General features: G+C 71.8%; 45 protein-coding genes, 2 pseudogenes and 2 riboswitches (2 of these 49 running past the window's edge). Of the genes and pseudogenes, 16 read left to right on the plus strand and 31 right to left on the minus strand.

The window, feature by feature from the left end:
- On the minus strand, positions 1-507 hold the 5' end (the start) of the coding sequence (locus tag ACH4S9_RS28560) for an MFS transporter (RefSeq protein WP_311723310.1). Its footprint begins 1008 nt before the window's first position; 507 of the gene's 1515 nt are visible here — the first part of the coding sequence; it begins with the start codon at positions 505-507; its stop codon lies beyond the left edge, outside the window.
- Between the two features lie 200 nt (positions 508-707).
- On the opposite strand from ACH4S9_RS28560, the gene ACH4S9_RS28565 reads away from it, so the two are divergent.
- Positions 708-1385, plus strand: a complete 678-nt coding sequence (locus ACH4S9_RS28565) for a TetR/AcrR family transcriptional regulator (RefSeq protein ID WP_385337440.1) — start codon at positions 708-710, stop codon at positions 1383-1385.
- Between the two features lie 28 nt (positions 1386-1413).
- On the opposite strand, the gene ACH4S9_RS28570 is transcribed toward ACH4S9_RS28565, so the two are convergent.
- The 3 genes from ACH4S9_RS28570 to ACH4S9_RS28580 all read right to left on the minus strand — a co-directional run bounded on the left by ACH4S9_RS28570 (position 1414) and on the right by ACH4S9_RS28580 (position 4584).
- Positions 1414-2097 (minus strand): DUF899 family protein, encoded by a 684-nt coding sequence (locus ACH4S9_RS28570; RefSeq protein ID WP_361186361.1) that lies wholly within the window; start codon positions 2095-2097, stop codon positions 1414-1416.
- A gap of 151 nt (positions 2098-2248) precedes the next feature.
- Positions 2249-2872: a hypothetical protein gene (locus ACH4S9_RS28575; protein ID WP_311723307.1), complete on the minus strand. Its 624-nt coding sequence runs from the start codon at positions 2870-2872 to the stop codon at positions 2249-2251.
- On the minus strand, positions 2869-4584 hold the full coding sequence (locus tag ACH4S9_RS28580) for a PHP domain-containing protein (RefSeq protein ID WP_398374399.1): 1716 nt from the start codon (positions 4582-4584) through the stop codon (positions 2869-2871). The genes ACH4S9_RS28575 and ACH4S9_RS28580 overlap by 4 nt, the downstream gene beginning before the upstream one ends.
- 249 nt (positions 4585-4833) lie before the next feature.
- Here ACH4S9_RS28580 and ACH4S9_RS28585 point away from each other — a divergent pair, with 249 nt between their 5' ends.
- Entirely contained in the window at positions 4834-7623 is a 2790-nt protein-coding gene (locus ACH4S9_RS28585; RefSeq protein WP_311723305.1) for a SpoIIE family protein phosphatase, read from the plus strand.
- A gap of 15 nt (positions 7624-7638) precedes the next feature.
- Here the strand turns inward: ACH4S9_RS28585 and ACH4S9_RS28590 are convergent, their stop codons facing one another.
- The 6 genes and pseudogenes from ACH4S9_RS28590 to ACH4S9_RS28615 form a co-directional block, all read right to left on the minus strand.
- Positions 7639-8748, minus strand: coding sequence for a hypothetical protein (locus ACH4S9_RS28590; RefSeq protein ID WP_398374401.1), 1110 nt, complete (start codon positions 8746-8748; stop codon positions 7639-7641).
- A gap of 15 nt (positions 8749-8763) precedes the next feature.
- Entirely contained in the window at positions 8764-11355 is a 2592-nt protein-coding gene (locus tag ACH4S9_RS28595; protein WP_398374402.1) for a hypothetical protein, read from the minus strand.
- A gap of 239 nt (positions 11356-11594) precedes the next feature.
- Positions 11595-12026, minus strand: a complete 432-nt coding sequence (locus ACH4S9_RS28600) for an IclR family transcriptional regulator C-terminal domain-containing protein (protein ID WP_398374447.1) — start codon at positions 12024-12026, stop codon at positions 11595-11597.
- 114 nt (positions 12027-12140) lie between these two features.
- A pseudogene (locus ACH4S9_RS28605) lies at positions 12141-12335 on the minus strand (helix-turn-helix domain-containing protein); the annotation flags it as partial.
- 153 nt (positions 12336-12488) lie between these two features.
- The gene (locus ACH4S9_RS28610) at positions 12489-13097 is read right to left on the minus strand and encodes a hypothetical protein (protein WP_358844828.1); all 609 of its coding nucleotides are present in this window, start codon (positions 13095-13097) and stop codon (positions 12489-12491) included.
- Between the two features lie 99 nt (positions 13098-13196).
- Positions 13197-14387: an alginate lyase family protein gene (locus ACH4S9_RS28615; RefSeq protein ID WP_385337423.1), complete on the minus strand. Its 1191-nt coding sequence runs from the start codon at positions 14385-14387 to the stop codon at positions 13197-13199.
- A 210-nt stretch (positions 14388-14597) separates the two neighbouring features.
- Here ACH4S9_RS28615 and ACH4S9_RS28620 point away from each other — a divergent pair, with 210 nt between their 5' ends.
- A complete protein-coding gene (locus tag ACH4S9_RS28620) occupies positions 14598-16052 on the plus strand; it encodes a glyceraldehyde-3-phosphate dehydrogenase (RefSeq protein WP_398374403.1) in 1455 nt (484 codons plus the stop codon).
- 129 nt (positions 16053-16181) lie between these two features.
- Positions 16182-17516, plus strand: a complete 1335-nt coding sequence (locus ACH4S9_RS28625; RefSeq protein WP_398374404.1) for a CAP domain-containing protein — start codon at positions 16182-16184, stop codon at positions 17514-17516.
- Between the two features lie 30 nt (positions 17517-17546).
- Here the strand turns inward: ACH4S9_RS28625 and ACH4S9_RS28630 are convergent, their stop codons facing one another.
- Positions 17547-18221, minus strand: a complete 675-nt coding sequence (locus ACH4S9_RS28630; RefSeq protein WP_398374405.1) for a GntR family transcriptional regulator — start codon at positions 18219-18221, stop codon at positions 17547-17549.
- 597 nt (positions 18222-18818) lie between these two features.
- On the opposite strand from ACH4S9_RS28630, the gene ACH4S9_RS28635 reads away from it, so the two are divergent.
- On the plus strand, positions 18819-19889 hold the full coding sequence (locus ACH4S9_RS28635; protein ID WP_385337891.1) for a cation diffusion facilitator family transporter: 1071 nt from the start codon (positions 18819-18821) through the stop codon (positions 19887-19889).
- Between the two features lie 106 nt (positions 19890-19995).
- Positions 19996-21543, plus strand: coding sequence for an FAD-dependent oxidoreductase (locus tag ACH4S9_RS28640; RefSeq protein ID WP_311723295.1), 1548 nt, complete (start codon positions 19996-19998; stop codon positions 21541-21543).
- Positions 21544-21600: 57 nt separating this feature from the next.
- On the opposite strand, the gene ACH4S9_RS28645 is transcribed toward ACH4S9_RS28640, so the two are convergent.
- From ACH4S9_RS28645 to ACH4S9_RS28675, 7 genes are all read right to left on the minus strand, one after another.
- On the minus strand, positions 21601-22344 hold the full coding sequence (locus ACH4S9_RS28645; protein WP_398374406.1) for a DUF1775 domain-containing protein: 744 nt from the start codon (positions 22342-22344) through the stop codon (positions 21601-21603).
- 59 nt (positions 22345-22403) lie between these two features.
- Positions 22404-23054, minus strand: coding sequence for a hypothetical protein (locus tag ACH4S9_RS28650; RefSeq protein ID WP_398374407.1), 651 nt, complete (start codon positions 23052-23054; stop codon positions 22404-22406).
- A 39-nt stretch (positions 23055-23093) separates the two neighbouring features.
- On the minus strand, positions 23094-24701 hold the full coding sequence (gene lnt / locus ACH4S9_RS28655) for an apolipoprotein N-acyltransferase (RefSeq protein WP_398374408.1): 1608 nt from the start codon (positions 24699-24701) through the stop codon (positions 23094-23096).
- Positions 24698-26815 (minus strand): cytochrome c oxidase assembly protein, encoded by a 2118-nt coding sequence (locus ACH4S9_RS28660; protein ID WP_398374409.1) that lies wholly within the window; start codon positions 26813-26815, stop codon positions 24698-24700. Before ACH4S9_RS28660 ends, lnt begins: the two co-directional genes overlap by 4 nt.
- Positions 26805-27410, minus strand: a complete 606-nt coding sequence (locus ACH4S9_RS28665) for a copper resistance protein CopC (protein WP_398374410.1) — start codon at positions 27408-27410, stop codon at positions 26805-26807. The genes ACH4S9_RS28660 and ACH4S9_RS28665 overlap by 11 nt, the downstream gene beginning before the upstream one ends.
- Positions 27411-27482: 72 nt before the next feature.
- On the minus strand, positions 27483-28091 hold the full coding sequence (locus ACH4S9_RS28670; protein ID WP_385337403.1) for a hypothetical protein: 609 nt from the start codon (positions 28089-28091) through the stop codon (positions 27483-27485).
- Positions 28092-28219: 128 nt separating this feature from the next.
- Positions 28220-29092 carry a helix-turn-helix domain-containing protein gene (locus ACH4S9_RS28675; RefSeq protein WP_398374411.1) on the minus strand — a complete coding sequence of 291 codons (873 nt, stop codon included), beginning with the start codon at positions 29090-29092 and terminating at the stop codon, positions 28220-28222.
- A 172-nt stretch (positions 29093-29264) separates the two neighbouring features.
- On the opposite strand from ACH4S9_RS28675, the gene ACH4S9_RS28680 reads away from it, so the two are divergent.
- Both ACH4S9_RS28680 and ACH4S9_RS28685 read left to right on the plus strand, forming a co-directional pair.
- Positions 29265-30020: an SDR family oxidoreductase gene (locus ACH4S9_RS28680; protein WP_398374413.1), complete on the plus strand. Its 756-nt coding sequence runs from the start codon at positions 29265-29267 to the stop codon at positions 30018-30020.
- Positions 30021-30086: 66 nt separating this feature from the next.
- Positions 30087-30302, plus strand: a complete 216-nt coding sequence (locus tag ACH4S9_RS28685) for a tautomerase family protein (RefSeq protein WP_385337397.1) — start codon at positions 30087-30089, stop codon at positions 30300-30302.
- 111 nt (positions 30303-30413) lie between these two features.
- Here the strand turns inward: ACH4S9_RS28685 and ACH4S9_RS28690 are convergent, their stop codons facing one another.
- The 4 genes from ACH4S9_RS28690 to ACH4S9_RS28705 all read right to left on the minus strand — a co-directional run bounded on the left by ACH4S9_RS28690 (position 30414) and on the right by ACH4S9_RS28705 (position 38186).
- The gene (locus ACH4S9_RS28690; RefSeq protein ID WP_398374448.1) at positions 30414-31379 is read right to left on the minus strand and encodes a non-reducing end alpha-L-arabinofuranosidase family hydrolase; all 966 of its coding nucleotides are present in this window, start codon (positions 31377-31379) and stop codon (positions 30414-30416) included.
- Between the two features lie 162 nt (positions 31380-31541).
- Positions 31542-34715 carry an amidohydrolase family protein gene (locus ACH4S9_RS28695; protein WP_398374414.1) on the minus strand — a complete coding sequence of 1058 codons (3174 nt, stop codon included), beginning with the start codon at positions 34713-34715 and terminating at the stop codon, positions 31542-31544.
- A gap of 232 nt (positions 34716-34947) precedes the next feature.
- A complete protein-coding gene (locus ACH4S9_RS28700) occupies positions 34948-35262 on the minus strand; it encodes an SMR family transporter (protein WP_311723283.1) in 315 nt (104 codons plus the stop codon).
- Between the two features lie 12 nt (positions 35263-35274).
- Positions 35275-35336: riboswitch (guanidine-III (ykkC-III) riboswitch) on the minus strand.
- Positions 35337-35357: 21 nt separating this feature from the next.
- On the minus strand, positions 35358-38186 hold the full coding sequence (locus ACH4S9_RS28705; RefSeq protein WP_398374415.1) for a tetratricopeptide repeat protein: 2829 nt from the start codon (positions 38184-38186) through the stop codon (positions 35358-35360).
- Positions 38187-38524: 338 nt separating this feature from the next.
- Between ACH4S9_RS28705 and ACH4S9_RS28710 the strand changes: the two genes are divergently transcribed.
- Positions 38525-40162: a cellulase family glycosylhydrolase gene (locus tag ACH4S9_RS28710; RefSeq protein WP_398374416.1), complete on the plus strand. Its 1638-nt coding sequence runs from the start codon at positions 38525-38527 to the stop codon at positions 40160-40162.
- A gap of 75 nt (positions 40163-40237) precedes the next feature.
- Here ACH4S9_RS28710 and ACH4S9_RS28715 read toward each other — a convergent pair whose 3' ends face one another.
- The 5 genes from ACH4S9_RS28715 to ACH4S9_RS28735 are packed head-to-tail and all read right to left on the minus strand — an operon-like array spanning position 40238 to position 46795.
- On the minus strand, positions 40238-42232 hold the full coding sequence (locus tag ACH4S9_RS28715; RefSeq protein ID WP_398374417.1) for a DUF2264 domain-containing protein: 1995 nt from the start codon (positions 42230-42232) through the stop codon (positions 40238-40240).
- Between the two features lie 22 nt (positions 42233-42254).
- Positions 42255-43310 (minus strand): LacI family DNA-binding transcriptional regulator, encoded by a 1056-nt coding sequence (locus tag ACH4S9_RS28720; protein WP_311723278.1) that lies wholly within the window; start codon positions 43308-43310, stop codon positions 42255-42257.
- Positions 43311-43354: 44 nt separating this feature from the next.
- Positions 43355-45004 (minus strand): sugar ABC transporter substrate-binding protein, encoded by a 1650-nt coding sequence (locus ACH4S9_RS28725; protein WP_398374419.1) that lies wholly within the window; start codon positions 45002-45004, stop codon positions 43355-43357.
- Between the two features lie 52 nt (positions 45005-45056).
- On the minus strand, positions 45057-45944 hold the full coding sequence (locus ACH4S9_RS28730; RefSeq protein ID WP_398374420.1) for a carbohydrate ABC transporter permease: 888 nt from the start codon (positions 45942-45944) through the stop codon (positions 45057-45059).
- Positions 45941-46795 (minus strand): ABC transporter permease subunit, encoded by an 855-nt coding sequence (locus ACH4S9_RS28735; protein ID WP_358844806.1) that lies wholly within the window; start codon positions 46793-46795, stop codon positions 45941-45943. Before ACH4S9_RS28735 ends, ACH4S9_RS28730 begins: the two co-directional genes overlap by 4 nt.
- Positions 46796-47206: 411 nt before the next feature.
- On the opposite strand from ACH4S9_RS28735, the pseudogene ACH4S9_RS28740 reads away from it, so the two are divergent.
- Positions 47207-48423: pseudogene (locus ACH4S9_RS28740) on the plus strand (hypothetical protein).
- A gap of 3 nt (positions 48424-48426) precedes the next feature.
- On the opposite strand, the gene ACH4S9_RS28745 reads toward ACH4S9_RS28740, so the two are convergent.
- The gene (locus tag ACH4S9_RS28745; RefSeq protein WP_311723274.1) at positions 48427-49170 is read right to left on the minus strand and encodes a VC0807 family protein; all 744 of its coding nucleotides are present in this window, start codon (positions 49168-49170) and stop codon (positions 48427-48429) included.
- 123 nt (positions 49171-49293) lie between these two features.
- Positions 49294-49632, minus strand: coding sequence for a GNAT family N-acetyltransferase (locus ACH4S9_RS28750; RefSeq protein WP_311723273.1), 339 nt, complete (start codon positions 49630-49632; stop codon positions 49294-49296).
- A gap of 127 nt (positions 49633-49759) precedes the next feature.
- On the opposite strand from ACH4S9_RS28750, the gene ACH4S9_RS28755 reads away from it, so the two are divergent.
- Positions 49760-50620, plus strand: coding sequence for a LysR family transcriptional regulator (locus ACH4S9_RS28755; RefSeq protein ID WP_311723272.1), 861 nt, complete (start codon positions 49760-49762; stop codon positions 50618-50620).
- Between the two features lie 222 nt (positions 50621-50842).
- Here ACH4S9_RS28755 and ACH4S9_RS28760 read toward each other — a convergent pair whose 3' ends face one another.
- Complete coding sequence (locus ACH4S9_RS28760) at positions 50843-51817, minus strand: alpha/beta hydrolase (protein WP_311723271.1); 975 nt, start codon at positions 51815-51817, stop codon at positions 50843-50845.
- 243 nt (positions 51818-52060) lie between these two features.
- Positions 52061-52199, plus strand: a riboswitch (cobalamin riboswitch).
- A gap of 321 nt (positions 52200-52520) precedes the next feature.
- On the opposite strand from ACH4S9_RS28760, the gene ACH4S9_RS28765 reads away from it, so the two are divergent.
- The 3 genes from ACH4S9_RS28765 to ACH4S9_RS28775 are packed head-to-tail and all read left to right on the plus strand — an operon-like array spanning position 52521 to position 55404.
- Positions 52521-53507 (plus strand): ABC transporter substrate-binding protein, encoded by a 987-nt coding sequence (locus ACH4S9_RS28765; protein ID WP_398374449.1) that lies wholly within the window; start codon positions 52521-52523, stop codon positions 53505-53507.
- Between the two features lie 11 nt (positions 53508-53518).
- Positions 53519-54601: a FecCD family ABC transporter permease gene (locus ACH4S9_RS28770; protein ID WP_398374422.1), complete on the plus strand. Its 1083-nt coding sequence runs from the start codon at positions 53519-53521 to the stop codon at positions 54599-54601.
- Positions 54598-55404, plus strand: a complete 807-nt coding sequence (locus ACH4S9_RS28775) for an ABC transporter ATP-binding protein (protein ID WP_311723270.1) — start codon at positions 54598-54600, stop codon at positions 55402-55404. Before ACH4S9_RS28770 ends, ACH4S9_RS28775 begins: the two co-directional genes overlap by 4 nt.
- Before the next feature lie 48 nt (positions 55405-55452).
- On the opposite strand, the gene ACH4S9_RS28780 is transcribed toward ACH4S9_RS28775, so the two are convergent.
- Positions 55453-55908, minus strand: coding sequence for a hypothetical protein (locus ACH4S9_RS28780; protein WP_398374423.1), 456 nt, complete (start codon positions 55906-55908; stop codon positions 55453-55455).
- Positions 55909-56317: 409 nt separating this feature from the next.
- Between ACH4S9_RS28780 and ACH4S9_RS28785 the strand changes: the two genes are divergently transcribed.
- Both ACH4S9_RS28785 and ACH4S9_RS28790 read left to right on the plus strand, forming a co-directional pair.
- Positions 56318-57100 (plus strand): aminoglycoside phosphotransferase family protein, encoded by a 783-nt coding sequence (locus tag ACH4S9_RS28785; protein WP_311723268.1) that lies wholly within the window; start codon positions 56318-56320, stop codon positions 57098-57100.
- A gap of 151 nt (positions 57101-57251) precedes the next feature.
- Positions 57252-57671, plus strand: the 5' portion of a protein-coding gene (locus ACH4S9_RS28790) for a 2-oxoadipate dioxygenase/decarboxylase family protein (protein ID WP_398374424.1). 972 nt of this gene lie beyond the right edge of the window; the window shows 420 of its 1392 coding nt (coding positions 1-420); the start codon lies at positions 57252-57254; its stop codon lies off the right edge, out of view.

Below are 57671 nucleotides of genomic sequence, written 5' to 3' on the forward strand. Positions count from 1 at the left end.
GGCGGGCAGACCGAGGGCGCCGCCGATGCCGAGGGAGGCGCTCATCATGGCGGTGGCGGTGCCCAGCCGCTCGGCCGGCAGCTCGTCGCGCATGATGCTGATGCCGAGCGGGATGACACCGGCGGCCAGGCCCTGGAGCACCCGCCCGACGATCATCGGCGTCAGCGAGTCGGACAGCGCGCACAGGACCGAGCCGCACACCAGCAGCACCAGGCTGAACAGCAGCATGCGGCGCTTGCCGTACATGTCGCCGAGCCGGCCGACGACCGGGGTGGCGACCGCGGCGGCGAGCAGGGTGGCGGTGATCGCCCAGGCGGCGTCCGCTGCCGTCGCGTTCAGCAGCGTCGGGAGCTTGGGGATGATCGGGATCACCACGGTCTGCATCAGCGAGACCACGATGCCGGCGAAGGCCAGCACCGCCACGACGACATTCGGTTTCGGCGGGGCGGACTCCCCGCTCGCGGTGGACTGCCCGCTTCCGGCGGGCTGGGCGAGGGCGTCGGGCATGGCGAAGGGCCTCCGGAGGCGGAAATCGACAGACCAGCTGACTGCCGGACTCGTTATTTTAAATCACTCGACTGAGTTAAAGTGACTGTAGCAGACGGTGCGCCGGTCAGTAGGCTGTCGGCCTTGCCTCGCCGCCCAGGGGAGGACCTGCGGCGGGCTTCGGGACCGGCCGCCGCGGGGCACGCCGCGGTCCCGGTGAGGTGGTGGACATGCCCGGCAGAAGGGTCCGTGAGGAGCAGGTCGAGGCGACCCGTGAGGCGATCCTCGACGCCGCGGAGCGGCTGTTCGCCGAGTACGGGGTGCACACGGTCTCCAACCGTCAGATCAGCATCGCCGCGGGCCAGGGCAACACCGGCGCCGTCGGCTACCACTTCGGCACGAAGACCGACCTGGTCCGGGCGATCGCCCGCAGACACACGGCGGTCATCGCGGAGATCCGCGCCCGCATCCTGGCCGAGTCCGGCGAGTTCACCTGTGTCCGGGACTGGGCGGCCTCCTCGGTGCGCCCCGTCATCGAACACCTGGCCTCCCTGGGGACCCCCACCTGGTTCGCCCGGTTCAACGCCCAGGTGTCGGCCGATCCGGCGCTGTTCCAGATCGTGGTCGAGGACTCCCTCATGTCCTCGTCACCGCAACAGCTGCGGGACCTCCTCGACCGGTTCCTCCCGGACCTGCCGCCCGAGGTGATCACCATGCGCATGCTGATGGCGCGCCATCTGATCGTGCAGATGTGCGTCGAGACCGAGCGGGCCCTGGCCGAGGGCGCCCCCGCCACCCGGCTCAACTGGGACGACACCGCCACCGACCTGACCGACGCGATCGCCGCGCTGTGGGAGGCCCCCGTCTCCCGTCACCCGGCCCACCCGCGGCCGGCGTGACGCACGCGGCGCGCGGGCGGGACACCGCTCAGTAGTCCAGCCGCGGGAACCAGTCGTCCCGGCCGCCCGGTGTCAGATCGAGAAGATGCCAGACGGGGGCGAGGAGGTCGATGCCCCGCTGCTCGATGTCCTCGGCCATGCGCGGGTGGGCGGAGTAGCGGTGGCGGACCGTGCCGTCGCCGTCCCGGGTGAACACGGAGATGGTGGAGTCCTGCTCGCCGTCCTTGTCCTCACTGCCCAGGTCGTACTTGAAGGTGCTGTCCCCGCAGCTCAGCAGGCGCAGCCGGGACCAGCCGCGGTTGCGGGCGTGCTCCCGCAGGGTGGCCGGGTCGGCGGCCGCGGCGACGGCGAAGTCGGCGTTCCGGGCGATGTGGTGGGCGACGCCGTTGAAGCCGTCGACCCACAGGGTGCACATCGGACACGGCTCGGTCTGCCGCTTTCCGTACATCAGGTGGTAGACGATCAGCGGCCGGTCCGGGGCGGTGAACAGCTCGCTCAGGGAGGTCTTGCGGACGGGGGCGTCGCCCGTGTCCAGGTCGGCGGGGCCCTCGAGGAAGACGTAGTCGTCGACCGGCGGCCCCGCGGGAAGCGCCCGCCGCCGGGCCGCGACCTCCTCGCGGTGGCGCATGAGCTCGATCTCGGCGAGGCGGAGCTCTTCGCGGGCGGCGAGGTAGTCGGCGGACTCATCGGGCAGTCGGGTCTGCCGCAGCATCGCATCCTCCTGGGTGGGAAGCCCCCGAAGGATTCGAGTCTATGGCGCTCCCGGGGTGCGCAGACGGCGATAAATAGTGTGCCAAGCGAGAAAAGTGCAGGTCAGGAGGGCAACGGCCCGGGAGGTGGGCTTGCTCCAGCAGGGAGCCCCGTCAGGCGTGGTCGGCGCAGCAGGGCGTGGGATTCGGGACTTCGAACGGCGCCAGCGCCCTGTCGGCGGCCGGCACCAGGGCGAGGGTGAGCCGCCCGTCCCGCCACTCGGGCCGTACGTGGTCGCGCGTGAGCACCGGCGTGGCGGGGTCGGGCCCCTGGCCGTCCGCCGCCGGTGCGCCGACCACGGTGACCCGGTCGATGGCGGTCAGGGCGAGCAGGTCGGCCACGGTGACCGTGCCGGTGAGGTGTTCCACTCCGGGATAGACCACGGCCCGCCCGCCCCTGCGGTGGGCGTGCTCCGCGGCGGCCAGCGCGGCCGTACGGACGGCCTGGTCCGCGCCGTACGAGCGCTCCCGCAGGACCGCGCCCACGTCCGCGCTCTCCCCTCCGGCGATGCGCTCCCACACGGCCTCGGCCGTGGCGGCGTCGGGCAGGGCGAACGAGACGGCGGTGGAGCGGCGCTCGTCGGTGCGGATCAGATGGGTGCAGGCGATCGTGCCCGGTGCGAGGCCGAGGTGGTCCAGCAGATCGTGGATCAGATGGTCGGCCGCGCGCAGGTTCGCCGACCCGGCGTCCACCCCGATGAGGAGGTGGACGCCGGGCACGACGTGTGGTGCGGTCATGCGGGCAGGACCCACATGGGGTTGGAGTAGAACCACAGGTCCTTCCACGGATCGGCGTCCCCGATCACGTCCATCGCCGGTCCGGCCGGGTCGACGGCGGCACCGCGAAGGCCGACGGCGGAGCGGTTGCCGTCGGTGCCGCGCAGCCGCACGTACACCGGCTTGTCCACGCGGCCCAGGGAGTAGGTCAGGCGCACCGAGCCGGTGGACTTGTTCACCTCGAAGGACTTCACGACCTTGGTGTCCGGGGTGGTGAAGGTGTCCTTGTCGGAGACCGGGCCGGTGACATCGCCCTGGATGACGTCCACCCGGGCCAGCTTCGGCACGAACTGTGCCCAGTTGGGCCCGTTGGCCAGGCTGATCTCCATGACCAGGTCGACCTGGGCGCCACGGCGCACATGCAGCACATTGCCGAGGGTGATCGCGCGGCTGCCGGAGCGCAGCTGGGCGTTCAGGCCGCTGATGAGCCCGCCGTGGTCAACCCAGACACGTCCGGCGCGGATGCCGTCCATCACCGCCTTGTAGGCGAAGGAGGCGGCGCCGACGTGGGTACGGGAGTACTGGCCCGGCCAGAAGTCGGTGTCGGTGAGGCCCAGGCCGCCGCCGTAGACCGGGTCGTTGTAGCGGCCGTTGGCGTTGAAGTCGCTGTTCGGGCCGCGCACGGCGGTGTCGGCGTAGACGTTGTGGGAGTCGGAGTTGGCCGTGATCCACCAGGGCTTGCCCTCGGCGAGCAGGCTGTCCCACAGACCGCCGACGGTGGCGGTCATCCAGTCGAAGCCGCCCCAGGTGCGGTAGCTCTCCAGCGGGTAGCCGCCGAAGGAGTCGGCGCCGGGGCTGTTGTCGTAGATGCCGCGGGCCCCGCCGGGGCCGGTCGGGGCGGGCAGACCGGCGGCCTGGTGGCCGGGGGCGCCCTCCATGCCGACGGCGATGGTCGGCTGGGCGTCGCGCCAGGCGCGGATCTCGTGCGGGGAGTCGATGCCCTTGCGCGCGGGGTGGTTGGCCAGGAACAGGATGTCCTTCACCCTGCGGCGCTGGACCTGCTCGGCGAGGAAGTTGACGCCCGCGATGGCCAGCGCCTCGTTCGCGGGGGTGTTGGAGCTCGCCTTCTTCACCGAGCCGTCGAAGGAGTTCTCGAACTCCTTCAACACCGCCACCTCGTTCTTGCCGGGGTGGACGAAGACGGTGCCGTGTTCGGCGGCCGGGATGTTCCACTCCAGGCCCTGGAAGACGAGGGTGTCGTCGATCTGGTCGCGGGCGGCGACGATGTCCGGGTTGACCTTCTCCACGCCGATCTTGGCGTGCGTCTCGCTGCCGTGGTCGGTGATGACCATCCAGTCGAGGCCGTGGGCGTTCGCCTGGCGTACGTGGTCGATGACCCGGTACTTGGCGTCGGAGCTGTACTGGGTGTGGATGTGGTGGTCGCCGGCCAGCCACAGGTATCCGCCGGAGCGCTCGCTCCCGGAGGCTGCCGACGCGGATGTCGCGGCCGCGGGGGCCGCGGCGGCCTGGCCCGCGCCGCCGAGGACGCTGCCCGCCGCGAGGCCCGCCCCGAGCAGGCCGGTACGGCGCAGCATGGAGCGCCGTGACAGCTGGCTGGGGGTCAGTGCCTCGTCCGGGACGGACATGTCGAGGGCGGGCGGCAGGGACGACGCGTCGCCGCTCGTGTGGTGGTGATGGTGGTGACCGTGGTCGTGTCTGTGACCGTGGCTCATGCTCAACTCCCGCTGGCGCAGGGACGTACAGGCTGGGACGGGGCAGATTCTGCGAAGCCTGCGTGAACGGGGGAGGACCGACCGGTGGTGCGGTGAGGAACTGCTGATGTGCGGCGAGCGCACACTCGGTGCCGGTGGCCGCTCTCGGCGCCGGCGGGGCCCGGGCGGCCGTCTGAGCCAGGTCGGGGCCGTTTTCGGGGTGGATATGGCACTGTCGGATAAAGAGGAATGAATGTTATAAAGGCCGACATGACAGCAGCTGCTCGCAAAGCCTGGCGTCGCCGCAGGCCGAGCGGGCCCCCAGCCCTGCACACGTCGTCCCCGAGACGGCGGGCCTCGCTGCTGCGCGGCTCGAGCGTGGCCGGGCAGGTCTTCGTCCTGGAGTTCTTGCTGGTGGTGGCGCTGGTCGCGATAGCCGTGGTGGCGATGGTGCTCAGCGCCCGGACCCAGGTCACGGCGGACGCCCGCCACCGTGCCCGTGCCGTCGCCGCCGCGTTCGCCCAGTCCCCCGGCGTGGCCGAGGCCATGACCAGGGGCAATCCCACCGCGGTGCTTCAGCCGCGCGCCGAGGCGGCCAGAAAGACCTCCGGTGTCGACAGCGTCGTGGTGTTCAACACCCGGGGGATCCGCCTCACCCACCCCCAGCCGGAACTGATCGGCAAGCGGATCGTCGGGCCCGCCGCGCAGATCCGGAAGGAGCTGGCGGGCCAGCCGATCACCGAGACCTTCCACGCGAGCCAGGGCCGCTCCGTGATCTCCGCGTTTCCCGTCACCGGGCCCGGCGGGAAGTTCCTGGGCGGGGTGTCGGTCGGCGTCAAGATCAAGAGTGTGAACAGCGAGGTGGACCAGCGGCTGCCGGTTCTGCTCGGCGCCGCCGGCGGGACACTCGTCGTGGCCGCGGGTGGCACCACCCTGGTGAGCCGGCGGGTGCGGCGCCAGACCCACGGCTTGGCGCCCGCGGAGATGACCCGCATGTACGAGCACCACGACGCGGTGCTGCACGCGGTCCGCGAGGGTGTGCTGATCCTCGACGGGGACGGCCGGCTCCTGCTGGTCAACGACGAGGCCCGGCGCCTTCTCCAGCTGGCCCCGGACATCGAGCGGCGCCACGTCTCCGAACTGGGCCTCGAGCCACATCTGGAAAAGCTGCTGGCCTCGGGGCGGACCGTCAGCGACGAGGTCCACCCGAGCGGGACCCGGCTGCTGGCGGTCAACATCCGGTCCACCGGCGACGCCGGCACCCCCACCGGGACGGTGGCGACACTGCGGGACACCACCGAACTCCGCGTGGTCGCCGGCCGCGCCGAGGTGGCGCGCGAGCGGCTCGAGCTGCTCTACGACGCCGGTGTACGGATCGGCTCCACCCTGGAGCTGACCGGGACCGCGGAGGCGCTGGCGGAAGTGGCCGTCCCCCGCTTCGCCGACGTCGTCACCGTGGAACTGCTGGATCCGGTGGAGCGCGGCGAGGAGCCGTCGCCACCACACGAGGCCGAGGTACTGCGCCGCACCGCGGTCGGCGGGGTCCCCGAGGGACACCCCCTCTTCCGCCAGGGCGAGCAGGCCACCTACGCCCCGTCCGCCCCGCAGCTCCAGGCCCTTCGGACCGGGCAGGCGGTGCTCCGGACCGATCTGAGCGACACCTCCGGGTGGCCCGCGGGGTACGGCCCCGAGGCCCTGCGTCTCCTCGACCACGGCATGCGCTCCCTGATCACGGTGCCCCTGCGCTACCGCGGTGTCACCCTGGGCCTGGCCAACTTCTGGCGGACACGGCGCAGCGAGCTGTTCGAGGACGACGATGTGGCGATCGCCGGGGAGCTGGCCGCGCGGACCGCGGTGTGCGTCGACAACGCCCGCCGCTTCACCCGCGAACACGCCATGGTCGTCACGCTGCGGCGCAATCTGCTGCCCTACGACCTGCCCGAGCAGGACGCCGTGGAGGTGGCCTCGCGCTATCTGCCCGCGCAGGCGGGCGGGGGCGGCGGCTGGTTCGACGTGATTCCGCTCCCGGGCGCCCGGGTCGCGCTCGTCGTCGGCTCGGCGGTCGGACAGGGTCTCCACGCCACGGCCACCATGGGCCGGCTGCGCACCGCGGTCCAGAACTTCTCGGCCCTGGACCTGCCGCCCGACGAGGTCCTCTCCCTCCTGGACGAGCTGGTCACCCGGGTCGACCTCGAACGCGGGCCCAGCGCCGACTCCTCGAGCATCGCCGGCTCCACCTGTCTGTACGCCATCTACGACCCGGTGGCGGGCCACTGCACCGTGGCCCGCGCGGGCCACCCGGCCCCGGCCCTCCTCGGCCCCGACGGCACCGTGGACATTCCCGAGGTACCGCTGGGCCCGCCCCTCGGCAAGGGCCGGGAACCCGTCGAGACCGCCGAGTTCTCCCTGCCCGACGCGACCAGCCTGATCCTGCACACCCACGGACTTCTCGCCCACGACGACCAGGACCGGGACACCAGCCTGCGCACGCTGCGCCACGTGCTGGCCACCGCCCCGGACCGCAGCCCCGAGGAGACATGCCGCAGCCTGCTGGACAATGTGCTGCCGCCCCGCCCCGCCGACGACGTCGCCCTGCTCGTCGCCCGCACCCGGCTGCTCGACCCCAAACACGTGGCCGAGTGGGAGGTGCCCTTCGATCCGGCGGCGGTGGCGCCGCTGCGGGCCGAGTGCGGTCGGCACATCGAGGCCTGGGGCCTGGAAGAGGCCGCTTTCAACGCCGAGCTGATCATCAGCGAACTGATCACCAACGCCATCCGGTACGGCGTCCCGCCCGTACGGCTGCGGCTGCTGCACGGCCGCACCCTGATCTGCGAGGTCTCCGACGGCAGCAGCACCGCCCCCCACCTGCGGCGGGCCAGAACCACCGACGAAGGCGGCCGGGGCCTGTTCCTGGTTTCCCAGTTCGCCCAGCGCTGGGGCACCCGCTACACGACCCGCGGCAAGGTCATCTGGGCCGAGCAGGCCCTGCACGACACCCCGGCGGGAGACGACGCCACGGGCGACAGCCTGCTCGGCCAGTGGGATGTGGCGGACTGGTGAGCCGACCGGTGAGCGCTACGCCGGTTTCGGGCTGAGCACCAGGTGGCGGCCGAGGGCCGACAGCCATCTGGCCGCGGTCTCCAGCGCCGTGGGCAGGGCGGCGGCGCGCGCGGCGAGCGCGGCGGCGCCCACCTCCCCGGCCTCGGCCGCCACCCCCGCCCCCGCGCCCGCCCCCGCTTCGGCCAGGCCCGTCCCGAGCGCCGCCGCGCCCAGTTCCAGGCCCGCGACCACCGGCAGCAGCTCGACGGCGAGCAGCGCCAGCAGCCCGACGCCCATGAGCGCGGCGGCCATCCGGAGCGCGTCCCGGTCCCGGGGCATCCGGCCCAGGTACTCCTCGTTCAGCCACGGGGTCAGGGTCACCCCGTACGGGGTGCGGGCGGCCTGCCGGCGGCGTTTCTCCTCGTCGATCAGCTTGCGCACCACCGGCAGCTCCGAGCCGTAGGGCATGCGGTGGATCTCGTACAGCAGCAGCCCGTCGATCCCGTAGGGCCAGTTGCGGTTGAACGTCGGCTGGAAGCAGATCCACTCGATGTACTTGTTGCCCTGCTCGTCGGTGGACGGCGGCAGTGGGACGATGCGCTGGTACATGGGCGTCGGCCGCCACTTCGAGGGACCTGCCTGGACGCTGTACGAGGTCAGGCTGAAGCCCTCCTTGATGTCGGGGTCCAGCCCGCGGATGATCTGCTCGAACTTGTTCAGCTTGTAGCCGATGTCGTCCCTGAGCGTGGCCACCGCCTGATCCGCCGTGGAGACCTCCAGCAGCTCCAGCACGATCGGACCGGCCTGCGGCGGTCTCGCGCAGAACCCGAGGATGTCCGGACGCAGCTGCCCGCCGGCCTTGTGGTCCCTGCGGAACTCCCGGAACAGCCGGTTCAGCAACCGGTCCGGTCCCGTCATGTGGGTGAGCAGACGCGTGTACTCGTTCTCGGTCAGCACGAACGACGCTTCGGGATAGCGGAATTTGAAGTCGGGGTAGAAGTAGCCGAACATGGCCCCCTGGGCCCACTGCCACTCCATGGTGTTCTGCTCACCCTTCGCGGTGCCGCGTACGCGCCCCGCGTCCCGGGTGAAGTTGCCCTCGCCGGGGCAGATCGTGACCTGCTGAGTGTCGAGCCGGGAGGCCATGCGCGGCGACGCCCTTCAGGAGATGGCCGAGAGGTTGCTGGTGACCGCGATGTCCGTGCCCGAAGTCGGGGTGTATTCGGCCCACTCGGCGATCAGCTCACCCTTCTCCCCGGGCTGCATGACCGGGAACGGCGCGGTCGGGGACCCGGTGTGCGCCTGGTCGAGCCGGGCGACCTCGATGTGCGTGCCGTCGGGGACCCTGGTGACCGTCTGGGCCTCCTGGCTGTGTTCCAGACCGTGGACCGCGCCGATGACGACCTGGGCACCGACCACGAACCCGGAGCTGGAGGCGACGGGGATGGAGACCGGCCGGGCGGACGGGCCCACCGAGGCGGCCGAGGTGGTGAAGACCGCGTCCTCCAGCCTGGTCGCGGTCCGTCCCGGGTTCGCGGGCGGGATCCCCGGGTAGTTGCGGTCGTCGTAGGCGGCGATCTCCTGCGCGATGGTCCAGTACTGCGAGGGGTTCTCGGGGGCGTTCGGGTCGTCGATGACACCGTTCTCGACGAAGTTCACCCACCGCGTCTCCCAACCGCGCCGGATGGTGAGCACCACCCGCGCGCTGCCCGCCCGCAGAAACGCCTGCCGGTTGGCGTCGGGGTGCTCGATCTCGCGGATGAAACGCCAGCTCTGCGGGAGGTCCCAGAAGTACGAGTAGAGGAAGCTCACCACGTTCTCCCACTCGATGGCCTGGTTGACGAAGCGTACGACGTCCTCGTACTGGCGGACCGTCGTCCACAGCGTGGAGTCCGGGCCGATGGTGTCCCCCTCGAATCCCGTGCCGTGCGCCACATCCACCTTGGCCGCCACGAAGGCGTCGAGAACGTCCTTCGGCATGCTGGGGAACCTGCCGCCGAGCAGATACCGCAACACGCTCTTCATGATCTCGTCGCTCTCCTCGCGGCGCAGCGTGAGCGTGTCCACGTCGCCCAGCCGGGCCTCGAGCGCCGCGATCCGGCCGGCGATGTCCTGCTGTTCCGCGTAGTAGTTCGTCTGCGCGGCCGTGTAGAGCGCGTTCCACACATCGAACTGCCACCGCTGCATGGCGGCCCGGGTCGGCCGCACCTCCGCGGTCAGCAGCAGGGACTGGGTGGACACCTGGTCGAAGACCAGGACGAGCACCGACGTTCCGCCGGCGCCGGCCATGAAGTCGCCGCCGTCGGTGTCCCGCTTCAGCACGGTGCCGGGCTCGAAGACCCGTTCCGGGAAGGGGTCGAAGGGCAGGGTCGTGCCCTCGATGGTGAACTGGCCCAGATGGCCCGCGAAGCTCGTCATCCGGCCGCTGATCGTGATGCTCACGATCTCGTACCCGGCGGGGATGTTGAGAGGCATCCTGGTGACGCCACGGCCCTGCGGCAGCGGCCCGGTCTCCACCGCGTACGTCTGCGGGGGCAGGTCCGGGGGCGGCGGCGGGACCTGCGCGTCGTACTGGTCGGCGAGCACCAGGTAGTGCGGCGACTTGGGGGTGGGCGGGTCCGTCTCCGGCGGCTCCGGGTCGCCCTTGCGGACCTCGGCGGTGATGTCGTTGTGCGGGATGTTGAAGACGAACGGCCCGAGCTGGGCCTTCAGCGCCTCGAGCTCCGCGTAGGCGCGGCGCATCGTGGCGGCGGGCTCCGGGAGCACGACGTCATACGTCTGCCGCATCCCGTACCGGTAGAGGCGGACCCGCCACTTGCGCATCAGGCTGAAGTAGTCGATGCGGATCGGGTTGGTCGTGCTGGGATTCCGCAGCGTCCTGGTGGTGGTCTGCGAGGTCCCGGTGACCGTGGTCGTGGAGATGGTGACCTTGTGCTCCTGCCGGGCGCGGGTGGACGCCTTCTGGGTCAGGGTGGTCGCGTGCTTCCGGCTGTCGGTGGCCGACTGGGAGGCCGCGTCCTGGCCGGTGAATCCCGAGGTGACCGAGCCGGAGATGACGGGGATGCCGCCGGAGACGGTCCCGGTGATGTTGAACTGGTTGGAGTGCTGCTGCTGCGAGGCGGTCGACTGCGACAGCTCGGTGTTGTCCGTCACCCCCGTCTCGCTGAAGGTTTCCAGCGAGTCGGTGACGATCGAGCTGAACTCCTTCTTCTGGACCGACCACTCCTTGTAGGTGACGGCGGTCTCCTCCTGCGGGGCCAGGGGAATGGTGGCGACGAGCTCGCCCCGCTCGATCCCGGCCGGTGTCATCTCCAGCCGCTCCAGGTTCATCAGGCCCATCCGGGGTGCGGCGGTGTTGGCCTCGAGGCCCTTGGCCGCCACCACCGCGGTCTGGAGCGCCTGGAGCGCAGTGCCCCGCGTGGCCTGGGGCTCCTCCGCGCGCCGGCGGCGCAGGGCGACAACGGCCTCGCCGAGTTCCCGGAGCGTGTGCATGGGGACCGTGGCGAAGGCGGAGAGCGGCGCGGGGGAGAGGGAGGGCGGGGTGAGCAGGTCCCGCAGTGGCTCGATGAGCTCGGGGCGCTGGTCTCCCAGCGCGTCGGCCTCGTCGGGTCGGAGCTGGAGCCGGCGTACGAACGCGGCCTTGGCCAGGGCCTGTCCGACGGACGGGGTCTCCACGTTCAGGGGCACGAAGGTCGCTTTTTCGATCTCGCGGGTCGACTGGTCGAGCACGGGCGCCGTCGCCGGCGGAAACATCGGCGCTGTCGTCGATGATGTCGCCGGTGTTGTCGCTGACGCGGGGGTCGGTGGAGTGGTCTGTGGCATCGGAGCGGCGACGCTCGGCGCGTCCGCTCCGGACCCGGATCCCGATCCGGACTCGGGGGCAATGGTCATGGTGATCTCCACAGCGGGTGACTGCGGCCGCACTCCGGGCCACTGGACCCGACCCTCGCACAGCGGATCACCCAGCGGCACCAGTTGTGCCGCTGAGCGGATCAGCTCCCCGGGCGCCGTTGCATCGCGGCGCTGATGACCTTCCCCGTCCGTACCACCGAGGCCGCCAGCGAGGGCAGCGGCCGGTCCGGGTCCACCAGGGCGCCCAGGGCCGCGACCACCGCACCGCCCCGGCCGCGCAGGGGGACGGCGACGCAGCACACCCCGTCCATGACCTCCTGACGGTCGAGCGCGAACCCGGTCTCCCGGATCCGGGCCGCCTCCCGCGCCCATGCCCTGGACGGCGGGTCCAGGGGCAGGCTGTCGGGCGCGCCCGCCACCAGGATCTTCCCCGCGGCGGTCGTCCAGGGGAATGTCATCCCCGCCCGCATCGGCGTCACGGCGTCCAACTCGCCGGGGACCGTGCCGGCTGTCAGTGTCCGGCCCTCGCGCAGGACGAAGATCCCGACCGTGGCACCGGTGGCTCTCGACAATTCGCGGACCGGTCCGCGAGCCAGGGCCAGTGTGCCGGGGAGCGGCTGCCATCCGAGACCCAGCCGGAACATTCGCGAGCCCATTCGGAAAAGGCCATTCGACCGTTCTACCGCACCCAATTCGACGAGTTGTTCGAGAAGTCGGCGCGCGGTCGTCTTCGGTAATCCGGTCTCCGCCGCCAACTCCGTGAGCCGGGAGGGCCCGGCCCTTTCCACGGCCTCGAGCAGGGCGAACGCGCCCTCCAGAACCCCGCGTCCGCCACTCGGCACACTCGTTTCGGTCACCGCCGAGCCCGCCCTTCCCTCCACCGCTGCCGCTTTGTGCTCTCTTACGGCAAGGAAAGCTATTTTAGATACACGGGAGATAAATCCCCACTTGACAACCCGGTATTCGCGAGATCGGTGGACATACGCGGACGCCCCGGTCCGGAGGCTGATGCCCCGCGCGCGGCCGAAGGGCGATCAGGCTTTCCGACGGCGACGGGGCCGTGTCACCTCGGGCGGCGGGTCCGGCTGCCTGATCGTGTCGACGAGCCCGGCCCAGGTGTCTGCCACCGTCGCCCACGGCGGTACGTCCGTGGGGGCCGGTTCGTCGCCCAAACCGCCCACGAACAGGTACCGGTGGGCGACCGTGGTGAGATGGCCGAGGACGTCGAGGCGGTCGTCGACGAAGTGGGTGATGCCCAGGCGTGCGCAGACCGGTCCCTTGTCCGCGCGCTCCCGGACGAAGTGCAGATTCTCGGCCGGGATGCCGGTGCGGGGGAAGAACTCGTGGTGGTGCAGCCACGCGCGGGTGTTTCCGGCGACTTTCGGGCCCGCCTTGGACACGATGTGTACTCGCCCTTCGAAGGGCTCCTCCGCCAGCAGGGCGAGGGCTTCGAACACGCCTTGCACCGCCGGGGTCAGCAGGGGCTGCGAGCCGAAGAACGAGGTGTCCTCTCCGGTGGCGATCCGGTCGATGATCACCCCGCCCACGTCCACCCCGAGCGTCGGAGGTGTCGGGCGCTGTCCCGGCCCGCGGTAGGGGGCGCGCCCGCCGCCCGGCGGCCGCTGTTCTCCGGCTCGCGCCATCGCCCTCACCTCGGGTCGGCGAATGTCCTCGACCCGAGGATCGTGGCAGGCGCCGCGGCGGGAAGCCAAGCGGATTACCGCGCCGCGGGCCGGTGGCGGTCAGTTGGGGTTGTCCGCGTGGGTGAGGGTCGTCCAGGCGTTGAAGTAGTTGTCCGTGCCGGACGGCCGGTGCGCCTCGGTGTACTTCTGGGTGTTGGACATGCTGATCCCGAGCCGGTTGTGGAGGGCGTTGTAGCCGACCTCGGTGACCTTGGCGAGGCCCGTCTTGACCGAGCCGCCGCACAGCCAGGAGGGCACGGCCGTGCCGTTCTCGTAGGAGGTGTGGAAGCCCAGCGCCTGGCGCAGCCGGTCCTGGATCTTCGGATAGAGGTCCTGGCCCTGGATCCGGCTGGTCTCCGCGATGTCCGCGACGGAGGCGATGCCCCAGCCGGTGTGCCCGAAGTCACGGCAGGTCTCCTGGGCGAGGCCGTCGGCGAAGGTGCTCTGGCCCTGCCAGTACTTGATGATCTCGGCGCTGGTGTCGATGTTGCTGTTGGCGGGCGGCTTGGGCAGATCGCCGTCGCTGGTCAGATATATGTACGCCGGGACGCGGGCGAGGTACGTGCCGACCGCCTTGTCGTAGGCGGCGCGGTCCTCGATGAACACCGAGATGCCGATCGCCGCCTCGGTCATGACCAGTTCCCAGTTGCCGTTCTTGGTCGCCGCGCCGTTGATCACCTCGGGGAGGTACACCTCGCGCAGCATGGTCGCGAAGCGCCCGGCGCCCGGCCAGCCGCCGTCGTAGGTGTACTTGATGATCTCGGCGGCACGCGGCCAGGTGGATCCGGCCCAGCCGGTCTGGAGCGGGGCGTTGCTGTTGGTGTGGTCGGTGATGGTCGCGGACCACGCGTCCATGATCTCGATCGACTTCTTGGCGTATCTGCTGTCCCGGGTGAAGTACCAGGCGAGCGCGTCGGTGTAGGCCGCGATGGCGTCCTGACGCTCGTCGGTGCAGCCGTTGTTGGGGTTGGACGACGAGCCGCACTCCACGATCGCCCGCGGCTTGGCGGTGCGCGAGAGCGAGGCGTAGGAGCTGGCCAGCATGTTGTCGTACGCGGCCTTCCAGGGCTGCTGGCCGGCGTCCACCTTGGCGCGGGCGTAGTCGAGTTGGGCCCGGCTGACCAGCACGCCCGGGTGGGCGAAGGCGGCCGGCGCGGCCGTCGCCCGCGGGGCAGGGCCGGTGAACTGAAGGCTCAGCAGGCCGGCCAGCAGGGCGAGAACGGTGCACAGCGCGGTTCTGGTTCGTGCCATCCGAGGACCTCTTTCCATTCACGAATAGGAACGTGGTTCCGAATACGGACTGGATTGGCCTGGACCATAGGGAGCCTTCGTGTGCATGTCAATGGCGAGGGTGGCGTATCGGGCGAATCGCCGCACATTCGAGCGCGGGGGGCACCGTTTGATTGATCAAAGCATCGGCGGGTTAGCATATGAGCGCCGCCTAGCTCGAAAGATAAACTTGTGACTGTCAACGAGGACTCGTTCACCAACTGGAAGAACCGCGAGGAGATCGCGGAGTCGATGATCCCGCTCATCGGGAGACTGCATCGGGAACGAGATGTCACCGTCCTGCTGCACAGCCGCTCTTTGGTGAACAAGTCGGTGGTCAGCATTCTCAAGGCCCACCGATTCGCCCGGCAGATCGCCGGAGAGGAGCTCTCCGTCACCCAGACGGTGCCGTTCCTCCAGGCCCTCACCACGCTCGATCTCGGCCCCTCCCAGATCGACATCGGCATGCTCGCCGCGCTGTACAAGGCCGACGACCGCGGTCTGTCGGTGGAGGCGTTCACCGCCGAAGCCGTCGCAGGCGCCACGGGCGCCAACAAGATCGAGTGCGGCGAGGGGCGTGACGTCGTCCTCTATGGGTTCGGCCGCATCGGCCGCCTCGTCGCCCGGCTGCTCATCGAGAAGGCCGGCTCCGGCAACGGCCTGCGGCTGCGCGCCATCGTCGTCCGCGGGAGCGGTGGTCGGGCCGACGAGGATCTCGTGAAGCGCGCGTCGCTGCTGCGCCGTGACTCGATCCACGGCCAGTTCCAGGGCACGATCACCGTCGACGAGGCGAGCAGCACGATCGTCGCCAACGGCAACGAGATCAAGGTGATCTACGCCGACGACCCGACGTCGCTGGACTACACGGCGTACGGCATCAAGGACGCCATCCTCATCGACAACACCGGCAAGTGGCGCGACCGCGAGGGCCTGTCCAAGCACCTCAGGCCCGGCATCGACAAGGTCGTGCTGACCGCGCCCGGCAAGGGCGACGTCCCCAACATCGTCCACGGCGTCAACCACGACACGATCAAGCCGGACGAGCAGATCCTGTCCTGCGCCTCCTGCACCACCAACGCGATCGTCCCGCCGCTGAAGGCGATGGAGGACGAGTACGGCGTGCTGCGCGGCCACGTGGAGACCGTCCACTCGTTCACCAACGACCAGAACCTGCTGGACAACTACCACAAGTCCGAACGCCGTGGCCGCTCGGCGCCGCTCAACATGGTCATCACCGAGACCGGTGCCGCCTCCGCCGTCACCAAGGCGCTGCCCGACCTCAAGGCGCCGATCACCGGCAGCTCGATCCGGGTTCCGGTGCCGGATGTCTCGATCGCGATCCTCAACCTGCGGCTCGCGCGTGAGACCACCCGCGAGGACGTCCTCGACTATCTGCGCAATGTGTCGCTGACCTCGCCGCTCAAGCGCCAGATCGACTTCACCAGCGCCCCCGACGCCGTCTCGAGCGACTTCATCGGCTCGCGCCACGCCTCGATCGTCGACGCCGGCGCCACCAAGGTCGAGGGCGACAACGCGATCCTCTACCTCTGGTACGACAACGAGTTCGGCTACTCCTGCCAGGTCATCCGCGTCGTCCAGCATGTCTCCGGGGTGGAGTACCCGACCTACCCGGCCCCCGTGGCCTGACCGCGGACCGGGCGCCGCTCGTTCCGGCCCCCGTCCGCGGGTACCGCAAACCGATCACCCGCGGGCGGGGGCGGGGCGTTCAGGCCACCGCCCCGGAACCCCGCGCGACGCCACGACGTTGGGTGTGACATGGGCGAACTGGTTCCTGGTGGAAACGCATTGCTCCCCGACGGCGTGCTGCGGATACGGGTGCCGGGCCCCTTCGACCTGTCCGTGCTGATCACCGGAGAGGACGGAAAGGTCGCGGGGGACGGCGACTTCGTCTTCTTCAACCAGCCGTCCGCCCCCGGCGCCCGGCTGGACGGTGACACCGTCACGCTGCGGCCGGAGGAACTGCGACGCGGCGCCGGCCGCGCCACGGTGGTGATCAGCCCCGCCGATCCCGGCACATCGCTCGGCCGGCTGCCCGCCCCCACCATGACCATCACGGGGGTGGGCGGGGCGCGGGCCATCCGGTTCACCCCGCCGCGCCCGACGCATGAGACGGTGCTGCTGCTCGCCGAGATCTACCGGCGCGGCGACCGGTGGAAGGTGCGGGCGCTGGGCCAGGGGTACGCGGAGGGGCTGGCCGGGGTGGCCCGGGACTTCGGGGTGGACGTCGCGGACGACGGCGGGCAGCCGCCGCCCCCGCCTCCTCCGCCGCCCGCTCCGTCGCCCGCCGCGCCCCCGGCCGGCGCCGCCCAGGACCCCGACGGCCTCCTCGGTCTGGTCAACGGCGTGCGGGCGCGGAGCGGCGCCCCCGAGATCGCCCTCGACGCGCGGCTGAGCACGGCCGCCCGGGCCCATGCCGACGCCATGGCCTCGCACGGCCGCCTCGGCCTCGAGAGCCCCGACGGGACATCGGTCTTCCACCGGATCGCCACCGCCGGCTACGCCTGTCTGACCATCGCCGAGCACATCGTCTCCGGGCCCCGTACGGCGGCCGAGTTCATGGACTACTGCCTCCAGGACGGGGAGCGCGGCGCGCCGTTCCGGGATCCCTCGGTCGCGCACCTCGGGGTGGGCCGGGCCGGCGGCGGCCGCTCGGGGGAGGTCTTCTGGACGGTGCTGTGGGCCCAGCCGTTCACGGCCGCGGGCCTGGCCCGTGCGGCCGCCACCGTACGCGAGCTCACCAACGCGGAGCGCGCCGCGGCCGGACTGCCACCGCTCGCCGCTGACCCGGACCTGACCGTGGCCGCGCAGCGGCACAGCGAGGACATGGTCGCCCGCGACTTCTACTCCCACACCGACCCCGAGGGCGGCCAACCGTGGGACCGGGCGGCGGCAGCCGGATGCCGCCACCGGGGCATCGGCGAGAACATCGCGTGCGGTCAGCGCACCCCGGCGGAGGTGGTCCGGGGCTGGATGAACAGCCCCGGACACCGTGCGAACATCCTGAAGCCGGAGTTCAGCCACATCGGGATCGGCTACGCGACGGGGAGCCGGGCGGGCACGTACTGGACACAGCTCTTCGGCAGCGTGTGAGGCGGCGCAGCTCCGCCACCGAGCGCCGGATCATCCGCGTCCGGCGGCGGCGTCATCGATCTCGGCGAACCGCCGCGCCATGAAGGCCACGTGCGCGAGCCCGAGATGCGCCGACATCAACGACGCCGCGAGATCCGGCTCCCGCGCTGCGATCGCCTGGGCGAGATCCCGGTGGAACTGCACGGTGCGGGCGATGTCGTCGTCGGAGTAGTAGAAGAAGGTCCCCAGCGTCATCGACGTCTCGGCGAGCGCCCGGGCGATCCGGAACGTCCTCGGTGCCTCGGCCGCGGCGAGGACGGCCCGGTGGAAATCGCAGTCGCTGCGGTGTAACTCATCGAGGTAGTTCTCGCCCTTGTCGCGCGCGATGCGGTGCATGTGCTCCACGGATTCCCACAACAGCCGCACGTCCCGCTCGGTGCGGCGAGTCGCGGCCAGCCTCGCGGCCCGCGACTCGAGGAGCTGCCGCAGCTCGAAGACCTCGTCGATGTCCGAGCGGGTGTACTCGGCGACGAACGCCCCCTTGTTCAACTCGACCCGGACCAGGCCCTCCTCGCCCAGCCGCCGCAGTGCCGCCCGCACCGGATTCCGGCTGACCTCGAGTTCGGTGCACAGCGCCGCCTCCGTCAGGTGGGCGCCGGGAGGGTAGAAGCCCGCCATGACCCGACTGCGCACGATCGTGTAGATATCGACGCTGCTCCGAGCCATCGCTCAACCATCCTCTCGCCGGGACCGACTGACTCGCGCCCATGGCCGAAGCCGGGAACCACAGTGATTGTCCCGCAGACCGGATAGGGAAACGCATACCTTCGGATCTGCTACGGATGATGATCAGGGCAGGTCACGGAGGGTCGATGCGGAGCACGGCGCGATGTCCGGTCCGCTGTCTCCCGTCGTTTCCACGTGCAGCGCATGGCCGTGGGCAGCCGAGCCCCCGGCCGATTCGGCGAATGTCACCCGGTGACCGTGCCGCTTTTCCATACGCCTTGAATGGCCGCGCCATAGCCGGAGAAGTCCGCCTGGCGTCCAGCATCGCCGCCATCGCTCCGCCGAGAGTGGCGCTGACCCGCCCGAGCCTCGTTCGTCTGCGTCATTTCATCGCGGCAGCATGGTGCTCACTTCTGATCGAGCATGGTTTTCTTGTTCGCATTTCTTCTTCCCGGGAAACTTCCACGGAAACGGCATTGGCCCGGCATCCGCTCATCGCCGCAGGTCAGGGGCGCGCGAATGATATTGACAACGGTCACCAATGCAGCCTTTGCCATACCCCCGTTGCGTGCGGTTCACTTCGGTCAGTCGAAGGACATGCCGATAGGGGGCAGCACAGTGACTTCCGCTCACACGCACCGCCACGGCCCGGAAGGGCACGGGGATCCCGGGGGCCATGACGGGCACGGCGGCCATTCGGGGCACAGCCACGGGGTATCCGCCGATGCCGACCGACGTTGGCTGACGGCCGCGCTGTTGCTCATCGTCGGCTTTATTGCAGTGGAAAGCATTATCGCTTTCGTTGCGGGTTCACTGGCGCTGCTGTCGGACGCCATCCATATGCTCACCGACGCGCTCTCCATTGTGCTGGCCCTGGTCGCGATGCGGCTGTCGGCCCGGCCGGCGCGCGGTCGCTACACATTCGGGCTGAAGCGCGTGGAGATCCTCTCCGCGCAGGCCAACGGACTCACCCTGCTGCTCGCCGCGGTGTGGCTCGGCTACGAGGCCATCCAGCGGCTCTTCGATCCGCCCGAGGTCAGCGGCTGGATGGTGCTGGTCACCGCGCTCGTCGGGGTCGCCGTCAACCTGGTCGCCACCTGGTGCATGTCCAAGGCCAACCGCTCCTCGCTGAACATCGAAGGCGCCTACCAGCACATCCTCAACGACCTCTTCGCCTTCATCGGCACCGCGATCGCCGGCGCCATCGTCCTGCTCACCGGCTTCGCCCGCGCGGACGCCATCGCGACACTGCTGGTCGTGGCGCTCATGATCAAGGCCGGTGTGGACCTGCTGCGCGAGTCGGGCCACATCCTGCTCGAAGGGGCCCCGGCCGGGCTGGACCCCGACGCCATCGGGCGGCGCCTTGCCGAGGCCCCTCAGGTGACGGAGGTCCACGACCTTCACATCTGGACCATCACCTCCGGTCAGACGGCCCTCTCCGCGCACGTTCTGGTCGAAGCGGACGGGGACTGCCACATCGTCCGGGACGACCTCGAACGAGTCCTGGCCGAGGAGTACGGCATCACCCACACCACCTTGCAGGTCGACCACCATGCCGAGGACGGCCTCGCCGTGTCCGCCGGGGGAGCGCTGCACACCGTGAGTTCGACGCCGCACTGCGCCGAACTGCACGGCCGGACCCACCGCAGCGTCCCGCACAACCACTGAACCCGCCATCAGGCGAGCCAGAATCTCCTTCCTACCGATGAGTTGGGCGCGGATCGCGAATGTTAGCGTTTGCACAGTCTGCGTATTCTTCGGTCAAGGAGATCGAGTGACCACATATGACTACGTCGTCGTCGGTGCCGGATCCGCGGGCTGTGTGCTGGCGGCGCGGCTGTCGGAGGACCCCGATGTCCGGGTGGCGCTGATCGAGGCGGGTGGCCCCGACACCGCGCAGGAGATACACGTTCCGGCCGCCTTCCCCCAGCTCTTCAAGAGCGAGCTCGACTGGGACCTCGACTCCGAACCGGAGCCGGGGGCGGGTGGCCGGCGGACCTATCTGCCCCGGGGCAAGGTGTTCGGCGGCAGCAGCTCGATCAACGCGATGATCTATATACGCGGCAACCGTGCCGACTACGACGGCTGGGCCGCCGCCGGGGCCGAGGGCTGGTCGTACGCCGATGTGCTGCCCTACTTCCGGCGTTCGGAGGACAACGAACGCGGCGAGGACGAGTTCCACTCGGCGGGCGGGCCGCTGACGGTCAGCGACAGCAGGTCGAACCACCCGCTCGTCACGGCGTTCGTCCGCGCCGCCGAGCAGGCCGGACACCGGCGGAACGAGGACTTCAACGGCAAAACACAAGCGGGCGTCGGGCGGTATCAGCTGACCCAGCGCGGCGGCATGCGCTGTAGCGCCGCCGTCGCCTATCTGCACCCCGCCCTGGAACGGCCGAACCTCACCGTGTTCCCCTCGGCCCGGGCCCACCGCGTGGTGATCGAGGGCGGCCGGGCGACGGGGGTGGAGGTGGAGCGGGGCGGCGCGGTCGAAGTGATCCGCGCCGACCGGGAGGTGATCCTGTCCGCGGGCGCCTACGAGTCCCCGAAACTGCTGATGCTCTCCGGGATCGGGCCCGCCGCCGCGCTCTCGGCCTTCGGCATCGAGGTGGTGCGCGATCTGCCGGTGGGCCAGGGCCTTCAGGACCACTACATGACGGTGCTGAACTTCCGTACCGGCGTCGAGTCCCTGATGAGCGCGCAGAGCCCGGAGAATGTCGCGCTGCTGCGCGATGCGGGGCGGGGCCCGCTGACCTCCAACATCGGCGAGGCGGGCGGCTTCCTCCACAGCCGGGGCGGACTGGACGCCCCCGATGTGCAGTTGCACATGGCTCCCGTGCTGTTCCACCAGGAAGGGCTCGGCCCCGTCACCGAGCATGGCCTTGCTCTCGGCCCCTCTGTGGTCGCCCCGACCAGCCGCGGCCAGGTGACGCTGCGCTCGCCCCTCCCGGACGCCGCGCCCCGGATCGTGCACAACTACCTGACGACGGCCGAGGACCGCGCATGCATCGTCGGCGGCCTCCGGATGGCCCTGGAGATCGCGGCGCAGGACGCCCTGGCCGAGGTCGTCACCGGGCCGTTCGAGGTGCCGGACACGGACTCCGACGCGGATCTCCTCGCCTTCGCGCAGCGGGTCGGGATGACGCTGTACCACCCGACGTCCACCTGCGCCATCGGCTCGGTGGTCGACCACGAGCTGCGGGTGCTGGACGTGGCGGGGCTACGGGTCGTCGACGCCTCGGTGTTCCCGAGCGTGCCGAGGGGAAACACCAACGCGCCGGTCATCATGGCCGCGGAGAAGGCCGCAGACCTCATCGGGAGCTGATCCTCCTGCCAGGGCTTTGCCGAGGCGGGGCGCCGGGCCGGCGCCCCGCCTCTCGCGCTACTCGGTCCCAGCCCTGCCGCGCCGCTTGACCACCAGGACACCTCCAACCAGGGCGACCAGGCAGAGGCCGGCGACAACGGCCACGGTGGGCCACGGGGACCCGTCGTCCGACGTCGCCGCCTCGGACGGCGCCGAGTCGTCCGGACTCGGTGCCCCGCCCTCCGGCGTCGAGGAGGCCGAGGAGGCGGAGGGCGAGGCCGAGGCGGACGCCGATGCCGCGGCCTCGGCGGCGCCGGGGGCCGCGGGCTTGAGCTTCAGGACCGGGGCCGGGTTCTCCGGTTCCGGCTCCCCGTCACGGGGCAGCTCGATCCACCGGGACACCTCGCCGTCCTCATAGGTCTCCACGGTCTTGAACGCCAGGGACTTCGCGTCCGGCAGCTGCTCGACGACGACGCTGTGTTCGGCGTTCTCGCCGGGTTCGAGCGCGGGTCCGGCGACGCTGTAGCCGTCGCTGGTGGGCTTCAGCTTCCAGCCTTTCGGCGCATCCTTCAGCCGTATGCCGGCGCCGGCGCCGTCCATGCTCTCGGGCAGCACGGTGCGGATCTCGGTGAAGCCCGCCGATTCGGACTCCGCCTCGGACTCGAACGTCAGCGTGACGTTCTTCGCCAGGGCGCGCGAGTCGGAGGCGCTCACCTCGGCGTGGGCCAGGGCGGGCGAGGCCGTGGCGAGGACGATCGCCGAGGCGGCGACGGCGAGGGCGGCGGTCCGCCACGGGCGGGCCGACGGGTGGTGTGCGTACACGTGGTCTCTCCTCGTCAAAGGGGTGGACGCCGGGTCGTGCGAGGCGTCCGTCGCGTGGTTCACGGGGCGAAGCGCACCCGTGGCCACGGCGGCCCCCTGCGGACGAGAACGTGGTCGAGCACATCGAGGGCCACGGTCGCGGGCGCCTCGTCGGCGCTCGGTCGCCGGGGAACCCCGCCACGCCGCCGCGCCGGAGCGCCCCACCAGCGGCGTACCCACCGCGCCACCGCCGCGCGTACGGACTCGGCGAACCGGCCGAGCGCCGAGGGCAGCGCCGCCAGCCGGTCGTCCGCGACGTACAGCAGCACGGCGACGGCCAGGGCCGCCACCGCGTGCGCGGCGAGCATCACCCCGGAGTCCACGACGGGGCCATGGCCGGTGGCGCTCCGCGGCTCCATGCCGTGATGCCCGGCGGCGAGGCCACCGGCGGGACCGGTGAAGGTCAGCCACTCATGCGCCGCCACCTGGACCGCGAGCGTGGCCGCGACGACGCCGGGCAGCGAACGGGGCCGCCCCGCCCACGGCTGCGAGGCGAGGAAGACCACGGCGAGCGCCGGGAGCAGGGCGGCCCAGGACACCGGCTGCCGCGACGCGACGTGGTGCGCGACGGCGGCCAGCGCGACACCGGTGACCGAGAACACGCCGGAGCGGACCACGCGCGCGTGGACATCAAGGCCCGTGGCGGGCCTGGCGCCCGTGGTCCTCGCCATGTCACGCCGTCCGTGGCGGCGCGGCTGCCGGTGTGTGCATCACACCGTCTGGATACGTACGTCCTCGGCCGGCTGTTCAGGCGATCCGGCCGGCCGGGACGGGGTGCCGCGGCGGCGGCGGAGGCCGACGGCCACGGCCGCGCAGGCGGCCACCGCGAAGGCCGCCTCCGGGGCGGGGCCCAGGCGGGTGGCGAGCGTGGTGGTCGTGCGCAGCGGGACGGTGCCGGTCAGCACCGCACGGGTCCACGGTCCGGTGGACTGGGTGACCTTGCCGTCCGGGGCGATGATCGCGCTGATGCCGGTGGTGGAGGCGACCAGCACCGCGCGGTCGTGCTCGACGGCCCGCAGCCGGGACATGGCGAGCTGCTGCTCCGGCTCGGCGATGTTGCCGTCGCGCATATAGGTGGCGTTGTTCGTCGGGACCGCCAGGAGGTTGGCTCCGGTGCGGACGGCGCCGCGGACCTGGCTGTCGTACGCCACCTCGTAGCAGATCGACTCCGCCAGCCGTACGCGCCCGGCGTCCAGCCGCACCGGGTGGTCGCCGGCGATGAAGTCGCGCGGGATGAGCTGGAGTTTGCCCAGGCCGCCGATGACATCGCGCAGCGGGATGTACTCGCCGAACGGCACCAGGTGCTGCTTGGTGTAGTAGCGCCCGGGGCCGCTGTCGGGCAGCCACAGCAGCCCGGTGTTGCGGATCCGGTCGCCGGGCGCGTCGAGGATCGCTCCGACCACGAGCGGGGCGCCGAGGTCGGCCACGAGGTCGGAGATCCGGTCGTGCAGCGAGGGGTCGGTGCGCGGGTCGGTGTCGCTCGCGTTCTCCGGCCACAGCACGAGGTCGGGCCGCGGTGTGCGCCCGGCCCGTATGTCGCGGGCGAGTTGCCGGGTGGCGGCGATGTGGTTCTCGGCGACCTGCTCCAGGCGGGCCTGCTCCTCCATGTTCCGGGCGCGGGGCACATTGCCCTGCACCACGGCCACCCGCGCCCGTGGCCCCTGATCCGCCGAGGGCGGGGCGGGGATCAGCAGGGCCCCGCCGGCGCAGGCGCCCACGGCCGCCACAAGTCCCGCGGCCGCCAGGCGACGCGGGCCGGGACGGGTGGTCACCAGCGCGGCGAGGCTTCCCGCCACCAGGGCGACCACCGCGCTGACGGCGGGCGCGCCGCCGACCGACGCCCACCCCAGCGCCGGGGAATCGGCCTGGCTGAACGCCAGCCGCCCCCACGGGAAGCCGCCGAGCGGCACCCGGGAGCGCACCGCCTCGGCGGTCACCCACCAGCAGGCGGCCCACAGCGGCCAGCCCGGCAGCCGGCCGAAGGCCGGGACGGCGCAGCTGAGCAGGCCGAGCAGCAGCGCCTGGGCGATGCTCAGTGCCAGCCAGGGCAGCACGCCGAGGTTGCTCAGCCACCACAGCAGCGGGGTGAAGAACGCCAGCCCGAAGAGCGTGCCGAGCCGGAAGGCGGCGCGTGGCCGGCGGTGCCGCAACACGGCGAGCAGCAGGGCCGGGCCGACCGCGGCGGTCGGCCACAGCCCGATCGGCGGGAAGGCGCTGCCGAGGAGCAGGCCGCCCGCGACGGCCGCCGCCGGGTCGCGCCACCGCGTCCGAAGGCGTATGAGGTCGGCGCGGCTCAGCGCCGTCGTCAAGCGGGTCATGGTCTGTCCTCCATCGAGTGTGCTTCACCGTCAACCGGTGGAGCGGGCGTTGCGGCCCGCGCTCCCGGCTTCCGCGCGTCGCCTCGCCCGGCCCGCGCCATCCGGATCCTTTCATCGCGGGCATGGAGGCTCGCCAGGTAGGCGTTGTAGGCGGCCAGCGGGTCGCCCGCGTCGCCGCGGTCGATCCGGCGGTCGACGCGGCGAGCCTCGCGGGCATCAGAGCGTACCCATTGGACGGCGAGGATGATCGTGGTGATCAGCACGGGGATGTCGCCGGTCGCCCAGGCGATGGCGCCCGCGTTGTACTGGTCGTCGGCGAGCGAGGCGCCCCAGGGGCGGTCGAGCGCCGTCCACCAGCCCGCGCCGATGAGGTCGGTGGAGCTCATCAGCGAGATGCTGAACCAGGAGTGGAACGGCATCGTGAGGATCATCACGAACAGCTTGGCGAGATACGGGATGCGGTGCGGACCGGGATCGACGCCGATGATCACCCAGAAGAACAGCAGCCCGACGGCCAGGAAGTGCACCAGCATCGCCAGATGGCCGTAGTGGCTGCGCATCAGGAACGCGAACAGCGGGGTGTAGTAGACCGCGAAGGCGCTGCCGATGAACAGCACCCCGGCCACCACCGGATGTGAGATCACCTTGACGTAGCGGCTGCCCAGCACCGCCGTCAGCAGCTCGCGCGGCCCGCGCCGGCCGCCCTTGGGGGCGGCGGGCAGGGCGCGCAGCGCGAGGGTCACCGGGGCGCCCAGCACCAGCAGGATCGGCGCCGTCATCGCCAGCGTCATGTGCTGGCCCATGTGGACGCTGAACAGCACCTTGCCGTAGCTGCCCAGGCCGCTCATGGTCGCGACCACGACGACCGCCAGACCCGCCAGCCACGAGACCGTACGGCCCACCGGCCACGTGTCGCCACGCGCCCGCAGCCTGCGCACCCCGGCCAGATAGGCGAGGGCCAGGGCGGCGGTGGCGAAGCCGAACACCCCGTCGAACCGCCACTCGGTGAACAGCGGTGTCCAGGGGAAGCCGCCGAGCGGGGCGGGCATCGGGAAGCCGAGCAGCTCCCGGACCGGGTCGTACGACTCCGGCGCCCGCGCCGGGGCCGGGGTGCGCGAGAGCCCGGCCGCGAGGCCGACGGTGGCCGCAAGCAGCAGCAGTTCGGCCGCGGCGAGCCGGGCGAACGCCGCCCGCCGCCCCGCCTCCAGCGCGGGGAGGGTACGCCTGCGATGCCGGGCACCGCAGACCGCGAGGGCGATGAGCGCGGCGGTCTTGGCGAGGAGCAGCAGCCCGTAGCGGGTGGTGAACAACTGCCCCGGGGCTTCCAGGCGGATGAGCCCGTTCACCGCGCCGGTGGCGGCCACGGTGCCCAGACACCAGGCGGCCAGCGGGCTGAACCGCCGCACGGCCGCCGCCGTGTGGGACGGGGCCCGCAGGGCGATGGCGGTGACGGCCGCCAGCCCGCCGGTCCACACCGTGGCCGCGAGCACATGCGCCGCGAGCGCGATGACGGCGGCGTCGTGGTTGTCGGCGGCGGCCGAGTGGCCGGCGAACGCCGGTGGCACCAGCCCGGCCAGCGCCACGCACAGTCCCCACCGCGCCGCGCCGCACGTGGTGACCCCGGGCAGCGCGGTGGCGAGCACCAGCGTGACCACCGCCGTCAGCGCGAGGGCGGTCCCCTGCGGGGTGTTGACCGCGACATCGGCGAGCACGGTCGGGTCGAGGACGTCGGCGGGCGGCTGGGCCAGCAGATCGGAGGCGGTGAACACCAGCCCCGCCAGGGTCGCCAGCAGCCACCCGCCCGCGGACACCGCCGCGAGGGCGAGCACCCGCATCCGCCGGGCGCCCAGCCGCCGCCCGCTTCCGGGCGCCACCACGGCGACCAGCAGCAGCGCGCCGACGGTGCACACCGCGGCGAGGTCCGCGGCGGTGCGCGCCAGCGGCAGCCCCCAGGCCGTGACCGGCCCCGCGTCCGGCAGCCCGGGGACGGCCTCGGGAACGGCGCCGCCGAACCGTACGGCCGCCAGCAGCGCGCCCGTCGCGGCCAGCAGCGCGGCCATGGCCAGCAGCGGAGGACGGAGGAGGACCTTGCGCACGAGGGGCTCAACCGCCATGGCGGAACCCCCTCTTGCGCACCGCGTACGTGATGCCGCCCGCGCCCGCGAGCACCGCTGCCGCCCCGGCGGCCACCGGGAGCGCCCCGGGGCCGGAGGACTGCTCCGCTTCATCCGCCTCGGCCGAGGCGGACGAAGCGGTTGAGGCGGACGGGGCGGCTGAAGCGGGGCGGGACGGCGAGGGCCGGGGGACCGGAGCCGTCGTCCGGGCGGCGGCCACGGTGAAGGTGTAGCTGCCCGACACCGGGTGGCCGTCGGCGGACACCACCCGGTAGCCGACGGTGTACCGGCCCGCCGGCAGCTCGGCCGTCAACGCCTGGGACACGGTGCGGCCGTCGACCTTCGGCGCCCCCGTGGTGACGGAACGGCCGGAGGCGCCGGTGACCGCGACGCGGCTGTAGCGGGCGTCCATGGGGTCGTTGAAGGACAGCGAAACCCGGGCGGGGGAGGCGGCGACGGTGGCGCCGTCGTTCGGGGCGCTGCCGGTCAGCCCGGTGTGCGCGGCGGCGGGCGGCGCGGTGGCGACCGCGACGGGCGCGGCGCAGATCAGCAGCCCGGACACGGCGGCTGCTCGCCTGATGCGTGCGATGGACATGAAGTGCCTTGGTCTCCGGCCGCGAACACGGCCGGGGTCGGCGGCCGGGCACGCGGCGGCCGCCACTCCGGTTCAGACCGGGCAGGCACCGCCGCCCGGCACCGGCCGGAGCGAAAGCGGGACACGCGGGATCACGCGGCGGTGCGGCGGGGCGCGCTCACCGCGGCGCGGCGGGGCCCGGAACGCGACGGCGGTACGGCCGGGATCGCCGACGGGCACCAGCGGCAGCCGCCCCAAGGCCCGCACCGGGCCCGGCAGACGCAGCGCGAGCCGCTGGCGCGCGGCGGCGGCCAACGTACGGAGCGGCCGCAGCGTCACCTCAGCGACCCCGAGCAACCGGGCGGCGAGCACGACGGTCACCGCGTGACCGGCCGTCACCTCCCAGGACGGATGGCCGGCCCCGGCGCCGTACGCGGCGGGCAGCGTATAGCCGAGGTGGAAGGCCGCCTGGGCACCGCCGAGCGCGGCCAGCGCCCGCTCGGGGGCGGGCGAGCGCCGGGCGGTCAGCAGGAAGCCGAGCAAGGTGACCGAGGCGCCGCAGCCCACGGCGGCCGCCGGAAAGGTCCCCGCGCGGACGCACCTGCCGAGCAGCGGGAGCAGCACGGTCAGGGCGGCGAGCAGGGGCGCGCCGATCAGCGGCCGGGCGGCGCCCGGCGCCACACGGCATCGGATCAGTCGCATCGCGCCACAGCCTTCTCAAACCACCCAGTCCGCCGCGCCCTTGCCACCGGGCGCGGGCCCGCGAGAGCGCAGCCTATCCCGCGGGGTCCTGACCGCACGCGGGCAGGGCTGGGCAGGGGCCGGGGCGGTCAGGACTTCGGCCGCTCGCGTCCGGCCGCGTCGGCCGTCATGTCCTGGGTGCCGATGACGGAGAGCAGCTCAAGCCGGGCGGCGCCCTCGGTGCCGGGCGGGGCGCTGAACCACAGCAGGCGTTGGCGTCCGTCCTCGCTGAACAGACTGTGGCAGTCCAGCTCGATGACGCCCAGCGCGGGGTGGACGATGCGTTTGCGGTCGACCCGCCGGAGGGCGACGTCGTGGGTGTCCCAGAGGGTGGCGAACTCCTGGCTGTGCCGGCGCAGCGCGGCCACCATCCGGGCCACCTCGGCGTCACCGGCGCGCCGGGCCGCGACCGCCCGCAGGTCGGCGACGAACACCCGGGAGTGATGGGGGTGGTCCTCGGGCGGGTAGACCGTGCGCGCGTCCGGGTCGGTGAACCAGCGGTGCACGAAGCTCGCCGCGCGGCCGCGCACCGCCGGGGGCCGGCCGAGCAGCGCGGCGGCCAGGGGGTTCTGCACCAGGGTTTCGTGCAGATCGGTGATGACCTGGGCGGGGGTGGTGGTGAGCCGGTCCAGCAGGCCGAGCAGGCCGGGCTGGACATGCGCGCTCGGGCCGTGTGTCGCGGGCGGGGCCGGCCGGTCCGTCAGGTGGAACAGGTGGTCCCGTTCGTCACCGTTCAGCCGCAGCGCCCGGGCGAGCGCGGCCAGCACCTGCGCCGAGGGCTGGGCGCCCCGCCCGCGCTCCAGCTCGGTGTAGTAGTCCGCGGACAGCCCGGCCAGCTGGGCGACCTCCTCGCGCCGCAGCCCCGGTACCCGGCGCCGGGGCCCGCTGGGCAGTCCGACGTCGGACGGGCGGATCCGGTCGCGCCGGGACTTCAGGAACGCTGCGAGTTCGGCATGGTTCACAGGCCCCATCGTCCCGCGCCCCGGCGCGCCGATCCAGGGGACGGCAACCCCAGGGTGGGGTCAGCCCTGGCCGGCCCGGGAGCACCGGCGCACGCTGGAGACACAAGCGGGGAAGTCACGGCGCCCGGCGCCGTGGCCCCGCTCCACGACCGAACGTCTCCCAGGAGTCCCCATGCCCCCCGAGGAAAACGCGCCGACCCGTGTCGCCATCGTCACCGGCGGTTCCCGTGGAATCGGCCGCGAAGCCGTGACCAGGCTGGGCGCCGACGGATACTCCGTCGTGGTCGGATACGCGGGCAACCGCGAGCTGGCCGAGGCCGCCGTCAAGGAGATCGCCGCCGTCGGCGGCAGGGCGATCGCCGTCCAGGCCGATGTCGCCGAGGAAGATCAGGTGGCGGCGCTCTTCGACGCCGCGGAAGCCGAGTACGGCGGCGGCGGTGTCGATGTCGTCGTCCACGCGGCCGGCCGCATGTATCTGGCCCCCGTCGCCGACCTCGACCTGGCGAAGCTGGACGCGCTGCACCGCACCAACATCCGCGGAACCTTCGTCGTCGCCCAGCAGTCGGCCCGCAGGATCCGCCGTGGCGGGGCGCTGATCACGTTCTCCACGTCCGTGGTGGCCCTGGCCCTGCCCGGCTACGGGGCGTACAGCGCGAGCAAGGGCGCCGCCGAGGCACTCACCATGATCCTCGCGCGCGAGCTGCGCGGCCGGGACATCACCGTCAACACCGTCGCCCCCGGACCCACCGCCACCGATCTGTTCCTCGAGGGCAAGGACGAGGAGACCGTCGCCCGGATGGCCGCCATGCCGCCACTGGAGCGGCTCGGCACCCCCGCCGACATCGCGGAGGTCGTGGCCTTTCTCGCCTCGCCGGCCGGCCACTGGGTCAACGGCCAGGTCATCCGCGCCAACGGCGGCATCGTCTGACCGCCACGGCGCACCCGTTCCGTTCACCCCGCACACCCGTCCCACACACCGGAAGAGAGAGTCACCATGCCGTTCGCGAACTTCAAGGTCCCGGCCGGAAGCCTCGACGAGAAGCAGAAGGAGCGGATCGTCACCCGCACCACCGAGCTGTACGTCGAGATCTACGGGGAACGCGCCCGCGCCAACACCATGGTTCTGGTCGAGGAGGTCGCGGACGGCGGCTGGGGGATCGGCGGCGACGTCCTGACCCTCGCCATGCTCCAGCGGCACCCCGAAGGCTGACGCGCCGGCGGCGCCGGGCCCGTACCGGCACGGTCCGCGGACCTCGCGCCCCGCGGACCGCCCGGTGGCGTACGGCGGTCGCGTGGGCGCGGGCCCGGGGCATGGCCTCGTTCAGCAGGTGTTGTTCGTCTGGGTGAGCAGCCCCAGACGCCAGGGGAACTGGGAGTAGTCACCGTCGGCCGAGGGGTTCATGCCCTGGTAGAGGAAGTGCAGCCGGCAGGAGTTGATGGTCATGGTCTGGTCGTTTCCGGTCCGGATGAGTTCGCCGTGGCTGATGTCCTGGGTCCAGGCGCCGGACGGGAAGGACACGTTGTTGCTGCGGGCGAACGGATTGGCCTCGGTGGCGGCCAGCGGCTGCCACTGGCCGGTGAGTCCCTGGGCGGTGAAGGAGCGGTAGTAGCGCCTGCCGTTGCTGCCGATGGCCTCCATCATCAGCAGGTAGGTGTTGGTGCCCTGGACGCGGTAGACGGCGTCGCCCTCGAACAGGGCGAACTTGGAGTCCTGAAGGACGAGTTGGCTGTTGCGGAAGTTGTTGGGGTTACCGGGGTCGGTGCTGGTGGAGTACGACGGCGGGCCGGTCTGGTACACGAGGTACCACAGCCCCTTGGGCGCGAAGTAGAACACCTGGGGAGCGGCGGCGTAGCGGGTGCCGATGTTGGGGTTGGTGTCCAGATAGGTCAGCGGGGCCGAGCCCGCCTGCGACCAGTCGGTGAAGCTGGTGTACGCCATGCTCCAGGCGCCCGAGGTGTTCGCGGTCGTCATGAAGACGTGCCACTTGCCGTTCGCCTGGATCACCGTCGCGTCCTTGACGGAGACGACGGGGTGGGCGGCGTCGGGCTTGGGGGCGAGCAGCGGGCCGGTGGAGGACCACTGGAAGCTGCTCGGCAGCGCGGCGGCGGCCTTCGGGGCCGCCTGGGTGTCCCGGCCCGCCGCGGCCAGGTGCTCCCTTGCGGGTCCGGAACGGTGGCGCGTGGGGAGGGCCTTGCCGGAACGGATGACGCGGGCGCTGTCGTGCTCGGCCTGTCCCGGCGCGGGGCGGCGGCACAGACTCTGTCCCCGACCCGGTCCGTTCGATATGTCGAATCATGGCCGGGCCTTCGGACGTCAAGGATGAGAGGCGAAGCGCCGACGGCGTCAATACCTCTCGCACCACCCGGCCCGCCGGCCCCGCGGCTCGCGGTCCGGCCGGAGCCGGCGAGCACGCCCGGGGCGCGCTCGGGCGTGCTCGTCCGGGGTGGCTCAGCAGCAGGCGGGGCGAACCAGGGCCAGGTCCGGCGGCAGGCTCTGGGCCGTCCGGGCGGCCGTCGCCGCGGATTCACCGCTCCGCGCGGAGGCGGCGCGCCCCGTCTTCGACCCCGACGCCACCAGGTTGTCCACCGTGTGCACCACGCCGCCGAGCACCACCTGCCGCACCGCCGCGGCCGCCTGGATGTCGCTCAGCGGGTTGCCTTCCACCAGCACCAGATCGGCGAGTTTCCCCGGCTCGATCGTGCCCAGATGGGCGCTCATGCCCAGCGCCCGCGCGCCCGTCACGGTGGCGGAGCGCAGCGCCTGGTACGGGCTGGCGCCGTAGCGCACCATAGTCTGAAGGTTCAGGTGGTAGTAGACGGCGGGGGGCACCAGCGGGCTGTCGGTGCCGACCCCGACCCGCGCCCCGCCCTCCAGCAGCCGGTGCAGCGTCGCCCCGTGCCGGGCGGTGAACGCCAGCTCGTCGGCCGGCTCGTTCTGCTGCGCGTCGGCCACTCCCGTACGGAACTGGTCGTACTCCGCCTGCATCATCAGCGACGTCAGCCGCCGGTCGCCGACCGCCCACCCGGCGTACCGGTACAGCGCGGCGCGGGTGGCGGACAGGCCAGCGCCGGACAGCCCCAGCGTCGGGGTGAAGACCATGCCGGAGGCGATGAGCGGCTCGGTCACGTCCTGGTGGGTGTGGCCGAGGTGGGTCTCCTTCTGGCGGCGGCCGTAGCGGCTGGTGCCGCCGATGTGTTCGACGCCGTCGGCGCCGAAGCCGAGCGGACCGAACAGGTAGTGGGAGGTGGCGGGCAGGCCGAGGCGGTGCACCGCCCGCACGGCGGCGCGCTGTAGCGCGTACGGCAGCCGCACATAGGCCTTGAGCAGGTCGTGGCCGAGCGCCTCGGCCTTGGCCACCTCGCGCGCCAGCTCCTCCTCGCTCGAGATGGGGCGGCCGACGGCATAGTAGGAACGGGAGCCCTCGAGCGCGTTACCGGCCGCGAAGAGGCGTGGCCCGATGCGGCGTCCGGCGTCGATGGCCTCCTTGACCTCGACCGATTCATAGTGCGGACCGCCCGGGGAGCGCAGCGTGGTGACGCCGAACGACAGCCACAGTTTCGTGGTCTCGGCCATCAGCCAGGGCGCGTGCTCGTGGAGGGCGATCAGACCGGGCAGCGCGGTCAGCTCGCGGGCGTCGACGGTGCGGTCCCCGCTGACGGAACCGCGCTCCACGACCCGCTCGACGCGGTTGTCCTTGATGACGATGTCCACGTCGTGCCGCAATGTCTCGGCCGTGCCGTCCCAGACCGCCCCCACCTGCACGACGGTGCGCCCGGACTGCCTGGCCTGGCGCCAGGTCAGCTTGGTGGGGACCGTGGTCGCGCGGCCCGTGCGGGCGTCGGCGAGGCGCAGCCGGCCGTCGGAGAGATAGAGCAGGGAGCGCGAGTCGGCGCTCCAACTGGGGCAGTCGGCGGTCTCGCCGTTCAACTCGCGGGCGGGGCCGGTCGGCCGGCCGGCCGGGTCGAGGGCACTGAGGTGCACGGTGCCGCCGACGATGTACGCGGTGTACTGACCGTCGGGTGAGTAGACGGGCCCGGCGTCCATGGTGTTCGCGAGGGACTTCCCCGGCACCGGCTCGTCGTAGCGGGTCTCGCCACTGGCGAGGTCGACGGTCAGGATGCGGTTGGCGCCCTCGCGGTAGCGGGGTGTGGCGGGCACCAGCGCGGCGCACGACAGCTTGGTGCCGTCGGCGGAGAAGGCGGGCCTGCCGCCCCAGGCCACGGTGCGTACGGCGCCGGAGGCGACATCGACGGTCTGCATGATGCTGGACCAGAAGGAGAACGCGACGGTCTTGCCGTCGGGGCTGAAGACGGGCCAGGTGAGCTGGCCCTGAAGGTCGGTCAGCTGCCGGTCCTCGCCGCTGTCGAGGTCGTGGAGCCACAGGTTGGTCGTGGCGCCGCCACCCCGGTCGCTGACATACACCAGGGTGGACCCGTCGGGGTGCCAGGCGAGGCCGCTGTTGATGTTCCCGTCGGAGATCACGGCCTTGGGCGTGGAACCGATGCGGCCGACCCAGATGTCGCCGAGCGCGGCGAAGGCGTACCGGTTGCCGTCGGGCGACAGGCACGGGCTGACGATGCCCTTGACCTCGCGCGGCGCGGTGGAGTCGAAGTCCCGCGGGGCGGGCCGCTCCGGGACGCGCGGCACGGTGAGGTGGGCGGTGAAGGGGATGTCCTTGACCGAGTCGCCGGTGAGCGACCTGCGGCGGATCTTTCCGTCGGCCGTGTAGAACACCTCGTCGCCGGAGATCCAGCGCGCGGCGAACGGGAACACCTCCTCGCCGTCGTCGGAGACGGCCTTCCCGTCCACGACGAGGGTGGCGGCCGACGGGGTGAGGTGGACATACGCCAGCTTGGTCCCGTCGGGGGACAGGGACGGCCCCGCCACCCGCCCCTTGGCGACGGCGACGAGCTCGGTGCGCTCGCCGTCGGCGTCGACCTGGACGACGGCCTGCGGGGCGTCGCCCTTGCCGCTGGTGAAGACGATGGCCTGCCCGTCGGGACGCCAGTAGGGCTGTGCCTCCTGCGCGGTGGCGTCCGCCCCGGTGGCCCACAGCCCGCTCTCGCCGGTGTCGAGGTCGAGGACGTGGATGGCGTAGCGCCCGTCCGTCTCGCCCGCGTAGGCGATCCGCTTGCCGTCCGGGGAGAACCGCGGCTCGCGGTGGTCGGAGGCGCCCTTGGTCAGCTGCCGGGCCCCGGTGCCGTCGGCGCGGGCGAGCCAGAGATGGAAGTTGCCGTCGGCGTACGACTGGTAGACCAGATGGCGGCCGTCGGGCGAGAAGTCGGGCTCGGTCGCCTCGTGGTCGATGCCGGTGAGCCGGCCGGCCTCACCGCCGTCGGCCGGGACCGTCCAGAGCAGGTTGAGCAGGTCCAGTACGACGGTCCGGCCATCGGGGGAGAGCGCGGCGGAGGCGTTGGTGGCCTGGCTGACGCTGATCCGCCGGGTGTCGCCCTTCGCCTCCGCCGTGCCCCGCGCGGTGGACGCCGCGGCCGCCTCGGTCTCGATCCCGGCCAGGGGGCCGCCCAGCCACAGACCGCCGGCCCCGACCGCAGCCTGGCCGCTCCGCTGGATGAGTGTTCTGCGTGATAACTCCAACGCCGTGTCCCCCCTGGGCTCGGTCACTTGCCCGGTCGCAGGTGTGAATGACCGGCGCAGGCAGGGTGGCACACGGGTCTGAACCCGGTCTAAACGCACGACCGGCGCGTCAGGCGCGGGGCGGTCGTGCCCTTCGTCATCTCTCGGGCCTCGCCCTCGCGGGCATCTACAACGTCACCTTCCCCTGGTCTCCTGCGAGAGCCCGGGGAGTGGTGCCACGCCGTCCCCCGGTTCTCTCCGATCCGGGCGTCGAGCGCGCTCAGTGTGCCAGCTTCAGACCGGCCACGCAGCCGACGATGCCCGCCAGCAACAGCAGCCTCAGCGGGGTGGCGGACTCACCGCCGAAGGCGATGGCGTACCCCGCGGTGAGCACCGCGCCGATGCCCACCCAGACCGCGTATCCAGTGCCCACCGGCACCGTCCGCAGCGCGTAGGCCAGGCCCGCCATGCTCAGTACCAGGCCGGTGCCGAAGACCACGGTCGGCAGGGGGCGGCTGAACCCCTCGGACTTGCCCAGCGCCGTGGCCCACACGGCCTCGAGTACTCCGGACACCACCAGAACGATCCATGCCATGACGGACGACTCCTCGCGTCGTCTTGTCATGACTGGGTACGGCGCATCTCGTCCAGGAGCTGGTGGGGCTCTGCCCGCCATCATCGCACACGCGTTCAGGGCTGGAGGTCGGCGAGAAGCTTCTTCGCCGCCTCCAGCTTCGGCCCGTATTTCGCGGGATCCGTGGCGTTGAGCGCTGTGAAGATGTCCACGGCCTCCCGCGCCCGCACCAGAGCCTGGTCCCGCTGCCCGGAATAGCGCAGATACGGAATCGTCGGCCACATCAGCCAGTCGCCCAGCGCCGGGCGATACCTGGCGGGGTCCTTGGTGGCGAGCCCGCGCAGCACATCCGTGGCCTCGACGGCACGCTGCGCGCCCTGGGCACGCTCGGACTCGTCCCACAGGATCTGCGCCAGATTGACCAGCGTCCAGGCCTTCCGGTACACGTGCTCGTCGGAGTCGGGCTGCTCCCGGATCAGCTGCTCGTACAGGCTCAGTGCCTCCTGCTCCCGGGCGAGGGCCTCGTCGTAACGGCGGATGCCCTTCAGATAGGTCCCCGCCGGGAACACCAGCCATGACGCGAGCCCGGCTCGGTAGCCGGGATTCTTCGCGGTGAGCCGGCGGAGCAGGTCCGTCGCTTCGACGGCCCGCTGCGCGCCCTGGATCTGGTCGGAGTTCGCCCACAGGGCCTGTGCCAGATTGACCAGAGTCGTGGCCTTCCGATAGGCGAGCTCGTCGGAGTCGGGCTGCTCGCGGATCAGCTGCTCGTACAGCCCCAGCGCCTCCTGCATGGCGGCGACGGCCTCGTCATGGCGACCGGCGGCCAACAGATGAATGCCCAGGGGGGACACCAGCCAGCCGGCGAGCCTCGCACGGTAGCCGGGGTCCTGGGCCACGACCTCGCGGGCGACCGCGATCCCGTCGAACGCCCGGGCGATGGCCTCGTCGCGCAGCGGGCCAGGGAGGTTCCACAGGGTCTGCGCCCTCGTCATCAGGGCCTGCGCATCCGCGATGCGGGCCGCCGCGCTCGGCGTGGCCGTGTCGTAGAAGCAGGTCAAGAGCTTCTCGCCGACCCGGTACAGCTGTACACTCCCGGCCGGTGTCGTCGCCGCGGTGAGCTCGGCGTACGACCACCACGTCTGCCCGAGCCGCAGGGGCGCCGACCACGTGGGCTGCTGCGGATCCCGGTAGGCGGTCTGGACACGGTAGTCCCGGCCCAGCCAGAACGCATTGAGCCGCCGCCCCGCGGTCACCGCCGGGACGGTGGTGAAGGGCTGGCCCCAGTTGGTCAGGTGCCGTGGGGTGGCCTCGGCCGGCGCGCTCCAGCCACCGTCGTAGTGGATGAACCACATGGACCCGAACCCGCCCTGCCAGAACACATCTGCCTTCCCGTCCCCGCTGCCCGCGGCCTGGATGCTCGACGGAAAGTCGCCCCCGGGGAACTCGGCGATCTGCGCGGGCGCGCTCCAGGCGGGGGCGGGTGCGTGGGAGTCGTAGGTGACGCTGTGCACCGTGCGGTCGTCTCTGGTCCAGAAGGCCATCACCACCCCGGGCGAAGGACAGGCCACCGTGAGGTCCGAGCTCAGCGACGCGGTGCCGGCCGGGGCCGCTTCCTGTGGCGCGCCCCACGCGCCCTTGGCGTCCTGGAACACCGCCATCAGCGCGCCGGTTTGATTGTTCAGCCAGATCACGACGGTCGAACCCGATGTCGCGGCGGCCTTGAAGTACAGCATGTAGTCGGTGTCACCGCTCACCTTGACCGGAGCCGCCAGCCACCCGCTCGGCTGGGTGGCGTCGGTGCGCGTGGCGTAGACGCCGCCGTCCGCACCGCGGAACAGAACCGTGATCAGGCCCGGCCCGGATGACAGGGCGAGAACCGGAGGTGCGTCCAGCACCGACTTCTCCGCGCTGATGGCCACCGACGGCTTCCAGGCCGGTGCGGTCGCGGTGGAGTCGTAGGACGTCGTGCGCAGCTGTGCCTTCTGCGGATCCCGCCACACCAGCACGGTGCGCCCCGGCCGGTCCGACGCGGCGCCCACGGACGCCATGGTGTCCGGCACCCCTACCGGGGCCCAGGGGGACCATCCGGGCACATGCGGGTCCTTGGCCCAGTAGGCCACGGTGTCGTGGAAGCCCATGAGGTTGGCCAGACCGGTCTGGACCCGCAGCTCCGCGCGGACCTGGTCGGTGTATCGGGCCACCACGTTTTCGAACTCGGCCTGCCCTCCCGGGAGCCACGCGGTCCTGGCGGTACCCGAGTCGTAGTCGGTGATGTGGTCCACGCCCCTGTAGGACACGTAGTAGCTGCCGGGGTCCACACGGCCGTCGACCACCGGTTCGATGGCCTGGTCGGCGTGTTGGAACACCCAGTCGAGCCGTGCCGCGTGTCGCGTCAGCTCCTCGCGGGCCAGCCTGTCCTCGCGGTACTGCGGGTTGAGCCCGGCGATCACGCCGAACCGGACCGTCAGCACATAGACATACGCGACGTATGCCAGTCGGTGGTCGAAGACGCTCTCGGGCGAGTTGGCGTCCGGCCGGTAGAAGAAGGAGTCGCCCTCCAGCAGCGTGTTCGCCGCCAGCCGGGAGTTGTTGTCCGCGTTGGCCCGCAGCAGGGGGTCCCGGCGCCCGTCGGCGACCCAGCTGTTGAGCTCGTCCATGGCGGTGCGGGCCTTCCCGCGCAGGCCGTCCAAGTCGCGCTGGAGATTGAGGACATAGGCCTGCTGCTCGACCCTGACCGCCTGCTTGACGGCTTCGAGCAGCTCGTCGAACCGCCCCTGGAGGGAGACGAAGTCCTGGTGCAGCACCTCCAGCTTGGCCAGGATCTCCTGTTCGGGAGTGGGGTCCTCCCTGCCGAGGCTGACGAAATCGCAGATGGTCTGGTAGGCCTGGTACGCCTTCTTGCCGGCTTCGTAGACCGCGATGGCGGTGACGATGGGCGTGGTCATATCCGGTTGTCCCCCCGGTGTGCCTGTACCCAACAGCGGGCACGTCCGCGACCGGTCGTCCGCACGCGGGTCAGACGGCGCAGACCGGTTATTGAATCCAAGTAAACAATAAAGCGGGACTGTATGTGACGGGTAATGAAAAAAGCCCCCACAAACCCTTAAGTGCATCTAACAAGGCGCGGTGTGTGAACCCGCCCGGTACGGGCCCGGGGACGCCGCCGCGGACAGGGCGGGCCGGTGCCGGACACCTTGACGTGTCTCGGGGGTGATGCATTGATGGGAGCGCTCCCAACTATTCGATCGCATAAGGCACCAGGCACTCACTCCTTGGAGTCGCAATGAGACGAAAGAGAAACCTGGCTGTCCTGCTGGCCGTATTGGCCGGTCTCCTCGGGATCGTGGGCCTCGGCCAGACCGCCCACGCCGAGTCGCGCGCCCGGCTGGCCACCGGCCTCCACATCAGCGACGGCCGTCTGCTGGAGGGCAACGGCAACGATTTCGTCATGCGCGGCGTCAACCACGCCCACACCTGGTACCCGGGCGAGACGCAGTCGCTGGCCGACATCAAGGCCCTGGGCGCCAACACCGTCCGCGTCGTCCTCTCCAACGGCCACCGCTGGACCAAGAACAGCGCCGAGGACGTGGCCGCCATCGTGGCTCAGTGCAAGGCCAACCGGCTCATCTGCGTGCTGGAGGTGCACGACACCACCGGCTACGGCGAGGAGTCCGCGGCCGCTTCGCTCGACCAGGCGGCCGACTACTGGATCGGCCTCAAGAGCGTGCTCGCCGGCGAAGAGAACTACGTCATCATCAACATCGGCAACGAGCCCTGGGGCAACACCAACCCCGCCGGCTGGACCGATCCCACGGTCGACGCGGTCAAGAAGCTGCGCGCCGCCGGGTTCCAGCACACGATCATGGTGGACGCCCCCAACTGGGGGCAGGACTGGCAGGGCGTCATGCGGGCCAACGCGCGGACCGTCTACGACGCCGACTCCACCGGCAACCTGATCTTCTCGATCCACATGTACAGCGTCTATGACACGGCGCAGGAGATCACCGACTATCTGAACGCCTTCGTCACCGCCCGTCTGCCCATCCTCATCGGCGAGTTCGGCGGGCCCCCCGACCAGTACGGCGACCCGGACGAGAACACCATGATGGCCACCGCGCAGCAGCTGAAGCTCGGATATCTGGCCTGGTCCTGGAGCGGCAACACCGATCCCATCCTGGACATGACCACCGACTTCGACCCCAACAAGCTCACCGACTGGGGCAAGCGCGTCTTCAACGGGCCCAACGGCATCGCCGAGACCTCCCGTGAGGCCACCGTCTTCGGCGGCGGCTCCGGCGGCGACACCCAGGCCCCGACCGCCCCCGGCACCCCGACCGCCTCCGCCGTGACGGCCACCTCCGCCACCCTCACCTGGCCCGCCGCCACCGACAACGTCGGCGTCACCGCCTACGACGTCGTCCGCGTCAGCGGAGGCACCGAGACGCGGGTCGCCACGTCGACCGGCACCACGGCGACCGTCACGGGCCTGACCGCGAACACCTCGTACACCTTCGCCGTCTACGCCCGGGACGCGGCCGGCAACCGCTCGGCCCGCTCGGCCACGGTCGGCGTGACCACGCAGCAGGGCGGCGGCTCCGGCGGAGCCTGCTCGGTCGGCTACCGCGTCGTGGGCGACTGGGGCAGCGGCTTCCAGGGGGAGATCTCCATCCGCAACACCGGCTCCGCCGCCATCAACGGCTGGACCCTGGGATTCTCCTTCGCCAACGGCCAGACCATCACCAACATGTGGGGCGGCACGCCGCAGCAGAGCGGCGCCGCGGTGACCGTCACCCCCGCCGCCTACACCGCCACCATCCCCGCCGCCGGTTCGGTCACCGTCGGCTTCACCGCCAACAGGGGCAGCACCAACTCCGCGCCGACCGCCTTCACGCTCAGCGGCAGCGCCTGCGCCACCGGCTGACGTACGACGAGGAGGGCATGCCCGCGGCTGCCCCGCGGGCATGCCATCCCCTGTCGAAATCGTCGTCGGCGGCCATCACGTTCCCGCGTCCGGCGTGCCGGCGCCGCCGCCCTTCGGAGGGGCCACCCGCTCGACCACGCCGTCCGGGAACCGGACCTCCACCGTGCCGTCAGGCATCAACTGCGCCCGGGCGCGGGAGCGTGCGGCGTGGAGGTCGCGGCACACCGCGGGGTCGGCCGTGAGGACGACCAGGGTGACCAGCAGCCGGGTGGCGCCGGGGTGGCGGTCCAGGGTGAGCAGGGGAGTGGCCGAGTGGTGGCCGTAGGCGTTGTGGCCCCGCGCCCGCGCCACCTCGCCGCTGGGCGGTTCGGGCCCGTCCGCCCACCCGAGGAGACCCACGAGCGCGGTGGTCAGGCCGTCGGGGCGGCGGGCCAGCGCCCAGCCGGGGCCGGTGTCCACGGCCGGTGGAGCGGTGTCGCAGGCCACCGCCCAGCCGCCCTCCCGCACGGTGGTGCCGGGCGGGGCCTGGACGCTGTGCACCCGCACCTCCCAGGGACCGCGCACCACGCTGCCCGTGGCGATGGTGTGCCGCCCCCCGTCGCCGTCCGCGCCGAGCGGGGTGTGCCACGACGCCGCGCGACGGCCTTCGGTGTACAGCGGATGGACACGGCCCCGGCGGGACGGGCCCGAGGGGTACAGCAGCGTGATGTGGTTGTCGGGGCCGGGCGGTTCATCGCCGGGCGGGGTCTGTGGCGCGGTGGCGGTGGAGTACCCGAGCCGGGTGTAGTGCGGGCTGTCCTGCGAGGGGGCGGGCGGGGGCGGCAGCCGGTCGCTGCCGTGGTTGACCAGGCGGACGATCCCGTCGGCGGCGGTGGAGTGCAGCAGCCACCCCGGGGCGGGCAGGGCGAGACACCGGTCGGCGGTCTCGACGGGGCCGGGTTCCTCGGTGGCCGTCCACACGGGGTGGTCGGCGGGCAGCAGCAGGCCGAGGAACGCCTTGCTCGCCCAGTACGGGGAGGCGGGGCCGGAGTAGGGCTGGACGACCGGGAGATAAGGGCGGTACCAGCCCAGGCTCAGCAGGCCGTTCGCGTCGGGCGCGCCGTGGTCGGCGAAGTGTTTCAGGGCGCCCGAGGCCAGCCTGCGGGTGCGGCCGGGCGGCAGCGGGGTGGCGTCGGTGAGGGCGCCCGCCCACAGCGGCACGGTGGTGGCGTAGCGGTAGGTGAGGGACCTGCCCTGGTGGACGGGGGCGCCGTCGGAGCCGAAGAAGTACTGGTGGGTGTCGAGGAACCGGCGCAGCCGGGCGCGGTGTTCGGCGACCCGGGCGGCGTCGGCGCGTGGCCCGGCGATGCGCGCCCACAGGACGGGGTACAGATGCAGGGCCCAGGCGTTGTAGTAGTCGAACTTCCGGCCGTCGCCGTCGGTGTACCAGCCGTCGCCCCGGTACCAGTCGTCCAGGCGCGCCAGGCCCGCGTCGATCTCGGCGCGTTCGTGCGGCGCGTCGACCGAGGCGAGGAATTCCTCGGTGATGACCTGGAAGAGGCGCCAGTTGGAGTCGTTGGCGGTGGCGCCGACGAAGCCGCCCAGCCACTCGGCGGTCCGCCCGCGTACGGCGTCGGGCAGCCGGTCCCAGATCCAGGGGCGGGTCTCGTGCAGGGCGATCGCGATGGAGGCGGCCTCCACCATGGGCTGGGCGCGGTCGGCGATGGGGGGCCAGCGCTCCCGGTGGCGTGGGTCGGTGCCGGCGGCGAGACCGGCGGCGTAGCGCTCGACGAGCCCCTGGATCACGGTGGAGCCGGGGGCGTCGGTTCCGCCGGCGCCGGCGATCCGGAAGGCGGCGAGCAGGAACGAGCGGGCGTAGCCCTCCAGCCCGTCCGACCACGGGCCGGAGTAGCTGGCCGGCCCGGGGAGCCGGTACTGGGCCAGGCCGGGGGAGGCATACGGGACGAGTGCGGTCAGCAGGCGGTCGGCGGCGGCCTCCCAGTGCGCGCGGGTGTAGCCCGTGTACGGCGAGAGCCGGGTGTCGGGGCGCGGCGGGTGGTTGGTGTCGACCGAGAGATGCGGCGCGGTCATGCCGGGTCGGGTCCTCCGTGTGTCACTGTGCGCGTTCGGGCGAGGGCGGTCCCACGCTGTCGCGTACGACGATGTGGGTGCCGAGCACTTGGTGGGTGTCGGCGGTCTCTTCGGGATCGCGCAGGGCCATCCGTACCGCGACCCGGCCCAGTTCCTCGGCGGGGGTGTGGACGGTGGTCAGCGGGGGGTTGAAGTCCTGGGCGAGTGGGATGTCGTTGTAGCCGACGAGGGAGATGTCGCCGGGTACGCGCAGGCCCGCCTCGGCGATGGCCCGCAGCGCTCCGGCGGCGACCATGTCGTCCCCCGCGAAGACCGCGGTGAACTCCGTTCCGTCTCTGAGCAGTTCGGCCATCGCACGGTGTCCGGCGGCGCGGCCGAGGCCGCAGTCGACGACATGTGCGGCCGCGGGCGGCAGGCCGTGTGCGGCGAGCGCGGCGCGATAGCCGGCGACCCGGGCGTCCAGGGCCGTGTTCCCGGGCAGCCCGCCCAGGAACACGATCCGCCGGTGCCCCGTGGAGACCAGGTGGCCGGTGATGGCCCTGGCGCCGGCCTCGTTGTCGAACTCGACGACGAGCGCGGGGATGTCCGGGCCGGGCGCGGGCCGTCCGCACAGCACCAGCCGGGAGCCCGCGGCCGCCAGGGCGTGGGCGTAGTGGGCCACGCGCTCCCGGTAGGCGTCGTCCTCGACGACGCCGCCCGCCAGGATCACCACGCTGGCGCCCTCCTCCCGCATGAGCTGCACGAACTCCAGCTCCCGCTGCGGGTCGCCCCCGGTGCTGCCGACCAGACACAGCCGGCCGTGGGCCGTCGCCTCGGCCTCGACCCCCTCGGCGACCTTCGCGTAGAAGGGGTTGGTGACCTGGCGCAGCACGACGGCGACCATCTTGCGGCCGCCGCCCACCAGTGCGCGGGCGTGCGCGTTGGCCACGTAGTCCAGGGCCCGCGCGGCGCGGAGCACCCGGGTGCGGGTGGCGGGCGGCACCGGGTGGTTGCCGCTCAGCGCGCGGGAGACGGTGGCCGCGGACACGCCCGCCCGCTCCGCCACATCGCGGATCGTGGCCCGCCCCCTTGCCGCCATGCCGTTCCCTCATCTCCTCGCGCCACGTGGTCGTCGGTGCCGTCTCAGCTGTTCGCGGCGTAGTCCTTGGCGAACTCCTCGGCCATCCTGTCGCCGCCGCGGGAGCGCCAGGTCTTGACGGCGGCGTCGTACTCGGACATCGGGGAGCGCCCGGCGATGACCGCGGTGATCGTGTCGTCCATGAGGGCCCTGAGGGTGGTGCCCTGCGCGGTGGAGGTGCGGGACTGGAGCCCGTACGACGCGTTGCGGATGGCGACCGGGACCACCTTCTGCTGCCAGGCGTGCAGCGCGCGTACGACCTCGGGCCTGCCCGGCACGAACAGCACCTGCGGCCCCTCGGCCAGATACTTGAAGGGGAGGTTGTTGACGTTCTCCACCTGGCCCAGCTTGGTGGTCTTCGGCGCGCCGTCCTTGTCCCGGGTGAAGTGCACTCCCTCCAGGCCGTAGTGCATGAGCTCCCATTCCTTGGTGCCGAACGGGGCGGCCAGGTAGTCGAGCAGGCGCAGCAGCAGTTCGACGCGTTCCTTCTTGGCCTTCTTCAGGATGGTGTAGCCGAAGGAGCGGCGGGCGGCGACGATGCCGCCGGGGGTGCCGTCCACGTCGTAGGGCAGGGCGGGGGCGGGGGTGAGCAGGCCCTTGGAGTCGGGGTAGAGGGTCTGGTAGGAGCCGAAGCCGTTCTGCATGGAGCCGGCGGTGCCGTTGAGGAACAGGGTGTTCAGGTCCACCGCCGACAGCGAGGTGGCGTCGGGGTGGTACGAGCCGTTCTTGCGGAGCTGCGCCTGGTAGGCGATCGCGGCCTTGTACCGCTCATCGGTGAAGTTCGGGCGGAAGGTGCCCTTGGTGTCCACGGCCCAGCCCTGCGGGGCGTTGTGGGCCGCGGAGTGCACGGCGTTGCCGAACAGCGAACCGGTGGACGCGCCCAGGGCGTAGGCCTTGCCGTGGGTGGCCTTCTTGGCGACGTCGGCGAAGTCCTGGGAGGTCCATCCCTCTTTCATGCCGGCGTCGCGGAACATGCCCTGGTTGAGCCACAGCGTGGAGCCGGGCAGCGGGCGTTCGAGGGGGATGCCGTAGATGCGGCCCCCGACGCGGCCCATGTCGCGCCAGGCGTGGGTGGGGATGCCCGCCAGGTTGGGGTAGTCCTTGACGGCCTCGCCCGACAGGAACGGCGTCAGGTCCTCGGCCCTGCGCTGCACGAACTGCGCTTCGCGGGGAAGGACGAACCCGGAGAAGACGTTGATGATGTCCGGCAGCGAATCGGGGTCGCCCGCCATCACCGTGGCCATCTTCTTCTGGTAGTCGGCCTGCGAGACGATGGTGAACTCGATCTTGACGCCCAGGGCCTTCTCGACGGCCCGCCAGTACTGGTTCTGCCCCCGCCCCTTCGGCGGGGTGCCGAAGGTGACGGACATGACCTTGACCGTGGAGCCGTCGCCCGGGGTGCGCGCGACCGAGGTGGCCAGATCGGCGGGGTAGGAGGTGTAGCCGGGCTGGACCCCCGACTCGGTGGCGGCGAGGTCGGGCTTGGCGCCCGAGGCCGCCTTGTAGGCGGGCCACGCGGCGAGTTTCTTGCCCGCGTTGGAGACATCGCCGTCGTCCGAACCGGTGGAGCAGGCGGTGAGCAGACCGGGGAGGCAGACCGCGGCTCCACCGGTGGTCATGGAGCGCAGCAGGGTGCGTCGGGACATGCTGGGCATGGGCGGGGGACCTTTCTGGGTGCGGCTCGTGAGGCTGCTGGCTGTTGCGGGCTCAGCTCTTGATGGCGCCGGTGAGCACGCCCTTGGTGAAGTACTTCTGGAGGAAGGGGTAGACGAGCAGGATCGGCACGGTGGCGATCACGAGGATGGCCATCTGGATCGTCTGCGGCGCGTTCACCGTGGCTTCTCCGGTGGTGGTGTCCGTGAGCCCGGCGCCGGTCACCACATAGGTGCGCAGCACCTGTTGGAGCGGCCAGTGGTCGCTTTCGAGGTAGAGCGAGGCGTAGAACCAGGAGTTCCAGTAGGCGACGGCGTAGAACAGGCCGACGACGGCGAGCGCGGCCTTCGACAGGGGCAGCACGACCGACCACAGCACCCGCAGGTCTCCGGCGCCGTCCAGCCGGGCCGCCTCGTACAGCTCCTCGGGGATGGCGTGGAAGAAGCCGCGCAGGACGACCAGGTTGAAGACGTTGATCAGCACCGGGAGGATCAGCGAGGCGTAGGAGTCGAGCAGTCCGAGTTCCTTGACGAGCAGGAAGTTCGGGATCATGCCGGGCGGAAAGAGGAAGGTGAACAGGACCAGCAGGAGTACGGGTCTGCCGCCGAAGACACCGGGGCGGGACAGCGCGTAGGCGAGGGTGACCGTGCAGGCGAGGCTGAGCAGGGTGCCGATGACGGTGACGCCCGCGCTGACCCCGAGCGCCTGGGTGACGATGCCGCCGTCGAGGATGTCGCGGTACGCCTGGAGGGTCGGGTGTTCGGGCCACAGCACCCAGCCGCCGTTGGCCACCACCTCGCGCTGGGAGGCGAGCGAGGTCGACAGGATCACCAGGAACGGCACACAGACCAGCAGCACGACGGCGACGAGGGCGACGGCCTTGCCGGCCTGTGTGAGGGGTTTCGGCTTCTCCATCCAGCCGGGCCGCACCGTGGCGCTCACTTGTAGACCCCCTGTTCCCCGAGCCGGTGGGCGACCTTGTTGGCCGCGTAGACGAGCAGCGCGCCGACCAGGCCCTTGAACAGGCCCGCGGCCGCCGCGAACCCGTAGTCGCCGCCGACGATGCCCTGGTAGTAGACGAAGGTGTCGATGATCTCGGCGGCCTGCGGGCCGACCGCGTCGCGCTGGAGCAGCATCTGCTCGAAGCCCACGGAGAGGATGTCGCCCAGCCGCATGATGAGCAGCAGAATGATCACCGGGCGGATGGCGGGCAGGGTGACATGCCAGAAGCGCCGCCAGGGCCCCGCCCCGTCGATCGCGGCGGCCTCGTACTGCTGCTCGTCGACCTGCGACAGCGCGGCCAGGAAGATGATGGTGCCCCAGCCGGCGTCCTTCCAGATCACCTGGGCCACCACCAGCGGCTTGAAGGCGTCCGGGTTTCCGATGATGTCGACGGTGTGCAGACCGGCGTCGCCGAGGTAGCCGTTCACCAGACCCGTGTCCCCGAGGACCTGCTGGAACAGGGCTACGACGATCACCCATGAGATGAAGTGCGGCAGATACACCACCGATTGCACAAAGCGCCGCACGGTGGACCAGGTCAGGCTGTGCAGCAGCAGCGCGAGGGCGAGCGGGACGGGGAAGTAGAAGACCAGCTGGAGGATCGCGATCCAGAGGGTGTTGATCACCGCGTCCCAGAACGCGCCGTCTTCCATCATCCGCTGGAAGTTCTCCACGCCGGTCCACGGGCTGCCCCAGAGGCCGTCGAAGGGCACGTACTCCTTGAAGGCGATGACGTTGCCGACGAGGGCGCCGTAGTGGAACACCAGGAAGTACGCGAGCCCGGGCACCATGAGCCAGAACAGCGTCCGGCTACGGCGTCTGTGAAAACCTTTTCGCTGGATTGAAGCGCCTGACAGGTGACGGGAAGGGCGGCTTGCCGTCGATTTCTCAGGGCGCTCACGTAGCAACGCTGCCACGGAGCCTCCTCGGCTGTGGGTATGAAGTGAGGGGAAGTTAAAACGTTTTCAGGCTGCGGTCAACACTTCTGACACATCTCCGGTGCGGGGTCGCCGGAGCAACGGCGGGTGGCGGCCGAACGGCTGACACCTCGTCCCGCACACTTCCTTGACGCTCGGACGGGGCACTGCCAGACTCGCGGCCACACTGCTAGAAAGCGCTTGCTCCTCCCTGTTCCCCCGCACCCCGACGGGTGCTGTCGATCGTTCGACATGGGTGATCACCCCCACACAGGAGATGACGAGATGGGACGCAGAGCCGCACCACCCCCTTCCCGGGCGCCCCGCCGGACGCGAGCCGCCCTGACCGGCGCCGTCGCCCTCCTCGCACTCGGCTCCGGGCTGAGCCCGTCGGCCGTGGCCGCGGCGGATCCGGGCCGGGCCGGGTCTGCCGAAGCCTCGCCGCGGCTCGCGGCGTGCGGTGACGGTTCGTACCAGGCCGAAGCCGTGCTGAGCGGCAGCACCTGGACCGCGCGGCGCGGGAGCGGCGTCGTGTACACGGGCACCGATATGCGGGCCGCCATGCAGGCGGCGATCAACAGCCTCACGGCCGGCCGCACGTCCAAGGAGCGGGTCGTGGTGCGCGGCTCCGGCTCCATCAGCGCCAACTCCCGGGTGTCGCTGCCCAGCTACACGACGCTGGATGTCTGCGGCACGATCAATGTCACCGGCAGCGGCTCCGGGGACCAGGCGCCGGTCTACGCACGTGGCGCACGGGACATCGAGATCCAGAACCTCAAGCTCACCGGCAGCCCGCTGTACGGGATCTTCATGCGGAACGTCCAGAACGTGGTGCTCGGCCAGATCGACATGCGGCTGTCGGCCGGGCTCGGTGTCCGGATCGACAACCGCGGCGACACCAGCCAGTGGACGAAGAACGTCAGGATCGACAACGTCTATGTCTCCGGGGCCTCCAGCCACGCGGTGGAGACCTACGGGGTGGACGGCATCACGATCGGCACGGTCACCGCGCGGAACGTGGGCGAGTCGGGGCTGCTGCTCAACCAGACCATCAACGCCACGGTCACCAAGGTCGACGCGGACAACGCGGGCGCCGGCACCGGCTACGCGGCCTTCCGTATGGCCAACCGCAACGGCCGGGTCGGCAGCTCCTATCCCACCAACATCCGGGTGGGCGAGGTCATCGCGCGCGGCGGCGGGCGCGGTGTGTTCTGTGTCTCCGAGAGCGGTGGCGCGGTCATCGACCGGGTGACGATCTCCGACACCGGCAACAACGCCGTTCTGATCGAGAACTGCTACAACGTGAACCTCGCCGCGCAGAGCGGCACCGTCACGGGCGGCGGCGAGATCCGGCTCGCCGCGCGCACCGAGTTCGCCAACAACCGGGACATCACCGTGCAGAACTCACCGTGACCAACTCGGCCATCCGGGAAAGCCCCTGCGGCGAGAACACCGAGTTCCGCAACAACCGGCTGGTGAACAGCAGCCAGAGCATCTGCTGACGCTCACTGGGCGGTCGCGGCCGCGGCGGCGAGCTCCTCGCCCTTGCGCTGCGACCGCTTGGCGTACCAGCCCGTCCACAGGGCGAGGGCGCCGAGCACTCCGTAGATCAGGACCGGGCTCAGGACCACCATGGTGTCCGTGCTCAGCACGTAGGCGAGCGCGGCCCGGACCCCGGCCTCCAGCAGATACGCCACGCCCCAGACCGCCGTCATCGTCATCATGGTCCGGCGGAAGCCCTCGTACTGCCACAGGTCGTTCCACCAGACGGTGCTCGCCTCGGTGCCGTCGGTGGCGAACTTGCGCCCGAAGTAGAACATCAAGGGGCGCGGCGCCAGCAGCGTGGCCAGGCACAGCAGCCCGAACAGCCCCGTGACGGCGGAGTCCTTGACGAGCAGGGCGCGGGCCGAGTGCGCGCCGACGAGCGACATCACGGCCGAGATCACCAGGAACACCAGGGTGACGACGGCGAATTCATCGAGATGGCGGCGCCACACGAAGTGAACGGCGCTGTCGAGCACCGGCCAGGCGCCGCTGACCAGGAGCGCCGAGAACTCGCTCCAGCCGTGGTCGTGGAGCGCGTTGTACGTGACGATCGGCGCGACGACGTTCAGGGCGATGGTGACGACCCAGCCGACCAGCGCGGCACCCCGGGACCGGGCGGGCGGCGTGGGCTGCTCGTCGGGCCCCGGTGGCTGGGTGTCCGGTGTGCTCCGGTCGCTCTGCGCGGCCGTGTTCTGAGTGTGCATGAATCCCCCCGTACGACGTGCTGGTGAGTGCACGGTAGAGCAGGTGCGCGGTGGCGGACCAGTTCAGGGCCGCCAGTCGTCGCTGAAACCTGGACGGGAGGCCGTCCGGCGCCGGGACGGCCGTCAGCGCAGCGCCGTGCGGAGCCACTGCCGGATCTCCGGAGTGACGGGGTCGGTGATGTCGGCGAACTCGGTCTGCTTGGTCAGGAACTTCGCCACGTAGGGGCAGACGGGCACGGCGCGGTGCCCGGTGTCGCGTACGTCGGTCAGCGCCTCCTGGACGAGGCGGAAGGCCAGGCCCTGCCCGGCGAAGGCGTCGTCGATCTCGGTGTGGTAGAAGACCCGCTGCTCGTCGTGGTCGCGGTACTCCGTGAAGCCGGCGAGCTCGCCGTCGACCAGGATCTCGTAGCGGTGGAGCTGGTCGGCTCGGCGGACGACGGGAATTGCGGCCGGCTGTGTCATCGTGTTCCATTCGGCGTCGGCGGTGCGGGGGTCACGCTCGGTGCCACCCTAGACCGCGAGGTGAGGACGGTGTGCCGGTGTGCGCACCGGGCCTTGCCCGACAGCGCACCGTCCCTCGGGAGTGGGTATGGATCTGCGGCAGATGGAGGTCGTCGTCGCCGTCGCCGAGGAAGGCGGCTTCACCGCGGCGGCGCGGCGCCTGCACGTGGTGCAGTCGGCGGTGTCCGGCACGGTCCGGGCGCTGGAGAAGGAGATGGGGACCCGGCTGTTCGAACGCACCACCCACCGGGTCTCCCTCACCCCGGCCGGAGAGGCGTTCGTGCCGGCGGCCCGCACGGCGCTGCGGGCGGCCGAGCAGGCCCGGGCCGCGGTCGACGTGGCGCGCGGCGAGTTGCGCGGGCAGGTCACGGTCGGCACCATGCAGGGAGTCTGGGTCGGTCTGCACCGCGCGCTGGCCGCGCTGCGGGCGGAACACCCCCGTGTGGTGGTCCGGCTCCGGCAGGCCCCGGTGGCCGACATCCGGCAGGCGCTGCGCGACGGCACGGTGGACCTCGCCGTGGTGGCCCTGGACCGCCAGCAGCAGCGGGGGCTGGTGACCCGCCCGCTGGTGCGCGAGGAGATGGTGCTCACGGCCTCGCCCGCGCGTGGCTTCGCCCAGGAGGACCGGGTCACCTTCGCCGAGATCGCCCGGATGCCGTTCATCGACTTCACACCCGGCTGGGCGATCCGCGGCGCGGTGGACCGGGCCTTCCGGGCCGCCCTGGTCGAGCGCGGCACCGCCTTCGAGGTCAACGACATCGTCGCGGCGTCCGAACTCGTCCGCCACGACCTCGGGGTGTGCGTCATGCCGGAGTCCATCGCCGCTCGTTTCCCCGATCTGACCCTGCGCAGGTTCGACCGGCGCCCGCCGCGCTGGAACGTGATGGCGGTGTGGCCCCGGGGGGAGACACCCCCGGCGGCCGCCGCCCTGTTGCGACACCTCGCCTGACCCCGGTCGGCAGCGGGCCGCGAGCGCCGCCCCCGCTGTCCGGGGTGCGGGGCTCGCGTACGGGCCGGGGCCGGCCGTCAGCCGGCGGTGTGGCGGGCCGCCCGGTGCTCGGTGGTCCAGTAGAGCAGGGCCAGGAGCGGCAGGACGCACTCCGCCGCGGGCCCCGGTCGGGACGCTGCGGCGGAGTGCCCTCCTCGGCCTTGCTCGGCCTTGGTCGGCTTCTCAGCGCTTCTGGAGCGCGGTGCCCAGCGTGTCGGCGGCCAGCTTGATGGCGACCTGCGCGGCGTGGGTCTCGCGCATCGCGTTGACCATGACGAAGTCGTGGATGATGCCCTGGACGCGCACGGCGGTGACCGGGACACCGGCCTGGCGCAGCTTGTTCGCGTAGGCCTCGCCCTCGTCCCGCAGGACGTCCGCCTCAGCGGTGATCACCAGGGCCGGCGGCAGACCCGTCAGCTGCTCCGTCGTGGCGCGCAGCGGCGAGGCGGTGATCTCGGCCCGCTGCGCCTCGTCGGTGGTGTACTGGTCCCAGAACCACTGCATGCCGTCCCGGCGCAGGAAGTAGCCGGTGGCGAACTGGTGGTACGAGCCGGTGTCGAAGCTCGCGTCGGTGACCGGGTAGAACAGCACCTGCTGGACCAGCGGCACATCGCCGCGCTCCTTGGCCATCAGGGTCAGGGCCGCGGTCATGTTGCCGCCGACGGAGTCGCCGGCCACGGCCAGCCGGGTGCCGTCCAGGCCCTTGGACCCGCCCTCCCGGACCACCCACTGGGCGACCGCGTAGTTCTGCTCGATGGCCACCGGGTACCGGGCCTCCGGCGACAGGGCGTACTCCGGGAAGACCACCGCCGCGTTCGCGCCGACGGCCAGCTCGCGGACCAGGCGGTCATGGGTGTGGGCGTTGCCGAACACCCATCCGGCGCCGTGGATGTAAATGATCACCGGCAGCTCCCCGGTGCTGCCCGCGGGCTTGACGATGCGGACCCGGACGCTGCCCGTGGGGCCGCCGGCCACCGTGATCCACTCCTCGTCGACCGCCGGCTTGTCGATCTCGCCGGACTGCACCTCGTCGACCGCCGCGCGGCCCTCAGCCGGGGCCAGATCGAAGAGGTACGGAGGGTTGGCGGTGGCTTCGGCGAAGGCGGCTGCGGCCGGCTCCAGGACAGGCTGGACCGGCGGCACGACGGCATCCGACATCTGGCTCTCCCGAGGTGTGGGGGTAAGGAATGGGGAATTGCCGGGAAGATCGTGGAGATCTCCCGGCTGCTGGGGTCACCCTAGGTCGGCCACCGGTCAACTCTTGTCCGCCAGCGCACCGAGTCTTTCCCCGCAGCGCCATGCGGGGGATCCGGCCGCGGCGTCCGTGCGTCTCGTAGGCCACGTGAGGGCATGTTCCGTCCCGCGGTGCCGCGTAGCGGTCGTGGCCCGGCGCGCGCTAACGTCTCATGGACAAACGACGGCGTGACGGAAGCCGGTGGGAATCCGGCACGGTCGCGCCACTGTGTGTCCGGCGGAGGCCCCGTGCTGCGGGGCGGCCGCCGGGCGAGTCAGACCCTGCGCCGTCGTATGAGCACCGACAACCGGGACGCGTGTTCCCCAGGAGGTTTTCAGCATGGCCCAGTCCGCCGCGCCCGCGCCGAGCACACCGGCCGTCCTCTCCGGCGCCCTGCCGCTGCTCCTCCGCTAACGGCCGAACACACCGTCCGGCAACGGCCGAACACACCCGACACCGCCGTGCCCGTGCCCATCGGGCCCCGGCCGGGTGCCGCGGCCCTCACCGGACCGGCCTTGGGAAACACCACCGTACGACCGGCTCCGCAGCTGAGCCCCGTCATGCAGAGGAACGTCCGTGCCGATAGCACGCCCCGCCCGTCTCACCGCCTTCTTCCTGACCACGACCCTGACGCTGGCCGGCTGCGCCGACGCCACCCCGAACGGCGACCGGCCGTCGGACCGCGCCGCCGCCGGATATCCGCGTACGCTCACCAACTGCGGCCACACGGTGCATATCGCCGGGCCGCCCCGGCGCGCGGTGTCGCTCAACCAGGGCAGCAGCGAGATCCTGCTCTCGCTCGGCCTGGCCGACCGCATGGCGGGCACGGCCACCTGGACCGACCCGGTGCTGAAGGGCCTGCGGAAGGCCAACGCCACGGTGGACCGGCTCGCCGACAACGCCCCCTCGTTCGAGAAGGTGCTGGACCAGGAGCCGGACTTCGTGTCCGCCTCGTTCGAGTCCACCCTGGGCAAGGGCGGCGTGGCCACGCGCCAGCAGTTCGAGGACCTGGGCGTGCCCACCTATGTCTCCCCGGCCGACTGCGCCAAGGACAACACCGGTGACGGCGACGGCTCCCGCGCCACCCCGCTGACCATGGAGAACATCTACCGGGAGATCCGGGACCTCGCCACGGTCTTCGGGGTGGAGAAGCGGGGCGAGCGGCTGATCGGCGCTCTGAAGGCCCGGGTGAAGGCGGCGACCGAGGACATCGACGCCTCCGGCACCACCATGCTCTTCTGGTTCGCCAACTCCGACGCCCCGTACCTGGCCGGCTGCTGTGGCGCGCCCGGCATCATCACCCGGGCGCTGGGCGCCGAGAACGTCTTCGACGACCGCCACGACGAGTGGCCCCAGATCAACTGGGAGGCGATCGCGGACCGCGACCCCGATGTCCTGGTCATCGGCGATCTCTCACGCGAGCAGGAGTCGGCCGAGACCGCCGCGAAGAAGATCGAGTTCCTGGAGTCCAACCCGGTCACACGGACCATGGACGCGGTCAGGCACAAGCGGTACGTCCTGCTCAGCGGGCAGGCCATGAACCCGTCGATCCGCACGGTCGAGGGCATCGAGAAGACCGCCGCCGCCCTGCGCGCGTTCGGGCTCGCCAGGTGACGCCACGCCAAGTGACACCGAGCCAGGTGACGCCACGCCACACGGCCCCTCGCCGAGCCGCGCCCCCCGGAAGCCGCCGGCTCAGGAGCGCCGTGCTGTGGGCGGCGGGGCTCGCCACGCTGCTGGCCTCGGTCGCGGTGGCCATCACCATCGGCCCGGCCAGCATCGGCGTCGCCGACGTCTGGGCCGTGGTGGCCGCCCATCTGGGCTGGGGCACCTCCGACCTGACGCCGATCCGGGCCGGAATCGTCTGGGACCTGCGGCTGCCGCGCACCCTGCTCGCCGCGGTGTGCGGGGCGGGGCTCGCGCTGTGCGGGGCGGTGATGCAGTCGATGCTGCGCAACCCGCTCGCCGACCCCTTTGTGCTCGGCGTCTCCTCCGGAGCCTCCACGGGCGCGGTCTTCGTCGTGGTGCTGGGGGTCGGCGGCGGGGCCGTGTCGATCTCGGCGGGCGCCTTCGTCGGCGCCCTGGCCTCGTTCATCCTCGTCCTGCTGCTCAGCCATGTCCTGGGCGGCACGACGGACCGGATCGTGCTCTCCGGGGTCGCCGCGATGCAGCTGTTCTCCGCCCTCACCTCCTTCGTGGTGATGACGGCGGCCGACGCGGAACAGACCCGCGGTGTGCTGTTCTGGCTGCTCGGCTCGCTCAGCGGCGCCACCTGGGACGAGGTGTGGGTGTGCCTGGCCGTGCTGGCCGTGACCCTGCTGGTGTGCGCCGTCCACGCCCACGCGCTCGACGCCTTCGCGTTCGGGCGGGACGCGGCGGCCACGCTCGGCGTCGACGTGGCCCGTACCCGGCTGATCCTGCTGACCGCCACCGCGCTGCTGACCGCGGCGCTGGTCAGCTGCGCCGGGGCCATCGGCTTCGTGGGGCTCGTGCTCCCGCACGCCGCCCGCGCCCTCGCCGGATCCGCCCACGGCCGTCTGCTGCCGCTCACCGCGCTGGCCGGGGCGGTGTTCCTGGTGTGGGTCGACACCCTGGCCCGCACCGTGCTCGAACCGCAGGAGGTGCCGGTGGGCGTGGTCACCTCGCTCATCGGCGTACCGGCGTTCGTCCTGATCCTCTACCGCACCCGGAAGGCGACCACCGTATGACCGGCGGCCCCGGCACCACGACCACCGGCCTGCGCGCGGAGCGGCTGGCGCGCACCGCGGGCGGCCGACTCGTCCTGGACGCCGTCGACATCGCCCCGCCACCGGGCTCCTGCACGGGGCTGCTCGGGCCCAACGGCTCCGGCAAGTCCACCCTGCTGCGGCTGCTGGCCGGGGTGCTGGCCCCGTCCTCCGGCGTCGTCGCCCTCGACGGCCACCCGCTCGGCGACCTGCCGCGCAGGACGGTCGCCCGGCGTGTCGCCGTCGTCGAACAGGACGCCGTGACCCAGGCCGAGCTGACCGTACGGGATGTCGTGGGCCTCGGCCGGATCCCGCACCGCCGCGCCTGGTCGGCGCCGTCGGCGGCGGACGAGAACGCGGTACGCGGCGCCCTCGAGCGGACCGGGCTCGCCGACCGGGCCGACCAGTCCTGGCACACGCTGTCCGGCGGCGAACGCCAACGTGCCCAGATCGCCCGGGCGCTCGCCCAGGAGCCGCGCGAACTCCTGCTGGACGAGCCGACCAACCACCTCGACATCCAGCACCAGCTGGACCTGTTGTCCCTCGTCGCGGCCCTGCCCGTGACCACCGTCATCGCCCTCCACGACCTGAACCTGGCGGCGATGTACTGCGACCGGCTGGTGGTCCTGAAGGCCGGCCGCGTCGTGGCCCGCGGTACGCCGCACGACGTCCTCACCGAGGACCTCATCGCGGACGTCTACGGTGTGCGCTCCGTCGTCACCTCCGACGGGCCGGAGGGACGCCCCCACATCCGCTTCCTCGGCAGGGCCGCCTCCGGCGCGTGACCGGCCGGCGCACCCGGGTCGGCGCACCCGGGCCGGACGCACCCGCGATCAGGCGCTGCGCCAGCGCCGTACGGTGTCGCCGTGCGCCGTCAGCCAGGTGCCGTCGCCCAGCGCGAGCGGGTCGAGGCAGCCGGTTCCCGGGTAGCCGACCTCGGCGAGCGGCACCAGGGTGTGGCCGTCGCAGATGAGGTGCCAGGCCTCCGGCGACCACTGCTCCTCGGCCACGGCCACCAGGACGCGGTCCCGGTCCAGGAACCCGGGGCGGAAGCCGACGAAGCGCAGCCCGTCGGGGAGCACGTCCTTCGCCTCCACGGTGACATCGGCCTGCCCGGGCGCGTACCGGCTCAGCCACTCCCCGCCCACGTCCAGCTTCAGAAACGCCCCGCCCAGGCTCAGCCCGGCGAACGGCTCCTCCGTCATGCCGATCTGTTGGGCGCGCAGGACATCGCCCTCCCACCAGTCGAGGAACAGCTGAGCGGGGTCCGTGAGGGACTGCTGGAACATATGGCCCACGGAGGCGGACGGCAGCGTCGGGGCAGCAGGCTCCCGAGCCGATCGTCCGGTCGGGCCAGGGAAGGTGCGCGTACACCCAGCGCACCCGGCCGTCCGGCTCGTAGACGGTGACGGCGCTCGGCGAAGACGCGGGAGGTGTCCTGGGCGACACGGCCCGCCACGATGCCGTCCTCGGCCTCCGCCACCAGCCAGTTCGCGCGGTCGCGCACCAGCCAGCCGTCGTTGTGGCCGAGGCCGTCGCCGATTCCGGGGAATTGGTCCTGGGCGAGGAGCCGGGCGTCCAGCCGGGTGAGTGCCATGTGCCCGGTTTACCCCGGTAAGTGTCCGAGGGGCCAACGGCGCCCACCGGCGCGTCAGCGTGCGCGAGGTGTGGCGCCGCGCAACTGGGCACACTGTCTCCGTGTATCACGATGAAGAACAGCCGCTGTCCGGCGGGAACGTCAGCGCTGGCGTCGTCCGTGTCGGAGACACCGTCCGCCGCCCGGTCGGGCCGTGGACTCCCGCGGTGCACGCCCTGCTGGCCCATCTCCACGAGGTGGGGTTCCGGGCGGCTCCCCGCCCCCTGGGCATCGACGATCAGGGGCGCGAGGTCCTGACCTTCATGCCGGGACAGGTGGTGTGGCCCGACCGGTTCTGGGCTCTGGAGCCCGCCCGGCGACTGGCCCGCGTGGCACGGCTGATCAGGGACTACCACGAGGCCGTGCGGGACTTCACGCCGCCGCCCGACGCGCGCTGGCAGGTGCTGATGCCCGCCGAGAGCGGCGACATCATCGCCCATCAGGACCTCGCCCCGTGGAATCTCGTGGTCGGTGACGAGGACCAGTGGGCCTTCATCGACTGGGACACCGCAGGCCCGGGGTCCCGCCTGTGGGATGTCGCGTACGCCATGCACGGTTTCATCCCGCTGTCCGCGCACCCGGATTGGCGACGCCGGGATGCCGCGGAGCGGCTGCGGGTTTTCGCGGACGCGTACGGCCTGGACGAAGCCGAGCGCCGTCGGCTGGTCCCCCTGCTGGGGCGCCGTACGCGTGCCATGCACGACTTCCTGCGCGACCAGGCCGCCCGGGGCAACCAGCCGTGGGCGACCCTGTGGGCCGAGGGCCACGGCGATGCCTGGCGAAGCGACGCCGAATACATCGAGCGGCGCGAAGACCGGTGGGTGCGCGCCCTGCTCGACGGCTGAGTTCCACGACGTGCCGGCGCCCCCGGGGGGCCGCTTCGCGCGCCGTCGATGCCGGTGACCGCGGTGCGCGGCGCGCCGGCACCGGGACCCGGCCCGAGGCCCATGTGGTCTGAACCGTGGTGTGAACCCCCGACCGAAAGGCCAGGAATCGATGATCAGCCAATGGCGGCTGCGGGCCGCCTTCGCCGCGCGGCTCTCGGAGATGTACGGGCAGGAGGTCCCCGCCTACACCACGCTGGTGGATGTCTCACGGGAGGTCAACGAGGACGTCCTGCGCGCCCGGGGCGCCGACGCCGAGCGCCTGGGATCCATCGGCCGGGTGACCGCCGAGCGCCATGGCGCCATCCGGGTCGGCACCCCGGATGAGCTGCGGCAGGTCGCCCGCGTCTTCGCCGCCCTGGGCATGCACCCGGTCGGCTTCTACGACCTGCGCGAGGCCGCCGCCAGCGCCGTCCCCGTCGTCTCGACCGCCTTCCGGCCCGTCGACGGCGAGGAGCTGGCCCGCAACCCCTTCCGGGTCTTCACCTCCATGCTCACCCCCGCCGACCCGCGGTTCTTCGACGCCGACCTC

It is taken from the genome of Streptomyces sp. NPDC021225 (assembly GCF_044332865.1).
Taxonomy (GTDB): Bacteria; Actinomycetota; Actinomycetes; order Streptomycetales; family Streptomycetaceae; genus Streptomyces.

Bases quoted from the DNA above. Each gene is read 5' to 3' on its own strand.
- ACH4S9_RS28590 (WP_398374401.1), bottom strand. From the start codon at position 8,748: ATGGCCTCCCGGCTCGACACTCAGCAGGTCACGATCTGCCCCGGCGAG.
- ACH4S9_RS28715 (WP_398374417.1), bottom strand. From the start codon at position 42,232: ATGACCGCGCCGCATCTCTCGGTCGACACCAACCACCCGCCGCGCCCC.
- ACH4S9_RS28720 (WP_311723278.1), bottom strand. From the start codon at position 43,310: ATGGCGGCAAGGGGGCGGGCCACGATCCGCGATGTGGCGGAGCGGGCG.
- ACH4S9_RS28650 (WP_398374407.1), bottom strand. From the start codon at position 23,054: ATGGCGAGGACCACGGGCGCCAGGCCCGCCACGGGCCTTGATGTCCAC.
- ACH4S9_RS28630 (WP_398374405.1), bottom strand. From the start codon at position 18,221: ATGGCTCGGAGCAGCGTCGATATCTACACGATCGTGCGCAGTCGGGTC.
- ACH4S9_RS28710 (WP_398374416.1), top strand. From the start codon at position 38,525: ATGAGACGAAAGAGAAACCTGGCTGTCCTGCTGGCCGTATTGGCCGGT.
- ACH4S9_RS28705 (WP_398374415.1), bottom strand. From the start codon at position 38,186: ATGACCACGCCCATCGTCACCGCCATCGCGGTCTACGAAGCCGGCAAG.
- ACH4S9_RS28685 (WP_385337397.1), top strand. From the start codon at position 30,087: ATGCCGTTCGCGAACTTCAAGGTCCCGGCCGGAAGCCTCGACGAGAAG.
- lnt (WP_398374408.1), bottom strand. From the start codon at position 24,701: ATGACCCGCTTGACGACGGCGCTGAGCCGCGCCGACCTCATACGCCTT.
- ACH4S9_RS28670 (WP_385337403.1), bottom strand. From the start codon at position 28,091: ATGCGACTGATCCGATGCCGTGTGGCGCCGGGCGCCGCCCGGCCGCTG.
- ACH4S9_RS28595 (WP_398374402.1), bottom strand. From the start codon at position 11,355: ATGTTTCCGCCGGCGACGGCGCCCGTGCTCGACCAGTCGACCCGCGAG.
- ACH4S9_RS28580 (WP_398374399.1), bottom strand. From the start codon at position 4,584: ATGAGCCACGGTCACAGACACGACCACGGTCACCACCATCACCACCAC.
- ACH4S9_RS28775 (WP_311723270.1), top strand. From the start codon at position 54,598: ATGACCGGCGGCCCCGGCACCACGACCACCGGCCTGCGCGCGGAGCGG.
- ACH4S9_RS28780 (WP_398374423.1), bottom strand. From the start codon at position 55,908: ATGTTCCAGCAGTCCCTCACGGACCCCGCTCAGCTGTTCCTCGACTGG.
- ACH4S9_RS28725 (WP_398374419.1), bottom strand. From the start codon at position 45,004: ATGCCCAGCATGTCCCGACGCACCCTGCTGCGCTCCATGACCACCGGT.
- ACH4S9_RS28615 (WP_385337423.1), bottom strand. From the start codon at position 14,387: ATGGCACGAACCAGAACCGCGCTGTGCACCGTTCTCGCCCTGCTGGCC.
- ACH4S9_RS28700 (WP_311723283.1), bottom strand. From the start codon at position 35,262: ATGGCATGGATCGTTCTGGTGGTGTCCGGAGTACTCGAGGCCGTGTGG.
- ACH4S9_RS28635 (WP_385337891.1), top strand. From the start codon at position 18,819: ATGCCGATAGGGGGCAGCACAGTGACTTCCGCTCACACGCACCGCCAC.
- ACH4S9_RS28570 (WP_361186361.1), bottom strand. From the start codon at position 2,097: ATGCTGCGGCAGACCCGACTGCCCGATGAGTCCGCCGACTACCTCGCC.
- ACH4S9_RS28610 (WP_358844828.1), bottom strand. From the start codon at position 13,097: ATGGCGCGAGCCGGAGAACAGCGGCCGCCGGGCGGCGGGCGCGCCCCC.
- ACH4S9_RS28745 (WP_311723274.1), bottom strand. From the start codon at position 49,170: ATGCACACTCAGAACACGGCCGCGCAGAGCGACCGGAGCACACCGGAC.
- ACH4S9_RS28735 (WP_358844806.1), bottom strand. From the start codon at position 46,795: ATGGTGCCCGGGCTCGCGTACTTCCTGGTGTTCCACTACGGCGCCCTC.
- ACH4S9_RS28585 (WP_311723305.1), top strand. From the start codon at position 4,834: ATGACAGCAGCTGCTCGCAAAGCCTGGCGTCGCCGCAGGCCGAGCGGG.
- ACH4S9_RS28760 (WP_311723271.1), bottom strand. From the start codon at position 51,817: ATGTCGGATGCCGTCGTGCCGCCGGTCCAGCCTGTCCTGGAGCCGGCC.
- ACH4S9_RS28750 (WP_311723273.1), bottom strand. From the start codon at position 49,632: ATGACACAGCCGGCCGCAATTCCCGTCGTCCGCCGAGCCGACCAGCTC.
- ACH4S9_RS28665 (WP_398374410.1), bottom strand. From the start codon at position 27,410: ATGTCCATCGCACGCATCAGGCGAGCAGCCGCCGTGTCCGGGCTGCTG.
- ACH4S9_RS28660 (WP_398374409.1), bottom strand. From the start codon at position 26,815: ATGGCGGTTGAGCCCCTCGTGCGCAAGGTCCTCCTCCGTCCTCCGCTG.
- ACH4S9_RS28575 (WP_311723307.1), bottom strand. From the start codon at position 2,872: ATGACCGCACCACACGTCGTGCCCGGCGTCCACCTCCTCATCGGGGTG.
- ACH4S9_RS28680 (WP_398374413.1), top strand. From the start codon at position 29,265: ATGCCCCCCGAGGAAAACGCGCCGACCCGTGTCGCCATCGTCACCGGC.
- ACH4S9_RS28755 (WP_311723272.1), top strand. From the start codon at position 49,760: ATGGATCTGCGGCAGATGGAGGTCGTCGTCGCCGTCGCCGAGGAAGGC.
- ACH4S9_RS28625 (WP_398374404.1), top strand. From the start codon at position 16,182: ATGGGCGAACTGGTTCCTGGTGGAAACGCATTGCTCCCCGACGGCGTG.